Annotated in this window: 59 protein-coding genes (2 of these 59 cut by a window edge); 18 read left to right on the forward strand and 41 right to left on the reverse strand. The window is 72.2% G+C overall.

All coding sequences use genetic code 11. The annotated features are described in order from the left end of the window. Positions 1–723, reverse strand: the 5' portion of a protein-coding gene (locus QQX10_RS09300; RefSeq protein ID WP_301119717.1) for an L-lactate dehydrogenase. It extends 228 nt beyond the left edge of the window; 723 of the gene's 951 nt are visible here — the first part of the coding sequence; the start codon lies at positions 721–723; its stop codon lies beyond the left edge, outside the window. A gap of 115 nt (positions 724–838) precedes the next feature. Next, positions 839–3,403, reverse strand: coding sequence for a DNA helicase PcrA (gene pcrA / locus QQX10_RS09305; protein ID WP_301119716.1), 2,565 nt, complete (start codon positions 3,401–3,403; stop codon positions 839–841). An 87-nt stretch (positions 3,404–3,490) separates the two neighbouring features. On the opposite strand from pcrA, the gene QQX10_RS09310 reads away from it, so the two are divergent. Beyond that, on the forward strand, positions 3,491–4,033 hold the full coding sequence (locus QQX10_RS09310) for a hypothetical protein (RefSeq protein ID WP_301119715.1): 543 nt from the start codon (positions 3,491–3,493) through the stop codon (positions 4,031–4,033). A 19-nt stretch (positions 4,034–4,052) separates the two neighbouring features. On the opposite strand, the gene QQX10_RS09315 is transcribed toward QQX10_RS09310, so the two are convergent. From QQX10_RS09315 to QQX10_RS09325, 3 genes are read right to left on the reverse strand one after another with little or no spacing between them, the layout of a single operon-like run. Continuing rightward, positions 4,053–4,544 carry a hypothetical protein gene (locus tag QQX10_RS09315; protein WP_301119714.1) on the reverse strand — a complete coding sequence of 164 codons (492 nt, stop codon included), beginning with the start codon at positions 4,542–4,544 and terminating at the stop codon, positions 4,053–4,055. A 52-nt stretch (positions 4,545–4,596) separates the two neighbouring features. Beyond that, positions 4,597–5,247, reverse strand: coding sequence for a response regulator (locus QQX10_RS09320; RefSeq protein ID WP_301119712.1), 651 nt, complete (start codon positions 5,245–5,247; stop codon positions 4,597–4,599). After that, on the reverse strand, positions 5,244–6,272 hold the full coding sequence (locus QQX10_RS09325) for a sensor histidine kinase (protein WP_301119711.1): 1,029 nt from the start codon (positions 6,270–6,272) through the stop codon (positions 5,244–5,246). The genes QQX10_RS09320 and QQX10_RS09325 overlap by 4 nt, the downstream gene beginning before the upstream one ends. A gap of 148 nt (positions 6,273–6,420) precedes the next feature. Between QQX10_RS09325 and QQX10_RS09330 the strand changes: the two genes are divergently transcribed. Together QQX10_RS09330 and QQX10_RS09335 are read left to right on the forward strand one after the other, a co-directional pair. After that, a complete protein-coding gene (locus QQX10_RS09330; RefSeq protein ID WP_301119710.1) occupies positions 6,421–7,998 on the forward strand; it encodes a PspC domain-containing protein in 1,578 nt (525 codons plus the stop codon). After that, positions 7,995–8,294 (forward strand): hypothetical protein, encoded by a 300-nt coding sequence (locus QQX10_RS09335; RefSeq protein WP_301119708.1) that lies wholly within the window; start codon positions 7,995–7,997, stop codon positions 8,292–8,294. Before QQX10_RS09330 ends, QQX10_RS09335 begins: the two co-directional genes overlap by 4 nt. Before the next feature lie 53 nt (positions 8,295–8,347). Here QQX10_RS09335 and guaA read toward each other — a convergent pair whose 3' ends face one another. The 5 genes from guaA to QQX10_RS09360 all read right to left on the reverse strand — a co-directional run bounded on the left by guaA (position 8,348) and on the right by QQX10_RS09360 (position 13,433). Continuing rightward, the gene (gene guaA / locus QQX10_RS09340) at positions 8,348–9,922 is read right to left on the reverse strand and encodes a glutamine-hydrolyzing GMP synthase (protein WP_301119707.1); all 1,575 of its coding nucleotides are present in this window, start codon (positions 9,920–9,922) and stop codon (positions 8,348–8,350) included. After that, positions 9,919–10,263 carry a DUF3817 domain-containing protein gene (locus QQX10_RS09345; protein WP_301119705.1) on the reverse strand — a complete coding sequence of 115 codons (345 nt, stop codon included), beginning with the start codon at positions 10,261–10,263 and terminating at the stop codon, positions 9,919–9,921. The genes guaA and QQX10_RS09345 overlap by 4 nt, the downstream gene beginning before the upstream one ends. Then, positions 10,260–11,039, reverse strand: a complete 780-nt coding sequence (locus QQX10_RS09350) for an SURF1 family protein (protein WP_301119704.1) — start codon at positions 11,037–11,039, stop codon at positions 10,260–10,262. The genes QQX10_RS09345 and QQX10_RS09350 overlap by 4 nt, the downstream gene beginning before the upstream one ends. After that, a complete protein-coding gene (locus QQX10_RS09355; protein WP_301119702.1) occupies positions 11,036–12,220 on the reverse strand; it encodes a GGDEF domain-containing protein in 1,185 nt (394 codons plus the stop codon). Before QQX10_RS09355 ends, QQX10_RS09350 begins: the two co-directional genes overlap by 4 nt. A 103-nt stretch (positions 12,221–12,323) precedes the next feature. Further along, entirely contained in the window at positions 12,324–13,433 is a 1,110-nt protein-coding gene (locus tag QQX10_RS09360; RefSeq protein WP_301119700.1) for a GGDEF domain-containing protein, read from the reverse strand. A gap of 202 nt (positions 13,434–13,635) precedes the next feature. On the opposite strand from QQX10_RS09360, the gene pta reads away from it, so the two are divergent. From pta to QQX10_RS09390, 6 genes are all read left to right on the forward strand, one after another. Then, on the forward strand, positions 13,636–15,717 hold the full coding sequence (gene pta, locus QQX10_RS09365; protein ID WP_301119698.1) for a phosphate acetyltransferase: 2,082 nt from the start codon (positions 13,636–13,638) through the stop codon (positions 15,715–15,717). Further along, positions 15,714–16,850: an acetate/propionate family kinase gene (locus tag QQX10_RS09370; protein ID WP_301119696.1), complete on the forward strand. Its 1,137-nt coding sequence runs from the start codon at positions 15,714–15,716 to the stop codon at positions 16,848–16,850. The genes pta and QQX10_RS09370 overlap by 4 nt, the downstream gene beginning before the upstream one ends. Before the next feature lie 229 nt (positions 16,851–17,079). Beyond that, the gene (locus tag QQX10_RS09375; RefSeq protein ID WP_301119694.1) at positions 17,080–19,536 is read left to right on the forward strand and encodes a phosphoketolase family protein; all 2,457 of its coding nucleotides are present in this window, start codon (positions 17,080–17,082) and stop codon (positions 19,534–19,536) included. A 217-nt stretch (positions 19,537–19,753) separates the two neighbouring features. Beyond that, entirely contained in the window at positions 19,754–20,713 is a 960-nt protein-coding gene (locus QQX10_RS09380) for a zinc-binding dehydrogenase (protein WP_301119692.1), read from the forward strand. Beyond that, positions 20,710–20,937: a hypothetical protein gene (locus QQX10_RS09385; RefSeq protein WP_301119691.1), complete on the forward strand. Its 228-nt coding sequence runs from the start codon at positions 20,710–20,712 to the stop codon at positions 20,935–20,937. The genes QQX10_RS09380 and QQX10_RS09385 overlap by 4 nt, the downstream gene beginning before the upstream one ends. 152 nt (positions 20,938–21,089) lie before the next feature. Then, entirely contained in the window at positions 21,090–21,431 is a 342-nt protein-coding gene (locus QQX10_RS09390) for a YciI family protein (RefSeq protein ID WP_301119690.1), read from the forward strand. Positions 21,432–21,434: 3 nt separating this feature from the next. On the opposite strand, the gene QQX10_RS09395 is transcribed toward QQX10_RS09390, so the two are convergent. Then, positions 21,435–22,112, reverse strand: coding sequence for a glutamine amidotransferase-related protein (locus QQX10_RS09395; RefSeq protein ID WP_301119689.1), 678 nt, complete (start codon positions 22,110–22,112; stop codon positions 21,435–21,437). Next, positions 22,109–22,495, reverse strand: a complete 387-nt coding sequence (locus QQX10_RS09400) for a DUF3054 domain-containing protein (RefSeq protein ID WP_301119688.1) — start codon at positions 22,493–22,495, stop codon at positions 22,109–22,111. Before QQX10_RS09400 ends, QQX10_RS09395 begins: the two co-directional genes overlap by 4 nt. A 108-nt stretch (positions 22,496–22,603) precedes the next feature. Between QQX10_RS09400 and QQX10_RS09405 the strand changes: the two genes are divergently transcribed. From QQX10_RS09405 to QQX10_RS09415, 3 genes are read left to right on the forward strand one after another with little or no spacing between them, the layout of a single operon-like run. Further along, positions 22,604–24,403, forward strand: a complete 1,800-nt coding sequence (locus QQX10_RS09405; RefSeq protein WP_301119687.1) for an ABC-F family ATP-binding cassette domain-containing protein — start codon at positions 22,604–22,606, stop codon at positions 24,401–24,403. 42 nt (positions 24,404–24,445) lie between these two features. After that, positions 24,446–25,516: a lactate/malate family dehydrogenase gene (locus tag QQX10_RS09410; RefSeq protein WP_301119686.1), complete on the forward strand. Its 1,071-nt coding sequence runs from the start codon at positions 24,446–24,448 to the stop codon at positions 25,514–25,516. Continuing rightward, positions 25,513–25,968 (forward strand): ACT domain-containing protein, encoded by a 456-nt coding sequence (locus tag QQX10_RS09415; RefSeq protein ID WP_301119685.1) that lies wholly within the window; start codon positions 25,513–25,515, stop codon positions 25,966–25,968. Before QQX10_RS09410 ends, QQX10_RS09415 begins: the two co-directional genes overlap by 4 nt. Positions 25,969–26,025: 57 nt before the next feature. Here the strand turns inward: QQX10_RS09415 and QQX10_RS09420 are convergent, their stop codons facing one another. From QQX10_RS09420 to QQX10_RS09430, 3 genes are all read right to left on the reverse strand, one after another. Continuing rightward, complete coding sequence (locus QQX10_RS09420; protein ID WP_301119683.1) at positions 26,026–27,126, reverse strand: NAD(P)-dependent alcohol dehydrogenase; 1,101 nt, start codon at positions 27,124–27,126, stop codon at positions 26,026–26,028. Between the two features lie 163 nt (positions 27,127–27,289). Continuing rightward, on the reverse strand, positions 27,290–28,390 hold the full coding sequence (locus QQX10_RS09425) for an alcohol dehydrogenase catalytic domain-containing protein (RefSeq protein WP_301119681.1): 1,101 nt from the start codon (positions 28,388–28,390) through the stop codon (positions 27,290–27,292). 215 nt (positions 28,391–28,605) lie between these two features. Then, positions 28,606–29,736, reverse strand: coding sequence for a GuaB3 family IMP dehydrogenase-related protein (locus QQX10_RS09430; RefSeq protein ID WP_301119679.1), 1,131 nt, complete (start codon positions 29,734–29,736; stop codon positions 28,606–28,608). A 106-nt stretch (positions 29,737–29,842) separates the two neighbouring features. On the opposite strand from QQX10_RS09430, the gene QQX10_RS09435 reads away from it, so the two are divergent. Next, positions 29,843–30,595, forward strand: coding sequence for an exonuclease domain-containing protein (locus QQX10_RS09435; RefSeq protein ID WP_301119677.1), 753 nt, complete (start codon positions 29,843–29,845; stop codon positions 30,593–30,595). Positions 30,596–30,741: 146 nt separating this feature from the next. Then, positions 30,742–32,019: a Glu/Leu/Phe/Val family dehydrogenase gene (locus tag QQX10_RS09440; protein ID WP_301119676.1), complete on the forward strand. Its 1,278-nt coding sequence runs from the start codon at positions 30,742–30,744 to the stop codon at positions 32,017–32,019. Between the two features lie 47 nt (positions 32,020–32,066). Here QQX10_RS09440 and QQX10_RS09445 read toward each other — a convergent pair whose 3' ends face one another. After that, entirely contained in the window at positions 32,067–32,816 is a 750-nt protein-coding gene (locus tag QQX10_RS09445) for a TSUP family transporter (protein ID WP_301119675.1), read from the reverse strand. After that, positions 32,817–34,328 carry an IMP dehydrogenase gene (gene guaB, locus QQX10_RS09450; protein WP_301119674.1) on the reverse strand — a complete coding sequence of 504 codons (1,512 nt, stop codon included), beginning with the start codon at positions 34,326–34,328 and terminating at the stop codon, positions 32,817–32,819. Positions 34,329–34,540: 212 nt separating this feature from the next. On the opposite strand from guaB, the gene QQX10_RS09455 reads away from it, so the two are divergent. Next, the gene (locus QQX10_RS09455; RefSeq protein ID WP_301119672.1) at positions 34,541–34,831 is read left to right on the forward strand and encodes a WhiB family transcriptional regulator; all 291 of its coding nucleotides are present in this window, start codon (positions 34,541–34,543) and stop codon (positions 34,829–34,831) included. Positions 34,832–34,891: 60 nt separating this feature from the next. On the opposite strand, the gene groES is transcribed toward QQX10_RS09455, so the two are convergent. Further along, positions 34,892–35,185 carry a co-chaperone GroES gene (groES, locus tag QQX10_RS09460; RefSeq protein ID WP_301119977.1) on the reverse strand — a complete coding sequence of 98 codons (294 nt, stop codon included), beginning with the start codon at positions 35,183–35,185 and terminating at the stop codon, positions 34,892–34,894. A 168-nt stretch (positions 35,186–35,353) separates the two neighbouring features. Here groES and QQX10_RS09465 point away from each other — a divergent pair, with 168 nt between their 5' ends. Next, on the forward strand, positions 35,354–36,532 hold the full coding sequence (locus QQX10_RS09465) for a THUMP-like domain-containing protein (RefSeq protein ID WP_301119670.1): 1,179 nt from the start codon (positions 35,354–35,356) through the stop codon (positions 36,530–36,532). 5 nt (positions 36,533–36,537) lie between these two features. Here the strand turns inward: QQX10_RS09465 and QQX10_RS09470 are convergent, their stop codons facing one another. From QQX10_RS09470 to tsaD, 3 genes are read right to left on the reverse strand one after another with little or no spacing between them, the layout of a single operon-like run. Then, positions 36,538–37,185: a LysE/ArgO family amino acid transporter gene (locus tag QQX10_RS09470; protein ID WP_301119975.1), complete on the reverse strand. Its 648-nt coding sequence runs from the start codon at positions 37,183–37,185 to the stop codon at positions 36,538–36,540. Next, positions 37,182–38,795 (reverse strand): glycoside hydrolase family 3 N-terminal domain-containing protein, encoded by a 1,614-nt coding sequence (locus QQX10_RS09475; RefSeq protein WP_301119668.1) that lies wholly within the window; start codon positions 38,793–38,795, stop codon positions 37,182–37,184. The genes QQX10_RS09470 and QQX10_RS09475 overlap by 4 nt, the downstream gene beginning before the upstream one ends. Next, positions 38,795–39,832: a tRNA (adenosine(37)-N6)-threonylcarbamoyltransferase complex transferase subunit TsaD gene (tsaD, locus tag QQX10_RS09480; protein WP_301119667.1), complete on the reverse strand. Its 1,038-nt coding sequence runs from the start codon at positions 39,830–39,832 to the stop codon at positions 38,795–38,797. The genes QQX10_RS09475 and tsaD overlap by 1 nt, the downstream gene beginning before the upstream one ends. 59 nt (positions 39,833–39,891) lie before the next feature. Between tsaD and QQX10_RS09485 the strand changes: the two genes are divergently transcribed. Then, positions 39,892–40,518, forward strand: coding sequence for a malonic semialdehyde reductase (locus QQX10_RS09485; protein ID WP_301119666.1), 627 nt, complete (start codon positions 39,892–39,894; stop codon positions 40,516–40,518). Between the two features lie 243 nt (positions 40,519–40,761). Here the strand turns inward: QQX10_RS09485 and rimI are convergent, their stop codons facing one another. The 6 genes from rimI to glmS are packed head-to-tail and all read right to left on the reverse strand — an operon-like array spanning position 40,762 to position 45,663. Then, positions 40,762–41,226 carry a ribosomal protein S18-alanine N-acetyltransferase gene (gene rimI, locus QQX10_RS09490; protein WP_301119664.1) on the reverse strand — a complete coding sequence of 155 codons (465 nt, stop codon included), beginning with the start codon at positions 41,224–41,226 and terminating at the stop codon, positions 40,762–40,764. Beyond that, entirely contained in the window at positions 41,223–41,828 is a 606-nt protein-coding gene (gene tsaB, locus QQX10_RS09495) for a tRNA (adenosine(37)-N6)-threonylcarbamoyltransferase complex dimerization subunit type 1 TsaB (RefSeq protein WP_301119663.1), read from the reverse strand. The genes rimI and tsaB overlap by 4 nt, the downstream gene beginning before the upstream one ends. Before the next feature lie 4 nt (positions 41,829–41,832). Continuing rightward, positions 41,833–42,336: a tRNA (adenosine(37)-N6)-threonylcarbamoyltransferase complex ATPase subunit type 1 TsaE gene (gene tsaE / locus QQX10_RS09500; RefSeq protein WP_301119660.1), complete on the reverse strand. Its 504-nt coding sequence runs from the start codon at positions 42,334–42,336 to the stop codon at positions 41,833–41,835. Then, the gene (gene alr, locus QQX10_RS09505) at positions 42,333–43,439 is read right to left on the reverse strand and encodes an alanine racemase (protein ID WP_301119658.1); all 1,107 of its coding nucleotides are present in this window, start codon (positions 43,437–43,439) and stop codon (positions 42,333–42,335) included. Before alr ends, tsaE begins: the two co-directional genes overlap by 4 nt. Next, positions 43,439–43,792, reverse strand: a complete 354-nt coding sequence (locus QQX10_RS09510) for a holo-ACP synthase (RefSeq protein ID WP_301119656.1) — start codon at positions 43,790–43,792, stop codon at positions 43,439–43,441. Before QQX10_RS09510 ends, alr begins: the two co-directional genes overlap by 1 nt. 5 nt (positions 43,793–43,797) lie before the next feature. Then, positions 43,798–45,663, reverse strand: coding sequence for a glutamine--fructose-6-phosphate transaminase (isomerizing) (glmS, locus tag QQX10_RS09515; RefSeq protein WP_301119654.1), 1,866 nt, complete (start codon positions 45,661–45,663; stop codon positions 43,798–43,800). 47 nt (positions 45,664–45,710) lie between these two features. Here glmS and coaA point away from each other — a divergent pair, with 47 nt between their 5' ends. Then, positions 45,711–46,685: a type I pantothenate kinase gene (coaA, locus tag QQX10_RS09520; protein WP_301119652.1), complete on the forward strand. Its 975-nt coding sequence runs from the start codon at positions 45,711–45,713 to the stop codon at positions 46,683–46,685. A 6-nt stretch (positions 46,686–46,691) separates the two neighbouring features. Here the strand turns inward: coaA and QQX10_RS09525 are convergent, their stop codons facing one another. The 14 genes from QQX10_RS09525 to QQX10_RS09590 form a co-directional block, all read right to left on the reverse strand. After that, the gene (locus QQX10_RS09525) at positions 46,692–47,579 is read right to left on the reverse strand and encodes a class I SAM-dependent methyltransferase (RefSeq protein WP_301119650.1); all 888 of its coding nucleotides are present in this window, start codon (positions 47,577–47,579) and stop codon (positions 46,692–46,694) included. Further along, a complete protein-coding gene (locus QQX10_RS09530) occupies positions 47,576–48,322 on the reverse strand; it encodes a DedA family protein (RefSeq protein WP_301119648.1) in 747 nt (248 codons plus the stop codon). Before QQX10_RS09530 ends, QQX10_RS09525 begins: the two co-directional genes overlap by 4 nt. Before the next feature lie 74 nt (positions 48,323–48,396). Further along, positions 48,397–49,758 carry a phosphoglucosamine mutase gene (gene glmM / locus QQX10_RS09535; protein WP_301119646.1) on the reverse strand — a complete coding sequence of 454 codons (1,362 nt, stop codon included), beginning with the start codon at positions 49,756–49,758 and terminating at the stop codon, positions 48,397–48,399. Positions 49,759–49,768: 10 nt separating this feature from the next. Beyond that, positions 49,769–50,248 (reverse strand): 30S ribosomal protein S9, encoded by a 480-nt coding sequence (gene rpsI, locus QQX10_RS09540; RefSeq protein WP_439710160.1) that lies wholly within the window; start codon positions 50,246–50,248, stop codon positions 49,769–49,771. Positions 50,249–50,276: 28 nt separating this feature from the next. After that, positions 50,277–50,720: a 50S ribosomal protein L13 gene (rplM, locus tag QQX10_RS09545; RefSeq protein WP_301119640.1), complete on the reverse strand. Its 444-nt coding sequence runs from the start codon at positions 50,718–50,720 to the stop codon at positions 50,277–50,279. 183 nt (positions 50,721–50,903) lie between these two features. Further along, positions 50,904–51,758, reverse strand: a complete 855-nt coding sequence (gene truA / locus QQX10_RS09550) for a tRNA pseudouridine(38-40) synthase TruA (protein WP_301119639.1) — start codon at positions 51,756–51,758, stop codon at positions 50,904–50,906. A 41-nt stretch (positions 51,759–51,799) separates the two neighbouring features. Beyond that, positions 51,800–52,315 (reverse strand): 50S ribosomal protein L17, encoded by a 516-nt coding sequence (gene rplQ / locus QQX10_RS09555; RefSeq protein WP_301119638.1) that lies wholly within the window; start codon positions 52,313–52,315, stop codon positions 51,800–51,802. An 18-nt stretch (positions 52,316–52,333) separates the two neighbouring features. Beyond that, positions 52,334–53,320, reverse strand: a complete 987-nt coding sequence (locus QQX10_RS09560; protein ID WP_301119637.1) for a DNA-directed RNA polymerase subunit alpha — start codon at positions 53,318–53,320, stop codon at positions 52,334–52,336. Positions 53,321–53,481: 161 nt separating this feature from the next. After that, positions 53,482–53,871, reverse strand: a complete 390-nt coding sequence (gene rpsK, locus QQX10_RS09565) for a 30S ribosomal protein S11 (RefSeq protein WP_062303331.1) — start codon at positions 53,869–53,871, stop codon at positions 53,482–53,484. Positions 53,872–53,874: 3 nt separating this feature from the next. Continuing rightward, positions 53,875–54,243, reverse strand: coding sequence for a 30S ribosomal protein S13 (rpsM, locus tag QQX10_RS09570; RefSeq protein WP_301119633.1), 369 nt, complete (start codon positions 54,241–54,243; stop codon positions 53,875–53,877). A 126-nt stretch (positions 54,244–54,369) separates the two neighbouring features. After that, a complete protein-coding gene (gene rpmJ / locus QQX10_RS09575; protein ID WP_062069916.1) occupies positions 54,370–54,483 on the reverse strand; it encodes a 50S ribosomal protein L36 in 114 nt (37 codons plus the stop codon). A 48-nt stretch (positions 54,484–54,531) separates the two neighbouring features. Further along, positions 54,532–54,753 carry a translation initiation factor IF-1 gene (gene infA / locus QQX10_RS09580; protein WP_042213122.1) on the reverse strand — a complete coding sequence of 74 codons (222 nt, stop codon included), beginning with the start codon at positions 54,751–54,753 and terminating at the stop codon, positions 54,532–54,534. A 144-nt stretch (positions 54,754–54,897) separates the two neighbouring features. Beyond that, positions 54,898–55,203 (reverse strand): hypothetical protein, encoded by a 306-nt coding sequence (locus QQX10_RS09585; protein ID WP_301119629.1) that lies wholly within the window; start codon positions 55,201–55,203, stop codon positions 54,898–54,900. Positions 55,204–55,329: 126 nt separating this feature from the next. Continuing rightward, positions 55,330–55,383, reverse strand: partial view of a hypothetical protein gene (locus QQX10_RS09590; RefSeq protein WP_301119627.1) — the 3' portion only. Its footprint extends 549 nt past the window's final position; 54 of the gene's 603 nt are visible here — the last part of the coding sequence; its start codon lies off the right edge, out of view; it ends in the stop codon at positions 55,330–55,332.

Raw genomic sequence — 55,383 nt, forward strand, 5'->3', positions numbered from 1 at the left:
AGCGGCGCCGATCGCGTAGTTGGTCGCGCCCTTGCCCTCGATGATCGTGTACGCCGACCGCATGACGTCGTGGTGGATGCGCTCCCGCACCTCCTCCGTCATGACGACGTTCCCCGCGCGGTCACGCCACTCCATGAGCGGCTGACCGCCGATGGTCGCCGACGACCAGAGCGCGACCTCGGAGTCCCCGTGCTCGCCCGCGATGTACGCGTGCACGTTGCCCACCGCGATGTCGCATTCGGCGGCGATCTGGTGGCGCAGCCGGGAGGTGTCGAGCGCGGTGCCGGAGCCGAACATGCGCGCCGGGTCCATGCCGGACTTCTTGACGGCGGCGAGGGTGACCACGTCGACCGGGTTGGTGACGAGGATGTAGATCGCGTCCGGCGCGACCTCGAGCAGCGGGGGCAGGACCTTGTCCATCAGCGAGATGGTCGCGCCCGCCAGGTCCATGCGCGACTGGCCGGGCTGCTGCTTGGCGCCGGCGGTGATGACCACCACGTCGGAGTTCTCCACCACGCCCACGTCGTTCGAGCCGAGCACCGTCGCCTCGGGCATGAACTGGATGCCCTGGGCGAGGTCGAGCGCCTCCGCCTCGACCTTCGCCTTGTTGATGTCGTAGAGGGCGACGGTGCGGGCGAAACCGCGCATCAGCCCTGCGTAGGCGAGGGTCGCGCCCACGGCGCCCGCTCCCACGATCGAGACCTTCGACGTCCTGGCATCCATGAATGATCCTCCCCGGGATGAGTCCTGCGACGAGCCTAGTGGGGTGCCAGGGACGGCGGGAATGGCTGGACGATGCGGCGTCACGGCCGGTGGCGGTCGCACCGCCGGCGGCGCGTCAGAGCTTCTCGAGCGAGTTGAAGCGCAGCACCAGACGCTTGACGTCGCCGCCGAAGTCGACCTTCACCACGGCGTTGCGCCCGACCCCCTCGGTGCCCACCACCTTGCCCATGCCGAACTTGTCGTGCAGCACGCGCTCGCCGACCTCGAAGCCGACGTCGCCGCCGCCCGCGCCGGGCGGGCTCGGCGGCACGCGGCGCGTCCGCACGGCCCCGGCGCGCGCGTAGGAGTTGCCGTCCTCGCGGTCCTGGTTGCCGCCGTAGCCCATCCCGGACCAGGCGCCGGAGCGCGACGTGCCCGAGTCGGACCGCGCCCTCAGCGACGCCATCGAGGGCGTGGAGCGGGTCCACTCCATGAGCTCGGCCGGGATCTCGTCGACGAACCGCGACGCCCCGAAGTACTGCGGCGCGCCCCAGCTCGACCGCGCCTCCGCGCGCGTCAGGTACAGCCGCTCGCGCGCCCGCGTGAGGCCCACGTAGGCGAGCCGGCGCTCCTCCTCCATGTCCTTGGGGTCGCCTGACTCGATCGACCGCATGTGGGGGAACGTGCCGTCCTCCATGCCGGTGAGGAACACCACGGGGAACTCGAGGCCCTTGGCGGTGTGGAGGGTCATCATCGTCACCACGCCGCCGGCTCCGGCGGAGTCCGGCAGCTGGTCGGCGTCCGCCACCAGGGCGACCTTCTCGAGGAAGTCCGCGAGGGTCCCCTCGGGGTTCTCCTCGGAGAACTCCCGCCCGACCGCCACGAGCTCCATGATGTTCTCGATGCGGCTCGCGTCCTGCGGGTCCTCGCTCGACCTCAGCGAGGCGAGCAGCCCGGACCGGTCGGCGATCGCGTCGAGCACGCCCGCGGGCCCGTTGTCCCGCGCCAGCGCTCGCAGGTCGTCCATCAGGCGCACGAACTCGCCGATCGCGCGCTCCGAGCGCGCCTGGAGCCCCGCATCGTCCAGGCGCCGCAGCGCGGTCCCGAAGCTCGCCTGCTCGCCCGCCGCGACCAGCGTGCGGCGCACGCTCTCGACGGCCTCGACCGCGGTGTCGCCGATGCCCCGCTTGGGCTCGTTGATGATGCGCCGGGTGGCCACGTCGTCGTCCTCGTTCACCACGGCGGCGAGGTACGCGAGCATGTCCTTGATCTCCTTGCGCTCGTAGAAGCGCGTGCCGCCGATCACCTTGTAGGGGATCTCGGCGCGGATGAACCGCTCCTCGACGGCGCGGGACTGCGCGTTCGCGCGGTACATGATCGCGACGTCCGACGGAGCGACGCCCTCATCGTCGATGAGGCGTCGGATCTCCTTCGCGATGTACTGCGCCTCCTCCTGCTCGGTGTCGGCCGCGTAGCCCGCGATCTTCTCCCCCGCGCCGGAGTCGGTCCACAGGTTCTTGGGTCGGCGGTCCGAGTTGTTCTCGATGACCGCGTTGGCGGCGCTGAGGATGTTCTGCGTCGACCGGTAGTTCTGCTCGAGGCGCACGATGTGCGCGTTCGGGTAATCCTTCTCGAACTCGAGGATGTTGCGGATGGTCGCGCCGCGGAAGGCGTAGATCGACTGGTCGGCGTCGCCCACGACCGTCAGCTCGCTCGGCGGCAGGCTCGGGTCGCCCTCCTGCCCCACCAGCTCGCGCACCAGCACGTACTGCGCGTGGTTGGTGTCCTGGTACTCGTCGACCAGGATGTGGCGGAAGCGCTCGCGGTAGGCGCGCGCGACCTGCGGATGGTTCTGCACCAGGCGCACGGTCTTCACGATGATGTCGTCGAAGTCGACGGCGTTGGCGGCCTCGAGACGGCGCTGGTAGAGCGGATACGCGGTGGCGGCGGCGTGCTCGATCGAGAACTTGCTCGCCATCGCGGCGCCGGCGAGCGCGACCTCGGGGTCGATCAGCTCGTCCTTGAACTTGCCGATGCGTCCCAGGATCGCCTTCGGCGTGAACTTCTTGGGGTCGAGGTTCAGCTCCTTCATCACGAGCTTCATCAGGTTGACCGAGTCGGCCGTGTCGTAGATGGAGAAGCTCGAGCTGAGCCCCGCGAGCTGGTGGTCCGCGCGCAGGATCCGCACGCACGCGCTGTGGAAGGTCGCGACCCACATCCCGCGGGCCTCGGGACCGACCAGCGCGGCGACGCGCTCGCGCATCTCCCCCGCGGCCTTGTTGGTGAACGTGATGGCGAGGATCTGGTGCGGCCGCGCGCGGCCGGCCTCGAGCAGGTGCGCGATGCGGTGCGTCAGCACCCGCGTCTTGCCGGAGCCGGCGCCGGCGATGATGAGCAGCGCCTCCCCCTCGTGGAGGACGGCCTCCGCCTGCGGCGGATTGAGCCCCTCGACCAGGGACGATGCGCCGCGCGCCGGGCGGTTGGCGGCCGGACGGGACGATGCGGCGGGCACGGCCGCGGGCGGCACCCAGGCGTCCGCGGGCTCCGGCTCGTGCCCGTGGTCGTCCTCGGGCCAGGGCTCGGGGTCCGGCTCCTGCGGCGGCTCCCAGGCGTCCGCGGGCGAGACGCGCGCGGGCTCGGCGGACGGGTCGGGCGTGGGCTCGGTCGGAACCGTGCCGTCGAGATCGAAGAGCGCATCCATGACCTGAGAAGTGTAGGCGCTGGCTCCGACGTCCGGGGGCTGCTCACGCGATGCCGTGCATGGCCCCGGAGCACGTACGCTCGAGCCATGCGACGCATCGTCCCGATCCTCGGCGCCCTCGCCGCCGCGACCCTGCTGGCGGGGTGCTCCGCCGACGACCAGGGGGCGGTCGACGCCGCCCTCGCGTGGGACGGCGCCGCCGCCGGGGTCGCCGAGCTCGAGTGCGCCGACCTCCAGACGGACTGGTCCGAGGACGCGACCACCCGGCCCGAGCGGTGCTGGACGTTCGAGGAGTCGGACGGGCTCCCCGGCGCGTTCGCGGCGATCACGACGTCCTTCAGCGAGGCCGTCGGCAGCGAGCCCACGTTCGGCCCGAGCTGCGCCGCGTGGACCGAGACCCAGCGGTCCCTGGGCTGCCAGGCGCGCTGGACGGTCGGCGACACCACGGTGCTGCTGACCAGCGGCCTGACGCTCGAGTGGTTGGGGAGCATGGTCGAGGAGGACCCCGCCGCGGACATCCTCGACCCGACGCTGACCGCCACCCACGAGCTCACCCTGTGGATCGGCGGCGAAGAGCTCGAGGAGGGCCTCGACCAGGCGGAGCTCTTCTACACGGACCCCGCGGCCTGAACCGTCCGGTCCGGCGCCGTCAGGAGGCGTGCGCGACCGTCCCGAAGCGCTCGAGGTCCGCGAGCGCGGCGTCGGCGGCGGCTCGGACCTCGGCGTCGTCGTCGTACTTGCTGAGACCCAGCAGGATCCGCCACACCTCGCGGTCGGCCTGCGCCTGACCCCCGCGCGCGAGGATCGAGAAGCACGTCGCGCTCGTCACGCGCATGGGAGCGCGCGGGTCCGCCGCGAGCTCCTTGAGCAACGGGACCAGCCGGGCCAGCTCGGCGATGCGCGCCGCGCGCGCCTGCTCCCGTTGCCGCCGGTCCATGACCGGCAGCTCCTCGGTGGGCACCGCGGCCTCCGCGACGTGCTCGGCGGCGACAGCCTGCGCCCGGTACTGATGGAGCCCGACCCAGAAGTCGAGCGCCCGGAGCGGGCTCGTGTCCGGGTGCCCGGACCAAGCGTGCGGCAGGTCGGTCGCGTCGAGCTCGGGCCGCCGAGGGACCTGGGGGTTCGCATCGATGCGGGGCATGAAGAAAAGACTAGTCAAATCGGACATTTCCACAAGTCCCGCGTGGGGGATGTCAGACGATCCGACGCTGCGCGGCCCAGTGCGCGAGCTCGTGGCGGTTCGACAGCTGCAGCTTGTGCAGCACCTTGCCCACGTGCGTCTCGACGGTCTTGATCGAGATGAAGAGCTTCTCCCCCACCTCGCGGTAGGTGTACCCGCGGGCGATCAGCCGCATCACCTCCTGCTCGCGCTCGGTGAGCTTGTCGAGATCCTCGTCGGCCGCGGCGACCTCACCCCCGGCCGCGCCGAACGCGTCGAGCACGAACCCCGCGAGACGCGGCGAGAACACCGCGTCCCCGCCCGCGACGCGACGCACGGCGTCCGAGAGATCGGGACCGGAGATCGACTTGGTGACGTAGCCGCGGGCACCGGCGCGCACCGTGGCCACCACGTCCTCGGCGGCGTCGGACACCGACAGCGCGAGCACGCGAGGCGCGCCCGGACGGTGCAGGACCTCCGCCAGCACGTCGAGCGCACCTCCCCCGGTCCCGCCCGGGAGGTGCACGTCGAGGATGACCACCTGCGGCTGCCGCTCGCGGATCTCGGCGACGGCCGACTCGACGTCGCGCGCCTCGCCGATCACCTCGATGTCGGGGGCGAGGCTCTCGCGCACCCCCACCCGGATCACGTCGTGGTCGTCCACGATCACCACGGTCACGCTCATGAGCGGTCCTCTCTCGCCTCGGGATGGATCACGATCGCCACCTCGGTGCGGCCGCCCGGCACCGACGCGACCGTGGCGGTGCCGCCGAACCGGGCGACGCGCCCCACGATCGACTCGCGGATCCCGAGACGGCCCTCGGGGATCGCCTCGGGGTCGAAGCCCGGGCCGCCGTCGCGCACGAACGCCTCGAAGGCACGCTCGGTCACCTCCGCGTAGACGGAGTAGGGCGGGACGGCGTGGCGGGCCGCGTTGGTCGCCGCCTCCGCGACCGCGCGCACGGCGGCATGCAGCGCACCGGTCGTCTGCGTGTCGCCGACCGTCACCAGCTCGATCTCGACGCCCTGGCGGTCCTCGACCTCCGCGATGGCCTCCGCGAGCGCGACGGCCACGGACGCGGCGGCGCTCTGACGCTCCTGGTAGAGGTAGGTCCGCAGGTCACGTTCCTGGGCACGCGCGAGCCGCGCGACGGCGGCCGGGTCGTCCGCCTTCGCGCGGATGAGGGTGAGGGTCTGCAGCACCGAGTCGTGGAGGTGCGCGGCGATCTCCGCGCGCTCGAACTCCCGCACGCGGCGCTCGCGCTCGATCCTCACCTGGCGGATCAGCCGCAGCCACCATGGCGCGAGCAGCAGGCCGAGCCCGACCACGATCACCAGCGGGATCGCGAGCGCCCGCACCACGGGGTTCCAGTCGGGGTCGGCCTGCGCGAACCACCACAGCGCTCCGATCGCGAGCGCGAGGCCGGCCAGCATCCGCAGCCACACCTCGCGCGAGAACAGTGCGACCACGTCGGGGCGGCGCGCGTCGAGCTGCACCGCGTTCTCGAGCGGGCTCCACACGAGCACCACACCGATGATGAAGACCAGCAGCGGCAGCAGCCACCACGACAGCTGCGCCCAGTGGAACCGGTGCGCGAGCAGCGCGATCGCGATCGCGAGCAGCACGCCGCCGACGAGCGCGCGCCACCACTGCGGCGCCGTGCGGCGACGCTCCAGCGGGTGCGCGAGGCGGGCGGACGATGCGGTCACGGATCCAGGGTCGCACAGGCCCCCGACCAGGGGCGTCGGTCGGAGGGACGATGCCGGGCCGTGGTCGAAGATCAGGGTGCGGATCAGGGGGTCCCCTCATAGCGGCGAGGCGGGCCGTGGCGGGAGGATCGAGGCAGAAGGAGGAGACATGACCGACCAGCAGACCCCGCCCCAGGAGGCCGGGTTCTTCACCACCGTCCGCGGATGGGGGCTCGCCCGCGGCGACGAGCGCGTCCTCGGCGGCGTCGCGAGCGGCATCGCCGCTCGCCTCGGATGGCGCCTCGGCTGGACCCGCGTGGGCGTGCTCGCCGTGGTCCTGCTCGTCAGCGGGCTCGGAGCGCTGGCCTACGCCGCCGCCTGGGCGCTGCTGCCCGACCGCGAGGGCCGCATCATCGCGCAGGACTTCGGGCGCGGCGTGCCCAACGTGGGCGCGCTCATCATGATCGGGATCATCGCGCTCGCCGGGCTGCTCGGCCTCGCGAACGCGGGCGACGGCCCGTTCGGCTGGGCCGGCGGGTGGCCGGTGAACGGCGCCTGGGACGGCCCGGGCCACAGCGTCGTGTCGGCGATCGCGACCGTGGCGGCCGTCGCCGTCCCGCTCCTGATCGTCGGCGGGATCGTCGGCCTCATCGTCTGGCTGGTGCGGCGCGACCGCACCCCCCGACCCGACGACGGCACCCCGCCGGTCTACGCCGCGCCGCCCGCCTGGGCGGCGGAGCGTCAGCAGCGCCGCGCTGCCGCGCACGCCGAGGCGTACGCGGCAGCGGACGCCGCCCGCGCGGCGGGCCAGGAGGCCGCGGACACGGCGCGCGCCGCCGCCCAGGACGCCGCCGCGGCCGCCACCGCGGCGACCGCGTGGACCGCCTCCACGCCCCCGCCGGTCGCGCCCGCGGCACCGCCCCGCCCCCCGCGCCCGCCGCGCGTCCCCGGACCCGGAGCCGGCTTCCACCTGCTCACGCTCGCGTGGCTGGTGCTGTCCGCCGCCGGCACGGCCTGGGCAGGGTGGAACGACCGCCTCGCGGTGCACCCCGTGCTCGCCTGGTTCGCGCTGTTCGTCACGGGCCTGGGCGTGATCCTCGCGCTGGTCGCGCTCAGCGGCCGCCGCCTCGGTTCCCTCGCGTTCCTGTCCGCGGTGCTGCTCGTGCCCACGGCCGTCATGATCGTCCAGGCGGACAAGGTGGTCGAGGGGTGGAGCGACCGGTGGCTCCCGCGCGTCGAGGTGATCCGCGGCGACGGCGGCGAGGTGGTTCGCGTCGAGGTCGGCGACGGCACCCTCACCGTGGGCGAGGACGGCGACGTCACGCTCGGAGACCCGGAGGCCGTCGAGACGGCGGAGCCGGAGCTCACCGAGGCGTCCGTGCTCGACAAGTTCGACACCGACTACCAGCGGATCATGCTCCCCGGCGACTGCTACGCGAGCCGCGAGGCCCTCGACGCCTCCGGGATGTCGGTCGGGCTGGTCGACGAGTCCCTGATGGACGCCGACCAGACCGTCGACGTCACGGCCGGGTACACCACGGTACGGATCCCGCGCGGCACCGGACTCGCCATCGCGACCGACGACTCGAGCTACTCGACCGTCCACTGGGTCGAGCGGGGGGTCACCTGCGAGGTCTGGGACGGCTCCCCCGTGAGCCTCGCCGCCACCGACCAGCCCACCCTCACGCTGAAGGTCGCGAACCCGGAGGGCTACGCCAGCATCGTCATCGAGGAGGCCGCATCATGAGCACCGCCGACACCACCGCATCGTCCCCCCGTCCGGACCCGCGCAAGCCCTGGAGCGAGCGCATGACCGGCGTGATCTGGGCCGCGATCGTCACGGCCGGCGGCGGATTCCTCATCGCCGCGCTGTCGGGCTACGACGTCGACCTCGAGCTCATCGCGATCGTCGCGCTCGTCGCCCTCGGCGGCTGGCTGCTCTTCTCCGCGATCGCGGTGTCCATGCGCAACCGCCCGCGCCGCGGCGACACCTGGGAGATCACCGATCCCGCACCGTCCCCGGAGCCGCGCTCGGAGGACTGAGCCGATACACGACGAGGGCCGTCACGCAGCGTGCGTGACGGCCCTCGCGGCGTCTACTCCCACTCGATGGTGCCCGGCGGCTTGCTCGTCACGTCGAGCACCACGCGGTTGACCTCGGCCACCTCGTTGGTGATCCGGTTGGAGATGTGCGCGAGCACCTCGTAGGGCACGCGCGACCAGTCGGCGGTCATGGCGTCCTCGGAGGACACCGGGCGCAGCACCACGGGGTGGCCGTAGGTGCGGCCGTCGCCCTGGACGCCCACGGACCGGACATCCGCGAGCAGCACCACCGGGCACTGCCAGATGTCGTTGTCCAGGCCGGCCCTGGTCAGCTCCTCGCGGGCGATCGCGTCGGCACGGCGCAGGATCTCCAGGCGCTCCCAGGTCACCTCGCCGATGATGCGGATGCCCAAGCCGGGGCCAGGGAAGGGCTGCCGACCGACGATCTCCTCGGGGATGCCGAGCTCGCGGCCCACCGCGCGGACCTCGTCCTTGAACAGGGTGCGCAGCGGCTCGACCAGCGAGAACTGCAGGTCGTCGGGGAGGCCGCCCACGTTGTGGTGGCTCTTGATGTTGGCCGCGCCCTCGCCGCCGCCGGACTCGACCACGTCGGGGTACAGCGTGCCCTGGACCAGGAACTCCACCTGCTCGCCGTGGGCGCCGGCCTCCTCGACCACCTGACGCGCGGCGTCCTCGAACACGCGGATGAACTCGCGGCCGATGATCTTGCGCTTGGTCTCCGGGTCGGAGACGCCGGCGAGGGCGGTCAGGAACCGCTCCTTCTCGTCGCGGATGATCAGCCGCACGCCGGTCGAGGCGACGAAGTCCTTCTCGATCTGCTCGACCTCGCCCGCGCGCATCAGTCCGTGGTCGACGTGGATGCAGGTGAGCTGGTCCCCCACGGCCTTCTGGACGATCGCGGCGGCGACGGCGGAGTCCACCCCGCCCGACAGGGCGCAGATGACCAGCTTGTCACCGACCTGCTCGCGGATCCGCGCGACCTGCTCCTCGATCACGTTCTCGGAGGTCCAGTCGGGGCGCAGGCCCGCGACGTTGTAGAGGAAGCTCTCGATCGCGTGCTGGCCGAGCGGCGAGTGCTTGACCTCGGGATGCCACTGCACTCCGCACATCCGCAGGGAGAGGTTCTCGAACGCCGCGACGGGCGCCCCCTCCGTGGTGGCGAGGACCTCGAAGCCGGGCGGCGGCGCCTGCACGGAGTCGCCGTGGCTCATCCAGACCTCCTGGACGGCCGGGCTGCCGGCCAGCGTGGTCCCCGCGGCGCCGACCGACGCCTGCGTGCGGCCGTACTCGCGCAGTCCCGTCTTCGCGACGGTGCCGCCCATGGCCTGCGCCATCGCCTGGAAGCCGTAGCAGATGCCCATGACGGGGACGCCGGCCTCGAACAGCGCGGGGTCGATCTGCGGGGCGCCGGGCTCGTACACCGAGGACGGACCGCCGGAGAGGATGACGGCGGCGGGGTCCTTCGCGAGCATGTCGGCGGCGGACATGCTGTGAGGCACGATCTCGGAGTAGACGTGCGCCTCGCGCACGCGGCGGGCGATCAGCTGGGCGTACTGGGCGCCGCAGTCGACCACCAGGACGGGACGATGCTGGGTGGGCTGGGTCATGCGCGCTCCTCCGATGCGGGTCGCAGCTCATGGGTGATGCGTCGCTCCACGAAGAACGACAGCAGCGGCACGATGCCGCCGAAGAACATGGTCGCCAGGCGGCCGTAGCCCCAGCGGGCCTGCAGCCACAGCTGCATCACGGTCGCGAGGTACACGATGTAGACCACGCCGTGGACCTGGGCGAGCGTCAGGAAGAACGGGTCCCACGACTCGGGCACCCCGAGCGCGTCGATGTAGCGCAGCATCCCGAGGAACACCACGATCAGCAGCGTTCCGGTGATGATGGCCATGACCCGGTAGCGCGTGAGCGCACCGGGCGTGGGTCGGGGTGCTTCGGTCACGAACGGTCCTCCGTGGTCTCCGCGTCCTCGGGGGCGGACGGCGCGGCGCGACCATTGTCGCGTATCCAGCGGGCGACGATGAACAGGGCGAAGCCGCCGAAGAGCCACCACTCGACCGCGTACGCCGCGGAGCGGAAGTTGAACTCGGTGGTCGGGGGGAGCGGCTCGAGCGGGGTCCAGCCGTCGGCGCCCTCGTAGGAGACGAGCACAGCGCTGTACAGGGGCGCGGGCCACAGCTGCGCGAGCTCCGATGTCGCGAGACCGGAGGCCCAGAGCGTGCCGGGCGCCGGCGCCTCCGTCGGCAGGGAGGCGGCGCCGGTCGAGGCCTCCGCCGCCCGGAGGTACCCGGTGAGCTCGGCCTCGCCGGAGGCGAGCGACGTGGCGGGATCCTCCCCGTCGGGGCGCCAGCCGACCACCACCGCGAGGGTGGCGGGCTCGCCGGTGCCGGTGGCGTCGCCCGGCACCTCCAGCGCGCGGACGAGCAGCTCCGCCGCGACCCCGTCCACCTCGCGGCCGGTCACCACGGCGGCATCGGCGTCGAGCCACGTGCCGCTCACCGTCACCTGCCGTCCGAGCGCCTCGCCCGGGCTCTGCGCGGGCGCGATGACGTCGGCCAGCGGCACGGCCGGCTCCGGCTGCACCGTGCGTCCCGTGGTCTCCGCGCGCGACCACTGCCACCAGCCCAGCGCGCCGCAGCCCACCACCGCCACGACGCCGACCAGCGCGGCGACGAGCACGCGTCCCCACAGGATCCGCGCGGCGTCCGGAGCGGTCACTCCCCGCCCCGTCGCGACCGCGGCTCATCCAGCGCGACGTCCTGGTCCGTCGCGCGCGCGGTGCGGGTCATCACGCGGTCGCGGCCGGCCTGCTTGGCGTCGTAGAGCGCATCGTCGGCGCGCTTGACCACCCGGTGCGCGACGTCGTCGCCGGCGCTGTCGGACACGCCGATCGACATGGTGACGGGATGGACGTGGTCGCCGCAGGGGATCGGCTCGTCGCCGACAAGGTGCCTCATGCGCTCCATCATGGTGCGTGCGTCGTCGAGGCCCGTGTCGGCGAGGACGAAGATGAACTCCTCCCCGCCCCATCGCCCGAGCGCGTCCGTGACCCGGAGCTGGTCGCGCAGGCGCTCGCCGATGGTCGAGAGCACGCGGTCGCCGCAGATGTGTCCGTGCTGGTCGTTGAGCTGCTTGAAGCGGTCGAGGTCCGCGACCGCGACCGCGTACGTCGCGTCGCCCCCGGCCAGCTCGTCGAGGCGCGCCGCGATCGGTCGCCGGTTCGCGAGCCCCGTGAGCGGATCGGTGTTGGCCAGGTACTCGGCGCGGGCCGCGTGCTGGCCGGCCTGGTCCTGCGCCAGGATCGCGCGATGGTGCGCCACGCCCGACAGCACGAACATCAGCGTGGCCGTGATCACCGCGTTGACCGTGAAGATGGTGCCCAGATCGCCGTCGGTCGGCGGGGCGAACGGGCCGAGCGGAGGCGCGAGCAGCTGGCACGCGAGGAAGGTGACCGCGCCGATGACCACGAACGTCCACCGCCACGCGCGCTGGCGGTCGGTGAAGACGATGAAGACGATCTGCGCCGCGGTGATGAGGTAGAGCTGGTGGCCGGCCCGCCAGCCCGTGAGCGCGGTCATGTAGACCACGGCGCCGATCGAGAGCGACAGGAACACGATCGCCACGCCCAGCTGATGGCCGCGGCTGAGCGCCACCCACATGGCGACGAACAGCACCGTGACCACCACGTTGAGGATCGGGATGGGACCGCCGGGGATGCCGGTCGCGACGAGCATCACCAGGTAGCCGACGGTCGACGCGAGGGCGATCGCGAGGAAGACGCGCATCGCGCCGGCGGCCCGTCCCGCATCCCCCTGCAGCCGGCCGTCGCGCCGCTCGAAGGCACGCATCACCGCATCGGGCAGCCGCCTGCCCACGGTGGTGATCGCACCCAGCTTCATCAGGCCCTTCCTCAGCATGTCGGCGCGCCGCGCCAGCGCGACGGATGCCCCTCAGCGCCGTCGCCCCGGCCAGCCTACGTGGTCGTGCCGTACGGCGGCATCGTCATGCGACCACCTCGCGGGCGATCGACACGTTCCGGCCGGACTCCTTGGCCTCGTACATGCAGGCGTCCGCGATGCGCAGCGTGTCCTCGAAGGGCACCCCGCGGATGGCGAAGGCGGCCCCGACGGAGACGGTCACCCCGGGCGCACCGTCCATCGCCAGCTCGTCCTCGACGTCCCGACGCAGGCTCTCCGCGAGACGGCGGACCCGACCAGGCCAGGCGTCCGGGACCACCATCAGGAACTCCTCGCCACCCCAGCGTGCGAGAGACGCGTCGGGCCTGCCGCACGCCGCGAGCACCGCGGCGACCTTGGCGAGCACCCTGTCCCCCTCCGCGTGGCCCAGCCGGTCGTTCACGCTCTTGAAGCGGTCGACGTCGATGAGCAGCAGCGCGTAGGCGCCCTCCTCCGGAGCGGCGGCGAGCAGCGGTGCGACGCCCCGGCGGTTCAGGAGCCCGGTGAGGGAGTCCGTGTCGGCGGCCCGCTGCGCCTCGTCGAGCAGGCGGTCGGCGCGGCTGCGCTCCTGACGCAGGTACAGGTCGTTGTAGAGCGCGACGGTCGCGAAGATCGCGAGCGCGGAGAACACGTTGCCCACCGCGACCGCCTGGGTCCACGTGCGGGACACCTCGACCATCGGCTCGGCGAAGCGCGGGTCGAGGTACACGAAGGCGACCGCGGCTCCCACGATCGCCGTCGACGTGAGGCGCATGGCGCGACGATGCTGCTCGAACATCACGAACGACAGGGTGGGCACCGACAGCATCGCGAGCTGGAAGGCCGAGTCCCGTCCGTACAGGTGTGTGAGGTAGCCGTACTGCACGAGCGCCGCCGCGAGCCCGAGCGCGGGAGCGAGCACGTGGAGCCCTCGCGCGTTCATCCACAGGCACAGCATCCAGGTGAGGATCAGCAGGGAGTGGGTCACGGCCGGATAGGGCTGGCTGCTCGAGCTGTGCAGCGCGAAGGTGACGGTCCACGGCACCGCGACCACGGAGGCGAGCACGAAGAAGTGGTTGGCGCCGAGCACGGCTCGGGCGGCGTCCCGGGGCAGGCCGACGACGCCCACGGTCGTCGACACGACCCAGGCGCGCCCGACGGAGGCCCTCAGCCCCATGTCGCTCCCCGAGCTCAGGGGGTTCGCGCGGCGCCCTCAGCTGCGTCGCCCTCACCCCTCCTCCCAGGAGTCTAGGCAGGCGCATCATGCGAGGCACAAGGCCGAGTGGGGAGCATCACACCCGCGTCATCGCCCGGCGGCGGATACCCCCCACGGGACCTTGGGCCGACGAGCACCCCTCCAGTCGTGAAAACATGGGGCCGTGTCTCGGAGCATCTACATCGCATCGGCCGAGGGCGACACGGGCAAGTCCACCATCGCGCTCGGCATCACCAACCTTCTGGCCAAGCAGGTGGGCCGCGTCGGGATCTTCCGCCCCGTCGCGCGCACCACGGACGGCCGTGGGGACTACGTGCTCGAGCTGCTGCTCGGCCACGACAGCATCGACCTGACCTACGACGAGGCGATCGGCGTCACCTATGACGACGTGCACGCCGACCAGGAGAAGGCGCTCACCACGATCGTGCAGCGCTTCCACGAGGTGGAGCGGCGCTGCGACGCCGTCGTGATCGTCGGCACCGACTACACGGACGTCTCGGCGACCGCGGAGCTGGAGTTCAACGGCCGGATCGCCGCGAACCTGGGCGCGCCGGTCGCGCTGGTCGTGCGTGGCCACGACCGCACGCCGCTCGAGATCGCGCAGGTGGTCGACCAGGCGCGCACCGAGCTGGAGGGCAGCCACGCCGCGGTCGCGGCGCTGTTCGTCAACCGCGCGAAGCCCTCGGACGTCGAGCAGGTCGAGGCGCTCATGCCTCAGGAGCTGATCGCCGGCGTCCTCCCCGAGGACCCGATCCTGGTCGCGCCGTCGCTCAAGCAGCTGATGGACGCGGTCGGCGGCCAGCTGGTGTCGGGCGACGCCACCCTGCTGACCCGCGAGACGCGCGACATCATCGTCGGCGCGATGACCACGTCGAACCTTCTCGACCGGCTCGAGGACGGCGCCGTCATCATCACCCCGGGCGACCGCGCGGACACCCTGCTGGCGCTCCTCGCGGCTCACGGCGCCGAGGGCTTCCCCGCCCTCACCGGCATCATCCTCTCGGGCGGCTTCGAGCCCCGCTCGGCCGTGCGCCGCCTGGTCGAGGGGCTCGGCTCCTCGCTGCCGGTGGTCCGCACGGACATGGACACCTTCGAGACGGCCAACCGTTGCTCGCTGACCAACGGCCGGCTCTCGCGCGAGTCCCAGCTCAAGGTCGACACCGCGCTCGCGATGTTCGAGCAGCGCGTCGACGCCGAGCACCTCACGAGCATCCTCGACGTCGCCGGCACCGACGTGATCACGCCGCTCATGTTCGAGTACGGCCTGCTGGACCGTGCCCGGGCCCGCAAGCAGCACATCGTCCTGCCCGAGGGCAACGACGACCGCATCCTTCGCGCGGCCTCGTCGCTCCTCACCCGCAACGTGGTGGATCTCACGATCCTGGGCGAGGAGGCCGCCATCCGGTCGCGCGCGGGCGAGCTCGGGCTCGAGCTCGACGCGGCCCGCGTGATCGACCCCACGGACCCCGAGTACGTGGAGCGCTTCGCGGCCGAGTACTACGAGATGCGCAAGCACAAGGGCGCGACGCTGGACGCGGCGCGAGACCGGGTGCAGGACTCGAGCTACTTCGGCACGATGATGGTGCAGCTCGGCCTCGCCGACGGCATGGTCTCGGGCGCGGTGCACACCACGGCCCACACCATCCTGCCGTCCTTCCAGATCATCAAGACGGTGCCGGGCGTCTCGGTCGTGTCCTCGGTCTTCTTCATGTGCCTCGCGGACCGCGTCCTGGTCTACGGCGACTGCGCGGTCAACCCCGACCCGACGGCGGAGCAGCTCGCGGACATCGCGATCTCGTCCGCGGACACCGCCGCCCAGTTCGGCGTGGAGCCGAGGATCGCGATGCTCTCCTACTCGACCGGCGAGTCGGGCACCGGCTCGGACGTCGACAAGGTGCGCGAGGCGACGCGGATCGTCAAGGAGCGCCGCCCCGACCTGCTGGTCGACGGACCCATGCAGTACGACGCCGCGGTCGAGCCGTCGGTCGCGCGGTCGAAGGCCCCCGGCTCCCCCGTCGCGGGCCAGGCGACCGTGCTCGTGTTCCCCGACCTCAACACCGGCAACAACACCTACAAGGCCGTCCAGCGCTCCGCCAACGCGGTCGCGGTCGGCCCGGTCCTGCAGGGCCTGCGCAAGCCGGTCAACGACCTCTCGCGCGGCGCGCTGGTGCAGGACATCGTCAACACGGTCGCCATCACGGCGATCCAGGCTCAGAACCTCGACAACCCGGAAGGCAACGCGTGAGCGTCAACACCCAGGGCATCGCCCTCGTCCTCAACTGCGGCTCCAGCTCGATCAAGTACCAGGTGGTCGACACCACCCGGGAGGAGCCCCTCGCGTCCGGCCTGGTCGAGCGCGTCACCGACCACAACGAGGGCGTCCGCTCGGTCATCGAGTCGCTGTCCGAGCCCGGCTCGGGCGTCGACCTGTCGCAGCTGACCGCGGTGGGCCACCGCGTGGTGCAGGGCGGATCGGAGTTCTCGGCGCCGACCATCATCGACGACGAGGTCCAGGACGCCATCGCGAAGCTCGCCGTGCTCGCGCCGCTCCACAACCCCGGGCACGTCGCCGGCATGGCGGCCGCCCGCGCCGCGTTCCCCGACATCCCGCACGTCGCGGTCTTCGACACCGCCTTCCACCAGACGCTGTCCGAGGCCGCCTACTCGTACGCGATCGACCAGCGCCTCGCCCACGAGCACGGGATCCGTCGCTACGGCTTCCACGGCACCTCGCACGGCTACGTGTCCCGCGAGTGCGCCGAGCTCATGGGCCGCGACCCCAAGGAGCTGCGCATCATCACGCTGCACCTGGGCAACGGCGCCTCGGCGGACGCCGTCAAGGGCGGCGTCGCGATCGACACGTCGATGGGGCTGACCCCGCTCGACGGGCTCGTGATGGGCTCGCGCACCGGCGCGATCGACCCCGCGGTGGTGTTCCACCTCCACCGCGCGGCGGGCATGGACATCGACGAGATCGACGAGCTGTTCAACAAGCGCTCCGGCATGCTCGGCCTCACCGGCTACTCCGACATGCGCGACGTCCACAAGGCGATCGAGGGCGGCAGCCACGAGGCGCAGGTCGCGCTCGACATCTACTGCCGCCGCATCAAGGGCTACGTCGGGCAGTACATGGCGCAGCTCGGCGGCCTCGATGCCATCGTGTTCACCGCGGGCGTGGGCGAGAACGACGACATCGTCCGCCTCGAGTCGCTGCGCGGGCTCGCGGAGCTCGGCATCGAGATCTCCGAGGAGCGCAACGCGGGTCGCAAGAAGCAGGCCACGCTGATCTCGACCGACGAGTCGAAGGTCCAGATCTGGGTCATCCCGACCAACGAGGAGCGCGCCATCGCCGTGCAGTCGATCGCCGCGGTGTCCTGACCACAGCATCGTCCGTCCCGAGGGGCCGTCACCGGAAGGTGGCGGCCCCTCGGCGTTCCTGCGTCCTCTCCCCTGCCGTCCGCCCCCCCCGGACAGTGCGCGGCGGGACGATGCGGGGGTCCGGGAGGCGTCGATGTCACCCGAGATCCACCTCGGAACCGGGACCTTCGCCGCGACGTGTGAACGTTAACCATGCGAGGCTGAGGTATCCGCCGACAGGGAGGTCACCATGACACCGCAGCCGTGGTCCGCACGCACCACCGAGTCCGCCACCGACGCCGAGGTCGAGGCCATCGACCTGTGGTGGCGCACCGCCAACTACATGTCCGTGGGGCAGATCTACCTGCTCGACAACCCGCTCCTGCGCGAGCCGCTGGACCGCGATCACGTGAAGAAGCGCCTGGTGGGCCACTGGGGCACCACCCCCGGCCTGAACTTCATCTACACACACCTCAACCGCATGATCAAGGCGCGCCAGCAGCCGACGATGTACATCATCGGACCCGGCCACGGCGGTCCCGGCCTGGTCGCGGCGTCCTACCTCGAGGGCACCTACAACGAGACCTACCCCGAGATCTCCGAGGACGAGCGCGGCCTCCAGCGCCTGTTCAAGCAGTTCTCGTTCCCCGGCGGCATCCCGTCGCACGTCGCGCCCGAGACCCCGGGCTCGATCCACGAGGGTGGCGAGCTCGGCTACGCGCTCAGCCACGCCTACGGCGCCGCGTTCGACAACCCGCACCTGCTGGTCGCGGCCGTGGTCGGCGACGGCGAGGCCGAGACCGGCCCGCTCGCGACGTCGTGGCACTCGAACAAGTTCATCAACCCCGCCACCGACGGCGTGGTCCTCCCGATCCTGCACCTGAACGGCTACAAGATCGCGAACCCGACCGTGCTCAGCCGCATCTCCGAGGAGGAGCTGGTCGACCTGATGAAGGGCTACGGCCACAAGCCGCACGTCTTCACCGCGGGCTTCGACGACGAGTCGCCCGCCTCCTTCCACGCCCGCTTCGCCGCCGTGCTCGACGACGTCATGGACGAGATCGCGGCGATCAAGGCCGAGGCCGCCGTGAACCCCGGCATGGACCGTCCGATGTGGCCCATGATCGTGCTGCGCACCCCCAAGGGCTGGACGTGCCCGCCGGAGATCGACGGCAAGCGCACCGAGGGATCGTGGCGCGCGCACCAGGTGCCGCTGTCCAACGCCCGCGACACTGACGACCACCTCCACACCCTGGAGTCCTGGCTGCAGTCGTACGGACCGGACGACCTGTTCGACGAGGACGGCGTGGTCCGTCCCGAGGTGCTCGCGACCGTCCCCGAGGGCGACCTGCGCATGTCCGCCCGGCCCGAGGCCAACGGCGGCCTGCTGATGAAGGACCTGGTCATGCCCGACTACCGCGACTTCGCGGTGGACGTGCCCGCGCCCGGCGCCGAGATCGGCGAGGCCACCCGGACGCTCGGCGAGTTCCTCCGCGAGGTCATGCGGAGCAACCCCGACAACTTCCGCGTGTTCGCCCCCGACGAGCTCGCCTCGAACCGCATCCAGGCGGTGCTCGAGGTCACCGACAAGGTGTGGAACGCCGAGATCGACCCCGACGACGGCCCGATGTCCCACGAGGGCCGCGTGGTCGAGATGCTGTCCGAGCACCAGTGCCAGGGCTGGCTCGAGGCCTACAACCTCACGGGCCGCCACGGCCTGTTCACCTCGTACGAGGCGTTCATCCACATCGTCGACTCGATGTTCAACCAGCACGCGAAGTGGCTCAAGGTCGCTCACGAGCTGCCGTGGCGCCGGCCCATCCCGTCGCTCAACTACCTGCTCTCGAGCCACGTGTGGCGCCAGGACCACAACGGCTTCTCGCACCAGGACCCGGGCTTCATCGACCACGTGGTGAACAAGAAGGCCGAGGTGGTGCGCGTGTACCTGCCCGCCGACGCGAACACCCTGCTGGCGACCTACGACCACTGCCTGCGCAGCCGCGACCACGTCAACGTGGTGGTGGCCGGCAAGCAGCCGCAGGCCCAGTGGCTCACCATCGAGGAGGCGGAGAACCACTTCGCGCGTGGCGCGGGCATCTGGGACTTCGCCTCCAACGTGCCGCTCGGCGAGGAGCCCGACGTGGTGATGGCGGGCATCGGCGACGTGCCCACCATGGAGGTGCTCGCGGCGATCGACATCATCCGCAAGGAGCTCCCGGAGCTCAAGGTCCGCATGGTCAACGTGGTGGACCTGATGAGGCTGCAGCCGGAGAAGGAGCATCCGCACGGCATGTCGGACCGCGAGTTCGACCAGCTCTTCACGGCGGACAAGCCGGTGATCATGAACTACCACGGCTACCCGTGGCTCATCCACCGCCTCACGTACCGCCGCAACGGCCACGCGAACCTCCACGTCCGCGGCTTCAAGGAGGAGGGCACCACCACCTCGCCGTTCGACATGGCGATGGTCAACGACATCGACCGCTACCACCTGGTCATGGACGTCATCGACCGCGTCCCGTCGCTGGGCACCCGCGCCGCAGTCCTGCGTCAGAAGCTGCAGGACAAGCGGTTCGAGGCGCAGCGCTACGCGTACGAGACCGGCGCTGACCTCCCCGAGGTCGCCGAGTGGGTCTGGTCCGGGGCGGGCACCGAGGTGCAGGCCAAGCTCTCGGGCGCGCTCGCGACCGACGGCGACAACGAGTAGGGACTCCTCTCCCGGCTCCTCAGGGGGGCGATGCACGGGCCGGCCCCGCGCATCGTCCCCCGTCGCGCGCTCGCGGAAGCCCCCGGTGCGCGCTCCCGGCCACGCCAACGCCCCATGACGCGGATCGTGTCGGTCCCGGGCCCTGATCCGGTCCTATCAAGGGATCCGTGACGTCCGACCCCGGTACTGTCCCGTCGCCGAGGCATAGGTTGGTCCCATGCTCGCCGCCTACGCCGCCCGGTTCAGCCCCGACGATCCCGCCAGCGCCCTCGAGGTGGGCGAGCGTCCCGAGCCCGAGGCGCGCGAGCACTGGTCGACCGTGACGGTGCGCGCCGCGAGCGTCAACCACCACGACGTGTGGTCCCTCAAGGGCATCGGCCTCACGGAGGCCCAGCTCCCGATGATCCTCGGCTGCGACGCGGCCGGCGTGACCGACGACGGCACCGAGGTGGTCGTCCACGGGGTGATCGGCGCCGACGGGCACGGGGTCGGTCCCCGCGAGCCGCGCAGCATCCTGTCCGAGCGCTACCCGGGCACGCTGGCGGAGAGGGTCGCGGTGCCGACGGCGAACCTGATCCCCAAGCCGCCGGAGCTCACCTGGGCGGACGCCGCCTGCCTCCCCACCGCGTGGCTGACGGCGTACCGCATGCTGTTCCACGGCGCCGGCCTCACGCCCGGGCAGTCGGTGCTGGTCCAGGGCGCCGGCGGCGGCGTCGCGTCCGCGGCGATCGCGCTCGGCTCGGCCGCGGGCCTCGACGTGTTCGCCACGTCACGCACCGAGGCCAAGCGCACCGCGGCCCTCCGGATGGGGGCCGTCGCCGCGGTCGAGCCCGGCGCGCGGCTGCCGATGCGCGTGGACGCCGTGATCGAGACGGTGGGCAAGGAGACCTGGAGGCACACGATCGCCTCGGTCAAGAACGGCGGGACCATCGCGATCGCCGGCCACACCACGGGCGACCCCGATCCCGCCCTCCTCACGCGCGTCTTCTTCCACGAGCTCCGCATCCAGGGCGTCACCATGGGCACCCGCGAGGATCTCGCGGCGCTGATGGCGTTCCTGGTCCGCACCGGGCTGCGGCCGACCGTCGACTCCGTGCACCCGCTCTCCCGGGCGGACGATGCGGTGCGGAGGGTCGTCGCGGGCGACCACGTGGGCAAGGTGGTGGTCACGCCGTGACCGTCGCGCCCGGGCCGCGCCGACGACGCGGCCCGCTCGACGTGGCGTTCGTCGTCGCCTTCGGCATCATCGGCGCGCTGCAGCTGTGGTCGCTGCTCACCTCGGCCCCGGCCGTCGACCAGGCGGCGGGCATCGCGCGGATCCTGGTGCTTCCTCTCGCGCTGCTCCTGATCGGCGTCGGCGTCGCACGCGCCCGACGCGCGGGAGGCGGCGGGTCGACGTAGCGTGGTGGCACCGGCACGACGTCCCGTGCCACCCGGGGGGGGAGCCACCATGACGGAGCACGAGGTTCGCGAGACCCACGACCACGGTCCCGACCGCGGTCGCTCGGCCGTCGCGCGCAGCGACCACGCCGACGAGCATTGAGCGAGAGCCCGTGTCGAGGTACCTGATCTCGTTCCCGAGCGGGGCGATGGACCTGACCGGCACCGACCTGCGGACGGTCGCGGAGGACGCGCACGCGGTGGTCGCCGCGGCCAAGGCCGCTGGCGTCTGGGTGTTCGGCGGCGGCATCGACGAATCCGTCCCGCCCGTGAGGGTCGCGGGCGACGGCACGGTCACCCCGGGCACCTATCCGCAGACCGCGCGGATCGAGGGTGGCTACAGCGTCCTCGACTGTGCGGACCGGGACGCGGCTCTCGCCTGGGCGGCGCGGTTCGCGGCGGCGTGCCGGTGCGCGCAGGAGGTACGCGTCTTCGGCGACGATCCGGAGAGCTGACGCTCAGAGGGCTCGCACGTACTCGCGGATCACCTGCACGCCACCCATCGCGGCCGCATCCCCATGATCCCGCGCGGCCTGCCGCAGCTCCCTCGGGTCGATCCCCCAGGCGCGCAGGTCCCCCGTGTGCCCGATGAGCCAGCGCTCGATCGCCTCGGGGTCGGCCTCCGGATGGAACTGGACCGCGAGCCAGGGACCGAGCGCGAACGCCTGGTTCCGGTTGGCCGCGGTCGAGGCGAGCAGCACGGCGCCGTCCGGCAGCGTGAAGGTGTCCGCGTGCCAGTGGAGCACCGGGGCGCAGTCGAGCGCGCGGAGCGGGCCCCGCCGTCCGGCCTCGGTGACCTCGACGGGCGCGAAGCCGACCTCGCGCGCGCCCGGCAGCACCGACGCGCCCGCCACCAGCGCCATGAGCTGAGCCCCGAGGCACACCCCGACGGTGGGCCGGTCGCGGCGCGCCGCGAGCACCGCGCGCACCTGGTCGAGCACCGGATACCCGGCTGAGTCCGGAGCATCGATGGGCGCGCCGAGCACGATCGCGAGCTCGGCGCCTGACGCCTCGGTCACGTCGTCGACGCCGGCGTCGAGGTAGCGGACCTCGTAGCCGTGGGCTCGGAGCTCGGGCTCCCATACGCCCAGGTCCTCGAAGGCGACGAAGCGGATGACGTCGCAGCGCAGCGTCACGGCGTGAGACCGCGACGCTTCGCGATGGCGCCCGACACCACGCGCCAGCCGATCAGCCCCGCCGCGAGGAACGTGCCGGCGACGATCACGAAGGACACCTGCACGCCCTGGCCGGTGGCCGCACGCAGCGCCATGCCGCCGACCAGGGTCGCCGCCCACACGATCGCTCCGGTCCTCCTCCAGTCGCATGGCGCGTTCCAGCCGCGCGACAGCAGCCAGCCGGCGGCCGCTCCCGCCGCGAACGGCCAGTACGTGGTGAGCAGTCCGAGGCCGTCGTCGCCGAGGATCCCCTCGTCATGGCTCGCACGCCCGATGGCGGCGAACACCGCGATCGCGCCGGCGTCCAGTGCCGCGGCGCCGCACGCCGCCTGCCTGATGTTCATGCGGCGAGCCTAGTCACCACCGCCGCCACCACGGATGAGGACTCAGCGTCCCGACGGGCGCAGATCCGCCGAGATCGGAGGACTCACCGTCCCGACTAAAATCGTCGGGTGGCTCATCTCCTGGGCGCGGAGGCGCTCCACCTCGACTTCGGCACCGGCACGGTCCTCGGCTCCATCTCCGTGGGCCTCGACGACGGCGACCGCATCGGCATCGTCGGCGCCAACGGCGCGGGCAAGTCCAGCCTCATGAAGATCCTCGCGGGCCGCCTCGCCCCTCACGACGGCCGCGTCACGGTCGCGCGCGGCACCCGCATCGGCGTCCTCGACCAGTCGGACCACGTGGACACCGCGCTGACCGTGGCCCAGGCGATCGTCGGCGACATGGACGAGCACGAGTGGGCCGCCGACCCGCGGGTGCGCGACATCATGTCCGGCCTGGTCCCCGACCTGCCCGCCGACGCCGTGGTCGGCGACCTCTCCGGAGGCCAGCAGAGGAGGGTGGCCCTCGCGCACGTGCTGGTCGGCGATCACGACGCCGTCTTCCTCGACGAGCCCACCAACCACCTCGACGTCGAGGGCGTCACGTGGCTCGCGGAGCACCTCAAGCGCCGGTGGGCGGCGAACAAGGGCGCCCTGCTGGTGGTCACCCACGACCGCTGGTTCCTCGACGAGGTCACCACCCGCACCTGGGAGGTCCACGACGGCGAGGTCGACATGTACGAGGGCGGCTACGCGGCCTACGTGCTCCAGCGGGTCGAGCGCGACCGCATCGCCGCGGTCACCGAGCAGCGCCGCCAGAACCTCATGCGCAAGGAGCTCGCGTGGCTGCGTCGCGGCGCCCCCGCGCGCACCTCCAAGCCCAAGTTCCGGATCGACGCCGCCAACGCCCTCATCGAGGACGTCCCGCCGATCCGCGACTCGGTCAGGCTCCACCGCATGGCCGCCGCGCGCCTGGGCAAGGACGTGGTCGAGCTCATCCGGGTCGGGGTCGCGTACGGCGACCACGAGGTGCTCCACGACCTCGACTGGAACATCGGCCCCGGCGACCGCATCGGCCTCCTCGGGGAGAACGGCGCCGGCAAGTCCACCCTGCTGCGCCTGGTCACGGGCGAGCAGGAGCCCACGACCGGCCGGGTCAAGACCGGCGTCACCGTCCGCGTCGCCCAGCTCAGCCAGCAGCTCGCCGAGCTCGAGGAGCACGCCGACGAGCGCGTCTCCGCCGTGGTCAAGCAGTTCTCCTCGATCACCCTGTCCGACGGCCAGGAGATGACCCCGGGCCAGCTGCTCGAGCGCATGGGCTTCACGTCGGCCCAGCTCAAGACCCCCGTCGGACGGCTGTCCGGCGGCCAGCGACGCCGCCTCCAGCTGCTGGTGGTGCTCCTGTCCGAGCCCAACGTGCTGGTCCTCGACGAACCGACCAACGACCTCGACACGGACATGCTCGCCGCGCTCGAGGACCTGCTCGACGCGTGGCCGGGCACGCTGATCGTCGTCAGCCACGATCGCTACCTCATGGAGCGGATCACCGACACGCAGTTCGCTGTGGTCGACGGCGGCCTCCGTCACCTGCCCGGCGGCGTCGACGAGTACGTCGAGCTGTCCCGGCGGCGCCGCGCGGCCCGGTCCGGCATCGGCACGTTCGGACCGGACGATGCGGCGGCGAGGGACGATGCGCCGGTCGCCGTGAGCGGCGCGGAGCGTCGCGAGGTCGAGAAGGAGCTGAAGGCGGTCGAGCGCCGCATGGCGAAGCTCGGCGAGCTCACGGAGGGCACGCACCACGAGATGGTCATGCACGACCAGTCGGACTTCGCGGCGCTGGCGACGTTCATGAGGACGCTCAAGGAGTACGAGGAGGAGACGGCCGAGCTGGAGGACCGCTGGCTCGACCTGTCCGAGCGCCTCGGCTGACGCGCAACACCGGCGACACACGCCGCGCGTACTGTCGCGGGCATGGACGTGTCGATCGTCGGCGCCACGGGTGACGTGGGCCGGGCCATCTGCGGCCAGCTCATCGAACGCGGAGAGCTCGGGCCGACGTCGCGGCTGCAGCTGGTGGGCAGGCCCGGGGGCGCGAGCGGCCAGGCGGTCCACGGGCTGCGCGTCGACCTGATCGACGCGCACGACGAGCACGCCCCGCACATCGACGTCGCCGACCGGCCCGAGGACGTGGTCGCCGACGTGGTGGTGATGGCCGCGGGCCGCACGCTTCCCACCGGCACCGGAGTCACGATCGACCGGGACGCCCTCGCGCGCGACAACCGCCGCACCTTCGAGGAGTACGCCGACGCGCTGGCGGAGCACGGCAGCGGTCACGAGATCGTGATCGTGGTCGCGAACCCGGTCGAGCTCGCGGTCGAGGTCTTCTCCCATGCGCTCGGCCGCCACCGCGTCATCGGCATGGGCGCCTGGCTCGACACGCTCCGGTTCCGGCGCGAGATCGCCGCCACGCTGGGCATCCGGCGCCATCGCGTCGGGGGCTTCGTGGCCGGTCAGCACGGTGACCGCATGGTGCCCCTGTGGTCCACCGTGCGGCTGCGAGGCCTCGACGCGGACGAGCGAGCCGAGATCGTGACGCGCCTGCGCGGGGACCGCACGCTGACCTCCTTCGCGTCCGAGATCGCCGCCGCGAAGCAGCGGATCACGGGCATGGCGGACATCGCGGAGGCCTTCGCCGCCGTCGACACGCTGCCGCCGGACGTTCAGGCCGTGGTGCGGCCGTACCTGACGCACCAGAGCGGCGCGAAGACGGCGCACGGCACCGCCAATGCGACCGTCGACCTCATCCGGACCATCCTGGACGGACGCGACATCGTGGTCGCGGGTCAGGTGCTCCTCGACGGCGAGATCGAGCTCGGCGGCATGCCATGGCGGGGCGTGCTCGGCGTGCCCGTCGCGGTCGGACCTGACGGGTGGACACGGGTCATGCTCGACGACCTCGCCGCCGACGAGCGCCGCATGCTGTGGGAGGTCGGGCAGGCGATCAACGAGTCGCTCGTCGCCTGGCGCGGGGGCGCCCCGTGACCGCCGTCAGCACGCGCTGGTTCGCGTTCGTCGAGGTCGACGACCGGGCGGGCGCGTCGAGCGCCCTCACCGGCGTCTTCTCCGAGCGGGGCGTGAGCTTCGCCTCGATCTCGACGCTCGACGTCCACGACGGCCGCGGCACGGTCTGCGTCGAGTTCACCGCGTCCGAGCGGCTCGCCCACGTCCTGGTGAGGACTCTCGAGCGGCTCGCCGTGGTGCGCGCGGTCGTGCTGATCCGGGCGGACGATGCGGGGGTCGGGGCGGTGGCCGTGCTCACGGGCGTCGTCGGAGATGTCGAGGCGGGGCCCGGGGTGACGGTGCACTCGCACGCCGCGGGAGGCGCCCCGATCACGATGCTCGCCGGGCCCCTGACCGACGTGCGCGCCACGATGGCGGATCTTCGCGGGCGGGGCGCCGTCGTCGAGGCCCTCACGGTGCTGCCCCCACGCTGACGGGGACGACGCGCTCGTCCAGGAGGCGCATCGTCCCCGCCACGGAGACGGGCGGGATCAGACGCCCATGGCGACTTGCTCCCTCACTGCGTCGGTCGCCGCGGCCGGCGCGTCGGGATGGGGTACGACGACCGCACGGCCGAGCAGCGTCCCCTTCTCGAGATGCTCGTAGGCCTCGAGCGCATGGTCGAGGGAGAACCGGGTGACGTCGACCTCGATGTGACCGTCGCGGTAGAGCGCCGCGAGCTCGTGCAGCTCCTCGATGGTGCCCCAGTAGGTGTTCGTCAGCTCCGCCTCGTAGGGGTTGGAGTAGAAGTCCCACTGCACGGGTCCGCCCGCGATGCCGACCACGGTGATCCGGCCCTGCTTCGCGACCACCTTCTGCGCGAGCTGGATGGTCGGGGTGAGGCCCACGAAGTCGAAGACGGCGTCGACGCCGCGCCCGCCTGTGAGCTCCCGGATGCGTTCGGCCTGGGCATCGCCGCCCGACACCGTCACGGCGCCGCGGCGGCCCGCGAGCTCCATCGCCTCGGGCTTCATGTCCGTGGCGATGACCGTGGCCGCGGTGGTGGCCTTGAGCACCTGGACCGCGATCTGACCCAGACCGCCCAGGCCGATGACCAGGGCCGTCTTGCCGCCGCCCTGGAGCTTGTCGAGCGCGAGCTTGATCGCGTGATACGGCGTCAGACCGGCGTCCGCGAGGGGCGCCGCGGCGACCGGGTCGGCGTCGCCCAGCGGGATCAGGTTGCGGGCGGGGACCGTCATGTACTCGGCCATGCCGCCGTCCTTGCCCAGCCCGGATGCGAGGAACGGGGTCTGCGCGGCGTTCTCACAGTACGTGTCCTGGCCGCGAGAGCAGGCGGCGCAGTGGCCGCAGCCGATGGGCCCGTAGACCAGGTAGGCGTCGCCCTTGGTGAGGCCGAGCACACCCTCGCCGACCTCCTCGATCCAGCCCGCGGTCTCGTGTCCGAGGGTGTAGGCCGGAGCGAGCTGCGGGCCCACCGTCGACTCGTCGAACTGGTCGTAGACCGCGACGTCGGAGTGGCACGCACCCGCTCCCGCGACCTTGAGCAGCACCTCGCCCGGGGCGGGCGAGGGACGCTCGACCTCCTGCAGCGACGGCTTGGTCTTCCACGCGGTGAAACGCAGCGCCTTCATCAGGGAGCTCCTTCGTGGCGCCCAAGGGACGGGAGGACACTGTGCGGGCGCCTTTGCTGTACACGTGTCATACAGATCATGACACAGAAGCCCCTCGGGGTATTCCCGACGGCTGACGCGCGGCGCCGCCCCGCGCTGAGGGGCGGGGCGGCGCCGCGCACCCTCAGACGGTCGCGGGCTCGGCCTGCGAGGCCCCCTCCACCGCGACGCCGGCGGCGTCCGGATGAGGGACCACAACCGCCCTCCCCAGCATCGTCCCCGCCTCGAGGCGGCCGTAGGCGTCCATCGCCTGGTCGAGCGAGCACGGCGTCACGTAGACCTCGAGCCGCCCGGCGCGGTACAGCGCGGAGAGCTCGTGGAGCTCCTCGAGGGTGCCCATGTACGTGCCCATGATCTCGGCCTCGAAGGGCGTCGTGTAGAAGCCCCAGTCCGTCCGGCCGCCCGCGAGCCCCACCACGGTGATGCGCCCGCGGACCGCGACCACCGCCTGGGCGAGCTGCATGGTCTCGGCGGTCCCCACGAGGTCGAACACCGCGTCGACGCCGCGACCGCCGGTCAGCTCGCGGATGCGGGCCGCCTGGTCCTCGCCGCCGTCGACGATCACGGCGCCGCGGCGCGCCGCCAGGTCGCACGCCTCGGGCTTGAGGTCCGTGGCCAGGACGGTGGCGGCGGACATCTGGCGCAGGAGCTGCACCGCCAGCTGGCCCACCCCGCCGAGGCCGATCACGAGCGCGGTGCGCCCGCCCGCCGCGAGCTTCGGGAGCGCGAGCTTGACGGCGTGATAGGCGGTGAGGCCGGCATCGACCAGCGGTGCCGCCGCGATCGGGTCCGCGCCCTCGAGCGGGACCAGGTTCCGCACCGGCACGGTCATGTACTCGGCCATCCCGCCGTCCAGCCCGAGGCCGCTGCCGAGGTGGGTCATCGAGGCCACGTTCACGCACAGCGTGTCCTCGCCGCGGGAGCACGACGAGCAGTGCCCGCAGCCGCGCGCCGCGTAGACCATGTAGGCGTCGCCCCTCTCCATGCCGACGACGCCCGGCCCGGCCTCCTCGACCCACCCCGTGACCTCGTGACCGAGGACATAGGCGGGCCGGAGCTGCGGCATCGCGATCGCCTCCTCGAAGATCGCGTAGAGCGCGACATCCGAGTGGCAGGCGCCCGAGCCGGCGACCTTGAGCAGCACCTCACCCGGGCCGGGGACAGGTCGCTCCACGTCGACCAGGGTGGGCCGCGTCTTCCACGCGTCGAATCGCACAGCCTTCATGGGGGGGACTCCTGACCGGCACCCTGTCGCGGGGTCCACGCGGAGCGGGCGCCGTTGCTCGCCGCGTGCACTCCCGAGCATGGCACAACTTCGCGCAGAATGTGAGTCCTGATTCACATATGCCCGTCTGGCGTGCTCATGTCGAGGCGTCGGGGCGCGCCTCGATGCGCGAGCTCATCAACATCGCGGGGTCCGAGCCCCCGCGCGAGGGACGGTCAGCCGTGCTGGGCCTGGTACGGGCTGACCACCAGGTCGACGCGCTGGAACTCCTTGAGGTCGGAGTAGCCGGTGGTCGCCATCGACCGCCGCAGCGCGCCCATGAGGTTGGAGGTGCCGTCGGCGTGCGACCCCGGCCCGAACAGGATCTCCTGCAGCGGCGCCACGGTGCCGACGTGGACGCGCTCGCCGCGGGGAAGCTCGTGGTGGTGCGCCTCCTGGCCCCAGTGGAAGCCGGAGCCGGGCGCCTCCTCGGCGCGCGCGAGCGCGGCGCCGAGCATGATGGCGTCCGCGCCGCAGGCGATCGCCTTGACGATGTCGCCCGACCGGCCCAGACCACCGTCCGCGATCACGTGGACGTACCGGCCGCCCGACTCGTCGAGGTAGTCGCGGCGCGCCGCGGCGACGTCGGACACCGCGGTCGCCATCGGCGCGTGGATGCCGAGGGTGGTGCGCGTGGTCTGCGCCGCGCCGCCGCCGAAGCCGACCAGGACGCCGGCCGCGCCCGTCCGCATGAGGTGGAGCGCCGCCTGGTACGTGGACGCCCCGCCGACGATCACGGGGACGTCGAGGTCGTAGATGAACTTCTTGAGGTTGAGCGGCTCGGCCTCGCCCGACACGTGCTCCGCGCTCACGGTGGTGCCGCGGATGACGAACAGGTCGACGCCCGCCTGAAGCACCGTCTCGTAGTGCTCCTGGGTCCGCTGCGGGCTCAGCGCGCCCGCGACGACCACGCCGGCGGCGCGGATCTCCTGCAGGCGCTGCGTGATGAGGTGGTCCTTGATGGGCTCGCAGTAGAGCTCCTGCATGCGCGCGGTGGCGTGCTCGGGACCCATCGCGGCGATCTCGGCGAGCTGGTCCGTGGGGTCCTCGTACCGCGTCCACAGGCCCTCGAGGTCGAGGACGCCCAGACCACCCGCGTGGCCGAGCGCGATCGCGGTAGCGGGGCTCATCACCGAGTCCATGGGTGCGCCGATGACGGGGATCTGGAACTGGAACGCGTCGATCTGCCACCCGAGGCTGACCACCTTCGGGTCACGCGTGCGCCGCGAGGGCACCACCGCGATGTCGTCGAAGGAGTAGGCCCGGCGGCCGCGCTTGCCGCGGCCGATCTCGATCTCGTTGCTCACGGGTCACTAGCCTATCGTCCGCGCACGCCCCGGCACGTGGGACGATGCGGGACCGCCTGGGGACGGAACGTCACCCGGCGTCGGTGGTCCGTGCCAGGCTGGGACCATGAGCTGGATCGATCAGACCATGGTGGGCTTCGACACCGAGACCACGGGCGTCGCGACGGCGCGCGACCGCATCGTCACCGCCGCCCTCATCACCCGCACGGGGCACGACGTCTCCGCCCGCACCTGGCTCATCGACCCGGGCGTCGAGATCCCGGCGGCCGCCACCGCGGTGCATGGCATCAGCACCGAGCGCGCCCGCGCGGAGGGACAGGTGCCGGCGGAGGCGCTCGAGCAGATCGCCGCGGAGCTCGCCCAGGCGCTCAACGCGGGTCAGCCGGTGGTCGCCTACAACGCGCAGTTCGACCTCACCATCCTCGAGCACGAGCTCGCGCGGCACGGCCTGCCGTCGCTGGTCTCGCGCCTCGACCGCGGCGAGATCCGCCCCGTCGTGGACCCCTACGTGCTCGACCGCCACCTCGACCGCTACCGCAAGGGCTCACGCAAGCTCATCGACCTCTGCACGCTGTACGCGGTCAGGGTCGAGGCGGATTCGCTGCATGCGGCGGACGCCGACGTGCTCGCCACGCTCGAGCTGGTCCGGGCCCTCGCGGCCGCGTACCCGGCCCTCGCCTCGGTCGAGCTCGACGCCCTGCACGACCAGCAGATCTCCGCGTACAAGGACTGGGCCACGGGGTTCGCGGCGTGGCTGAAGTCGCGCGGCCGGACGGAGGACCTGCCGGACCCGCGGTGGCCGCTCGTGCCGCGCCTCGACGCCGTCGACGAGGCGCCCGAGGGCACGCTGTTCGCCTGATCCCCCGGCGCGCCGCCGGGCGTCGCCGGACGAACAGACCGGCGCGGCACGGCCGCGCGACGTCGTGTCGCGACTTGGGGAGGGCGGTCTCCTGAGCGTCACCGGGGCGGGGTTACAGTCGAGTCACCCCTGAACTGGAGGATGCAATGGAGCATTCCGGTGCCACGGCCACGGCCGTGCTGCCTGCCAACCCCCTCGCCGATGCTCACGCGCAGCTCGCCGAGGCGGTCGGACACCTCGGCCTGAGCGAGGGGACGCGACGCATGCTCGCGACCTCGCGGCGGGAGATGATGGTCTCGATCCCGCTGCGGCGCGATGACGGCTCGACCGCCGTCTACACCGGCTACCGCGTCCAGCACTCCCTCACCCGCGGCCCCGCGAAGGGCGGCCTCCGGTACGCGCCCTCGGTCGACCTCGACGAGGTCCGCGCGCTGGCGATGTGGATGACCTGGAAGTGCGCGCTCGTCGACGTGCCGTACGGCGGCGCCAAGGGCGGCGTCGCGATCGACCCGCGGGACCACTCGCACGCCGAGCTCGAGCGCGTCACGCGCAGGTACACCACGGAGATCCTGCCGATCATCGGGCCCGAGGTCGACATCCCCGCTCCGGACATCGGCACCGACGAGTCGACCATGGCGTGGATCATGGACACGTACTCCGTCGCCAAGGGCCACACGGTGCCCGGCGTGGTCACGGGCAAGCCGATCAGCCTCGGCGGCTCGCTGGGCCGCGCGCTGGCCACGTCCCGCGGAGTCGCGCACATCGCGCTGATGGCGATGGCGTCGCGCGGCATGCGGCCGGAGCACGCCACCGCCGCCGTGCAGGGCTTCGGCAAGGTGGGTCGCGGGGCCGCACGGCTGCTCGCGGAGGCGGGCGTGAAGATCCGGGCCGTGAGCGACATCGACGGCGCGATCTACATGCACGAAGGCCTCGACATCGCGCGCCTGGGCGAGCACGTCGACCGCTCGGGATCGGTGATGGGCTTCGACGGAGCGGAGGCGATCGACCCGGGATACCTGCTGACCCTCGACGTCGACGTGCTGGTGCCGGCGGCGGTCGAGGGCGTCCTCACCGAGGCCAACGCCGACCGGGTACAGGCCTCGATCGTCGTCGAGGGGGCCAACGGCCCCACCACCAAGGCGGCCGACAGGATCCTGCGCGAGCGGGACGTGCTGGTGGTGCCGGACATCCTTGCCAACGCGGGCGGCGTGGTCGTCTCGTACTTCGAGTGGGTGCAGGCGAACCAGGCCTACCAGTGGAGCGAGCGGGACGTGAACGACCGGCTCGAGGAGCGGATGACCCGCGCGTGGCACGACGTGGTCGACTACGCGGGAGCCCACCGGCTCACGTACCGTCAGGCCGCCACCGCGCTCGCGGTGCAGCGCGTGACCGAGGCCCACCGGCTGCGCGGCCTCTACCCCTGATCGACGCGGCTCCGCGCGACCCTTCGGGCCGTCGCGCGGAGCCCGGATCAGCCGAGCAGCACGCGCACGAGCATGCCAGCGCTCATCACCACGATCAGCACGCGCAGCACCACCGGCGACACCTTGAAGAGCACGTGCGACGCGACGTAGGCGCCGACGAGCTGACCCACGATCATCACGCCGCCCACGAGCCACACCATCTTCCCCGCGACGGCGAACACCAGCAGCGACGCGACGTTGGTGGCGAAGTTGAGGGTCTTGGCGACGGCGGTCGACCGCGGCAGCTCGTACGCCCGGAGCGTGACGCCCGCGAGGGCGAACAGCGAGCCCGTCCCCGGCCCGAAGGCGCCGTCGTAGGCGCCGATCGCCGGCACCACGGTGGCCTCGTAGGGCGCCGCGGACATCCGCTCGCGCTCGGGAGGGCGATGCGCCTTCGGCACGAAGGCGAAGTAGGCGGCGATCGCCCCCAGCACGACCGGGATCACGACCCGCAACGCGTCTGAGTCAGCGAACTGAATCGCTACGGAGCCGGCCGCCGATCCCAGGAAGGCCCACAGCATCGGCCAGCGCGCATCGTCCCACCGCACGCGCCGGTGCCGCAGCATCTGCAGCGTCGCCATGCCCGTGCCGAACGAGCCCTGCAGCTTGTTCGTGCCGAGCGCCTGCAGCGGCGGCACGCCGGCGAGCAGGAGCGCGGGCAGCGTCAGCAGCCCGCCTCCTCCCGCGAGGGTGTCGAGGAACCCGGCGAGGAGCGCGACCAGCCCGAGGACCAGCAGCACCTGCCAGGTGATGTCCACCTAGTTGCGGCCGGCGTAGTTCGGCGCCTCGACGGTGATCTGCACGTCGTGCGGGTGCGACTCCTTGAGCCCCGCCGGCGTGATCCGCACGAACTTGCCCTTCGCCTGCAGCTCGGGGATGGTGCGGGCGCCGACGTAGAACATCGACTGGCCCAGGCCGCCGACCAGCTGGCGGACCACCGAGCTCAGGGGGCCCTTGTAGGGCACGCGGCCCTCGATGCCCTCGGGGATCAGGTCGTCGTCGCTCGGGGCGTCCGCCTGGAAGTAGCGGTCCTTCGAGTAGGACGTGCGCCCGCGGGACGCCATGGCGCCCATCGAGCCCATGCCGCGGTAGCTCTTGAACTGCTTGCCGTTGACCAGGACCAGGTCGCCGGGCGTCTCCGCGCAGCCCGCGAACAGCGAGCCGAGCATCACGGACGAGGCGCCGGCGACCAGCGCCTTGGCGATGTCTCCCGAGTACTGGAGCCCGCCGTCCGCGATCACGGGCACGCCCGCGTCCTTCGCGGCCTGCGCGGCCTCGTAGACGGCGGTGACCTGCGGCACTCCGACGCCGGCCACGACGCGGGTGGTGCAGATCGAGCCCGGACCGACGCCCACCTTGACCGCGTCCACGCCGGCCTCGACCAGGGCCCGGGCGCCGTCGCGGGTCGCGACGTTGCCGCCGATCACCTGGACGTGCCGCGTGGCGGGGTCGGACTTGAGGCGCTGGATCATCTCGATCATCTTGCGCGCGTGGCCGTGCGCGGTGTCGACCACGAGCGCGTCGACCTCGGCCTCGACCAGGGCGGTCGCGCGCGCCCAGGCGTCGCCGTAGAAGCCCACGGCGGCGGCCACCCGCAGGCGGCCCTCCGCGTCCTTCGACGCCAGGGGGTACTTCTCGGTCTTGACGAAGTCCTTGACGGTGATGAGCCCCGTGAGGCGCCCGTCGGCGTCGACCAGCGGGAGCTTCTCCACCCGGTGCTTGGCGAGCAGCTCCGACGCCTCCTGGTTCGACACGCCCTCACGGGCGGTCACCAGCGGCATCGCGGTCATCTGGTCCGCGACCCGCAGGCGCGCGAAGTCGGCCGTGTTCACGAACCGCAGGTCGCGGTTGGTGATGATGCCCAGCAGGCGGCGGTCCGCGTCGACGACGGGAAGCCCCGAGACGCGGTACTTCGCGCACAGGGCGTCGAGCTCCGCGAGCGTCGCGTCCGGGCCCACGGTGACCGGGTCGGTGATCATCCCGGACTCGGAGCGCTTGACGATCTCGACCTGGTGGGCCTGGTCCTCGATCGACAGGTTGCGGTGCAGCACGCCCATGCCGCCCAGGCGGGCCAGGGCGATGGCGAGGCGTGCCTCGGTGACGGTGTCCATCGCGGCGGAGAGCAGCGGGACGGCGACGGTGATCTCGCGGGTCAGGCGGGTCGAGGTGTCCACCTCGGACGGGATGACGTCGGACTCCCCCGGCAGGAGGAGGACGTCGTCGTAGGTCAGTCCGGTGAACCCGAACGGGTCGTTCTCGGGCGGCGTCATTGGGCCATTCTAGGCCGCGGAGGACGCCGTGCGGCACCGTCCGAAATCGGGGGTTCACAAGCCCCGGGAACAGGTGTTATGAATGGCAGTGAGGGCGGGTGGTGCCCGACGGTGAGATGTCGGTGACCGCTTGGATACCAAGGAAGACACCTACCGGATCGGGCGGCAATGGGGCCGAGCGATCCGCCCGAGACATCCATAGGGGGCACCTCATGGAAGCCGTGGCGAAGCTGCCGGCACCGACGCAGGACCAATGGGAATGGCAATACGAGGGCGCCTGCCGGGGCGCCGATCCCGATCTGTTCTTCCACCCCGAGGGCGAACGCGGCGCGGCGAGGCGCCGGCGGGCCGAGAACGCCAAGGAGTTCTGCGCCCGCTGCCCCGTGCTGGACCTCTGCCGCGAGCGCTCGCTCATGGCGCGCGAGCCGTTCGGCGTGTGGGGCGGCCTCAGCGAGGACGAGCGCCACGCGATGCTGAGCAACAGGCTGCGCGCGGCCAGCTGACCCGACGACGCAGAAGGCTCCCGGGCGGATGCCCGGGAGCCTTCTGACGTGCGCGGCTGGTCAGCCGACGATGGCGAGCAGGTCGCGCGCGGAGAGGATCAGGAACTCCTCGCCGGCGTACTTGACCTCGGTGCCGCCGTACTTGCTGTAGATCACGCGGTCGCCGACGTTGACGTCGAGCGGAACGCGGTTGCCGTTGTCGTCGATGCGACCCGGACCCACGGCCACGACCTCGCCCTCCTGGGGCTTCTCCTTGGCCGTGTCAGGGATCACGAGTCCGGACGCGGTGGTCGTCTCGGCGGCAGCCGCCTTGACGACGACCTTGTCCTCCAGAGGCTTGATGGAGACCGACACTGCGGACCTCACCTTCCCTTGTCGAAGTGTGTGTGGTGCGGACCCTGTCTGCCGTCGCGGGGGTCAGACGTGGCTCCGCGCTCGTGGTGAGCAACGCCAATTTAGCACTCTGGGAGCGCGAGTGCTAACGCGGGCGCGGCTGTTCGCCCCGCGTGAAAAGATCGGCGCATGGACGCCGCGACCGCCCGCCTCACGGTGAGCCCGGCCTGCCTGTCGCTCGCGGAGGAGCTGCGCGAGGTCGGGCCCGCCGACGAGCTCCGCGTCGGGGAGCGCCTCCGGCGCGAGGGCCACGACGGCTCCCTGGTCGCGGCGGCGATGACCCTCGCCGGGCTCCGCCGCGAGGCGCGCGCACGTCTCGGGGAGCAGGCCGACGCGCTGGTGCTGCACCGCGCGGGGCTCGAGCAGGCGACGCGCGCCGTGGTGGCCGGGCTCCACGCGGAGCGCTTCGCGGAGGCGGGCTGCGCCCGCGTCGCCGACCTCACCTGCGGCCTGGGGCTCGACGCGCGCGCCATCGCCGCGCGAGGCATCGCCGTGACGGCGTTCGAGGCCGACGAGGCCACCGCCCTGCTCGCGCGCCGCAACCTTGCGCCATGGCCGGAGTCGCGGGTGCTCCACGGCGACTCCCTCGAGGGCCTCGCGGCCCTGGCGGACGATGCGGTGGACGGGGTGTTCGCCGACCCGGCCAGGCGCAGCGCACGGGGACGCCACCACGACCCCGCCGACTACTCGCCGCGCCTCGACGCGGTGCTCGAGCTGCGGGGCTCCGTGCGCGCGCTCGGCGTCAAGGTCGGACCCGGGATCCCGCACGCGGCGATCCCGGCCGACATGGAGGCGCAGTGGGTCAGCGTGGACGGGGACGTCGTCGAGGCCGGCCTGTGGGCGGGCGACGCGTCGCGCGGCGCGGGTCACTCCGCGCTCGTGATCTCCGACGGGGACGCGCACGAGCTCGCGGGTCCGACCGACCGCGGCGAGGCGGGACCGCTGGACGCCCACCTGCTCGAGCCCGACGGCGCCGTGATCCGCGCGGGCCTGGTCGGAGAGCTCGCCGCACGGATCGGCGCGCACCTGGTCGACCCGACCATCGCCTATCTGACCGCGGCGCACGTCGAGGCGACGCCCTTCGCCCGCGCCTACCGGGTGATCGAGACGCTGCCGCTGGACGTGAAGCGGCTCGCGGCGGCGCTCCGGGCCCGCGACGTGGGCGCGGTCGACATCAAGAAGCGCGGGGTCGACCTCACCCCCGAGCAGCTCCGGCCGCGCCTCAAGCTGAAGGGGACCCGTCGCGAGACCCTGGTCCTCACCCGCGTCGCCGGGAGGCACACCGCGCTGATCGTCGAGCCCGTCTGACCCGTTCAGGCGCCCCACGCGAGCGAGACCGCGAGCACCAGCATCACCGTCGCGATGAGGCCGTCGAGGATCCTCCACGCGCCCGGCCGGTCGAGCACGCCGCTCAGCAGCCGGGCGCCGTAGCCCAGGCCGGTGAACCACACCACGCTGCCGGTCACGGCGCCGGCGGCGAAGATCCAGCGCGCCTCGCCGTAGGAGCCCGCCACGGACCCCAGGAGCAGCACGGTGTCCAGGTAGACATGGGGGTTGAGCCACGTCAGCGCGAGCGCGGTCACCGCGACCGCGCGGAGCCCCGCACCCGTCGCGACCGTGCGGCCGCCCGTGACGGCGTGGCCGGCGGCGGTGCCACCCGCATCGTCCGGATGCAGGGTCTCGCCGCCCTTCCACGCGCGCCTCGCCGCGAGCAGGGCGTAGCCGAGCAGGAAGACGGCGCCCGCCCATCGCGCGCCCGTCTCGAGCCACGGCCGCGAGGCGATGGCGGCGCCCATCCCGGACACGCCGAGCGCGATGAGCAGGGCGTCCGAGACCGCGCAGATGAGCACCACCGCGCCGACATGCTCCCGCCTCAGCCCCTGGCGCAGCACGAACACGTTCTGCGCACCGATCGCGACGATCAGCGAGAGACCGAGCCCGAGGCCCGCCAGGAACGTCATGCGCACGCCGGGAACGGCATACCGGGCATGGCGACGGGCCACGTGCCTCCCGGAGCGGCCGCGCCGGTGAGCACGTCCGCGAGCGCCCGCATCGACGCGTCGGTCGAGCCGTACGTCGCGACGTAGGCGTCGGCGTCCGACCGCTCCAACCCGAACGGGGCGCCCGTCGAGACGACCACGTCCGCCGTGACGGCGTCGCGGCCCGATCCCATCAGGACGATCCGCGGACCGTCGTCCCCGACGTCGATGCCGCGCTTGCGCAGCGCGTCCTCGAGCGCGGCGCGGGGCCGGGGCGCGGCGGCGACCACCGTGGCGGCCTCCGTCACCAGCGGGGCGTCGCAGTCCGCGGTCGCGAGGGTCGTGCCCGCGACGCCGAGCGCGTAGGCGGGGTCCTCGAGGGGGACGGCCTCGGGCTCGGCGCCCGCGCTCCACTCGAGCATGAGGGTCATGCGGGCGACGGCCTGATCGAGGCGCTCCCGCGACAGGCCGCCCTCCTGGACCGCGGCGACGATCCCGGCGACCGCATCGTCCGCCGAGGCGGGCATGAGCAGCACGTCGGCGCCGGCCGCGAGCGCCAGCGCCGCGGCCTCGCCCGGGCCGTGGTGGTTCGCGATCGCCCCCATGTTGAGCGCGTCCGTCACCGCGACGCCCGTGAATCCGAGCTCCTCGCGCAGGTAGGCGTAGGCCTCGGGCTGGAGGGTCGCCGGCTCGTCGCCCCATTCCGGCACGGCGATGTGGGCGACCATGACGGCGGGGGCGCCGGCGTCGATCGCGCGCGCGAACGGGACGAGGTCCCGGTCCGCGAGCTCGGCCACGGACGCCTCCTGGACCGGCAGCTCCCGATGCGAGTCCGCGGTCACCGAGCCGTGGCCGGGGAAGTGCTTGAGGACCGGCACGACCGCGGCGTCGGCGAATCCGGCGACGGCCGCCTCGACGGTGGCAGCGACGTCCTCCGCCCGGTCACCGGCGCTCCGGGTGCGGATGATCGGATCGGACGGGCCCACCGTCATGTCCGCGACCGGGGCGAAGTCGATGCCGATGCCGAGGTCGCGGATCTGCGCGGCCTGCGAGGCGTAGACGCGCTCGACCACGGCCTTGTCGGTGGCCGCCCCCGCGGCCATGAACGACGGCATCGGCGTGATCACCTCGCGCAGGCGCGACACCAGCCCGCCCTCCTCGTCGACGCTGATCCAGACCGGCCACTCGCGGTCGTCGGCGGCGCTCACCGCGGCCGTCAGCGCCTTCACGCCGTCGGCATCGGTGATCGCATCGCCCATGAGGATGACGCCGCCCAGCCCGTGACGGGCCACCAGGTCCGCGGCGGCGGCGGGATCGGGCGAGCCCACCGCGGCGACCACCACCTGGCCCGCGGCGTCCTCCAGCGGCAGCGCGGCGGCCCGCGCCAGCGCATCGTCCATCATCGCCTCGGTCGGGCCCCACGCCAGGGTCGGCTCGGGGGGCGGCGAGGCGACCGCGGCGGCCACCGCAGCCACCGGCGCCGCGGGGCTGGAGGCGGAGGGCGAGGGCGCCGCCGGGTCCGCGGCGGAGGTGCAGGCGGCGAGCGCCCCGACCGCCGCCACCAGCACCGCCGGCAGCGCCCGGGAGGCCATCAGACCGTGATGGTCGACAGTGGCATGGAGGAGTCGACCCCGATCCCGAGCGAGCTCGGGGCGACGCCGCGGTCGACCACCGCCGACCCGAGCGCCGCGATCATCGCGCCGTTGTCGGTGCAGTAGCGCAGCGGCGGGATGCGGACGTCGATGCCCGCCGCCTCGCCGCGCGCCTGCGCGAGCTCGCGGAGCTGGCTGTTCGCGGAGAAGCCGCCGCCGATCACGAGCGTCTCGACGCCGTGCTCGCGGCAGGCGTTGAGCGTCTTCGTGACCAGGACGTCCGACACCGCGGCGGCGAAGGACGCGCAGACGTCCTCGACGGGGATCTCCTGGCCCGACGCTCGGCGCGCCTCGACCCAGCGCGCGACCGCGGTCTTGAGCCCGGAGAAGGAGAAGTCGTAGGCGTGCTTCGCCATGTCCTTGGGCTTGGACAGCCCGCGCGGGAACGGGATCGCCTCCGGGTCGCCCTCGCGGGCGAGCCGGTCCACGTGGGGACCGCCGGGGTACGGCAGACCGAGCAGGCGGCCCACCTTGTCGAAGGCCTCGCCGGCGGCGTCGTCGAGCGTGTGCCCGAGCTCCGTGACCTGCGTCGCGATGTCGTCGACCAGCAGCAACGACGTGTGGCCGCCGGACACCACCAGCGCCATGGTGCGGTCCGGGAACTCGCCGTGGACGAGCTGGTCGACCGCCGCGTGACCGATGACGTGGTTCACCCCGTACAGCGGCTTGCCCAGGCCGAGCGCGAGCGCCTTCGCGGCGGAGACGCCGACCGTGAGCGACCCCACCAGGCCCGGTCCCGAGGCCACGGCGATCGCGTCGACGTCCCCGAGCGTGTGGCCGGCCCGCGACAGCGCCTCCTCCATGGTCGGGATCACGGCCTCGAGATGCGCACGCGAGGCGACCTCGGGCACGATCCCGCCGAAGCGCGCGTGCTCGTCCATCGACGACGCCACCACGTCCGCGAGCAGCTCGTTGCCGCGCACGAGCGCGATGCCCGTCTCATCACAGGTGGACTCGAGTCCCAGTACCAATGCCACGCGACAACTGTAGTCGGCGGCGGTGCGGGGCGGGCCGCCGCATGGGTCATCATGAAGGTATGGAGAACACGAACCTTCCCGAGTCCGCGGCCGCGCCGTTCCTGCTGTCCGACGCGGCCCGCCGTGCGCTGTTCCTCGAGGCGCGCTCCAATGTGGCGTTCGCGGACGCCGCCGTGGACCCGACGGTCGTGCGTCGGGTCTGGGACCTCGCGAAGTGGGGGCCCACCAGCAACAACACGCAGCCGCTGCGCCTGGTGATCGCCTCCTCAGGCGAGGCTCGCGAGGCCGTGCTGGCCGCCGCGGCACCCGGCAACCGGCCCAAGCTCGAGCAGGCCCCGCTCATCGCCGTCGCCGCCCACGACGACCGCTTCCACGATCACCACGACGTGTGGGCCGGCGGCAACCCGGCCGTGTTCGACCGCTTCGAGGCCGACCCGGCCGGACGGAGCTGGATCGCCCGATCGGGCTCGATGCTCCAGCTCGGCTACGTGATCGTCGGCCTGCGCGGCGAGGGCCTCGCGGTCCGCCCCTACGGGGGCTTCGACCGCGCCGCGCTCGACCGGACGCTGATGCCCGAGCACTGGCGTGCCGAGGTGCTGCTCGGCATCGGCTACCCCGCGGAGGATCACGGCGCGGGCGACCGTAAGGGCCGCATCCCGGCGGACACGGCGGTGCGGGTCCTCTGACCCCCCGCACCCGGGCCGCCACCTCGACCGCTCCACCCCCATCCCCCCTACCCCCGGCCGGGACACTCAGTCCTCATTCTGAGCCTGCTCCGCGCTCTCCGGGACACTGAGTCCTCCTGCGTTACCAACCCTCGCCACGCGTGAGGGTCGCCGATGAGGACTCAGTGTCCCGGCATCGCCGCCGACGCCCCGAGAAGAGGAACCACTGTCCCGACAGGGGTTGGAGGGGTGTAAGGGCGGCGCTCAGGCCTGAGCCGGTCGGTAGCCGGTCAGCTGCGCCCTCATCACCAGCGCGTCGACACCCTCCGGCTGGTAGTACTTCCTGCGGACCCGCACGTCCTCGAAGCCGTAGGACCGGTACAGGGCGAGCGCGACCTGGTTGGTCACCGCCACCTCGAGCCACGCGTCGGGCGCGCCGAGCCGGCGCGCCTCGGCCATGAAGTCCTCCACCAGCGCGCGCCCGAGGCCGCGCCCGCGCATCGCCGACACCACCGCGAGGTTCATCAGGTGGAACGCGTCGCCGTCGAAGCCATAGACGGCGTACCCGGCCAGTGCGCCGTCGACCTCGAGGCCGCGGTAGCGCGTGAGGCCGTAGCGGAAGTCCTCCGTGATGAGGTCGCGCGACCACGCGGAGGCGCCGAACAGCTCCCGCTCGACCTCGGCCATCCACGGGAGGTCGGCCTCGGTCAGATCGCGGATCGCGGTCACGCCCCGGGCACGCCGTGCACGTCGGGCCGGCGCAGGTACAGCGGTTCGGTGGGCATCGGCTCGCCCGCGGCACGCAGCCACGCGGCGACCTCGACGAGCCGGGCGGGATCGGGGTCGGCTCCGACGGCACCGGGGAAGGCCTCCGGGTACAGGAGCGCGCCTCGGCCCAGGACCGACCCCAGGACGGGCACGTCCCCAGGCGCGGACACGGCGGGCCCCGACACGCGCACGCCGTCCCGGTAGGTCGCCCAGTAGACCTCCTTGCGACGCGCGTCGGCGACGACCGTCACCTCGCCGGGCGCGGCCGCGCCTACCGCGTCGAGCGAGCACACGCCCTCGACGGGGACGCCCCACACCGTCGCGAGGGTGCGCGCGGTCATCAGGCCCACGCGCAGCCCGGTGAACGGTGCGGGCCCCGTGCCCACCACGATCCGGGAGACCGCGCCGGAGGCGCCAGCCTCCTCGAGGGCCTCGGCGACCAGGGCCGACAGGTGCTCGGCGTGGCCGCGCGGGTCGAAGACGGACCGGGCCGCGAGCACGTCGCCGGCGTCGGAGACCACCGCGACGGCGATGGCGGAGGAGGTGTCGAGCGCGAGGATCACGGCTCTAGCCTACGAGCGAGACGCCGGCCCAGCGCTCGCCGACCAGCCGGATGGTGACGGTGCGCAGCCCCTCGTCGGGGCGCTCCATGTCGACCTCGCCCCCCACCTCGCGGGCGATGGTGACGTGGACGCGGTCCGCGGCGAGCTGCTCCGCCTTGTCCTCGCCCCATTCGACCACCGTGATCGAGTCCTCGACCGTGGTGTCGAGGTCGAGGTCGTCGAGCTCCGCGAGGGAGTTCAGACGGTACGCGTCGACGTGGATGAGCGCCGGTCCACCCACGAGGGACGGATGGGTGCGAGCGATGATGAACGTCGGGCTGGCCACGGGCCCGCGCACGCCGATCGCGGCACCGAGGCCCTGCGTGAAGGTGGTCTTGCCGGCGCCCAGGTCTCCGGTGAGGATCACCACGTCGCCCGCCCGCAGGTGCGGCGCGAGCACCTCGCCGGCGATCCTGCGCATGGCGTCGCCGTCCGCGGCGATCAGCGTGGTGAGGGACGATGCGGTCATACGGAGGTCTTCTCCCTCAGGCAGCCGAAGCGGCAGACGATCTCGTAGTCGATGGTGCCGATCGCGTCGGCCCACTCGGTGGCGCTCGGGCCGTCCGGGCCGATCAGCACCACCTCGTCGCCGGCCTGGGCCTCGGAGCGCGCGCCCAGGTCGAGCACCACCTGGTCCATGCAGACGCGGCCGGCGATGCGGAAGCGCCGCCCCGCCACCGCGACCTCCGCGCGGTTGCCAGCCGAGCGGAACACGCCGTCGGCGTAGCCCGCCGTCACGAGCCCGAGCCGGGTCCGCGCCGGGGTGACGTAGTCGTGGCCGTAGCTCACGCCGCGGCCGGCCTCGACGTCCTTCACAAGCGCGAGGGTCGCCGAGACGCGCATCGCGGGCTCGAGCCCGAAGCCCTCCCCCGACGGGTCCTCCACGGGCGGCAGCCCGTACACGGCGATGCCGGGGCGCACCAGGTCGAAGTGGAGGTCGGGCCGGGTGAGCGTCGCGGCGGAGTTCGCCAGGTGGCGCACCTCGAGCGCGATCCCGCGGGCCTCGATCTCCTCGAGCGCGCCGCGGAACACCCCGGCCTGCGCGTCGATGGTGGGATGGCCCGGCTGGTCCGCCCAGGCCAGGTGCGACCACGCGCCGACCACGGTGACCAGGCCGTCGGCCTGCGCCTCCAACACGGCGTCCAGCAGCGCCGCCAGCTCCGCCGGGCGCACGCCCTCCCGGCTGAGCCCCGTGTCGAGGCACAGGTGCAGGCGGGCCGTGCCGCCCGCCTCGCGCGCACCGGCGACGATGCTCGCGAGCACCGGGAGCGACGACACGGACAGGTCGACGTCCGCCTCGATCAGCGCACGCGCCGGCACCTCGGGACCGTAGAGCCACGTGAGGACCCGACCGGTGTCCCCCGCGGCCCGGAGCGCGAGCGCCTCGTCCGGCTGCGCGACGCCGAGCCAGGTGGCTCCCCCCGCGCGCGCGGCGCGACCCGAGGGGACCAGGCCGTGCCCGTACGCGTCCGCCTTCACCACCGCCATCACCTGCGCGGTCGTTGCGGCGCGCAGCCGCTCGACGTTGCGCGTGATCGCGCCGTGGTCCACGGTCACCTGCAGCCTGCTCATCAACCCTCCCCGATCACCACGGCGGAGGCGATCCCCGCATCGTGCGACAGCGATACATGGAAGCTGGTGATCCCCAGCTCCGCGGCTCGGGCCGCGACCGACCCCCGCACCGTCAGGACGGGGGCGCCGCCCTCGATGCGGGCGATCTCGCAGTCCTGCCAGCTCATGCCGCCCGGCGCGCCGAGCGCCTTCGCCACGGCCTCCTTGGCCGCCCACCGGGCCGCCAGGCTCGCGTGACCGAGCTCCCGCTCGGCGGGCGTGAAGACGCGCTCGAGGAATCCCGGGGAGCGCTCGAGGGCGTCCTCGAATCGCGAGATCTCGACGACGTCGATGCCCAGGCCCAGGATCGCCACGGGCGCTACTCGACCGTGACGGACTTGGCGAGGTTCCGCGGCTGGTCCACGTCGTAGCCCTTGGCCGTCGCGAGCTCGAGGGCGAACAGCTGCAGCGGCACCACCGACAGCAGCGGCGTCATGAGCACCGGCGCGGCGGGGACGTAGAACACCTGCTCCGCGTGGTTGGCCGCCTCGGTGTCCCCCTCCTCCGCGATCACGAACGTGCGGGCGCCGCGCGCGCGGACCTCCTGGACGTTCGAGATCACCTTGGAGTGCAGGGACTCGCGGCCGCGGGGGCTCGGCAGCACGATGAAGACCGGCTGGCCCTCCTCGATCAACGCGATCGGGCCGTGCTTGAGCTCGCCCGCGGGGAAGCCCTCGGCGTGGATGTACGCGAGCTCCTTGAGCTTGAGCGCACCCTCCATCGCGACGGGATAGCCCACGTGCCGGCCCAGGAACAGCACGGTGCGCTCGTCCGCCATGGTCCGGGCGAGGGCGCGCACCGGCTCCGAGGCGTCGAGCACCCGCTGGATCTTGGCGGGGATCTCCTCGAGCTGGTCGAGGAGCGACTCGATCTCGTCGGGGAACTTGTTGCCGCGCAGCTCCGCGAGGTAGATGCCCAGCAGGAACATGGCGGTGATCTGCGCGAGGAACGCCTTGGTCGACGCCACGGCGATCTCGGGCCCGGCGCGCGTGTAGAGCACCGCGTCGGCCTCGCGCGCGATGGTCGAGCCCTGAGAGTTCACGATCGCGATGACGGGGGCGCCCTGCTGCTGCGCGTGGCGGACCGCCATGATCGTGTCCATGGTCTCGCCCGACTGCGAGATCGCGACCACCAGCGTCTTCACGCCCACCACCGGGTCCCGGTAGCGGAACTCGTGGGCGAGCTCCACCTCGACCGGGATGCGGCACCAGTGCTCGATCGCGTTGCGTCCCACGAGGCCGGCGTACGCGGCGGTGCCGCAGGCGACCACGATGATCTTGTCGATCGAGTTGAGCACGTTCTCGTGGATCATGCCGCCGTCGAGCTGGAGCCGGCCGTGCTCGTCGATGCGCCCGCGAAGCGTGTCCGCGACCGCCGTCGGCTGGTCGTGGATCTCCTTCTCCATGAAGGTCGGGAAGCCGCCCTTCTGCGCCGCGGTGGCGTCCCAGTCGACGTGGTACGGCTCGCGCTCGACGGTGTGTCCGGCGATGTCCGTGATGGTCACGCCCTCCGGCGTGATCTCCACGACCTCGTCCTGGTGCAGCTCGAGCGCGGTGCGCGTGTGCTCGATGAACGCCACGACGTCGGAGCCGAGGAAGTTCTCGCCCTCGCCCAGGCCGATCACCAGCGGGCTGTTGCGGCGCGCGCCCACGACCGTGCGCGGCTCGCTGGCGTCGACGGCCAGCAGCGTGAACGCGCCCTCGAGGCGGCGGGTGATGATGCGCATCGCGTCCGCGAGGCTCTCGCCCCGGTCCACCTCGCGCGCGAGCAGGTGGCCGGCGACCTCCGTGTCGGTCTCCGAGAGGAACTCGACGCCCTCGGACTGCAGCTCGGCGCGCAGCGCGGAGAAGTTCTCGATGATGCCGTTGTGGATGATCGCGAGACGCCCGTGCGCCGCGAGGTGCGGGTGCGCGTTGGCGTCCGTGGGCGCGCCGTGGGTCGCCCAGCGCGTGTGGCCGATCGCGGCCGTCGCGGGCTCGAGGGGACGCCCGGCGAGCTCCTTCTCGAGGTTGACCAGCTTGCCGGCCTTCTTGCGCATCCCGACGCGATCGCGGTCGGAGGTCACGACCGCGAGCCCCGCGGAGTCGTACCCCCGGTACTCTAGCCGCGCGAGCCCGCCCATGACCACGCCCTGAGGCCTCGCGTCAGGCGCACCGGCTCCCACATATCCGACGATTCCGCACATGGTCCGAGTCTAGATGCCGCCCCGGCGTCGCCGACGCAGTCGGGACGATGCGCCACAATGGGCGGGTGACAGCACCGCGGATCCCCGACGTCAGCACGCCGTACGTGACGCTGGGCCGCGAGGAGTGGGCCGCCCTCGCGGACTCGACGCCGTTGCCGCTGACCGAGGACGACATCGCCAAGGTCCGGGGTCTGCGCGATCCCGTCGACCTCACCGAGGTGGACCAGATCTACCGTCCGCTGTCGCGGCTGCTCGACCTCTACTCGGGCGCCACCGGCGCCCTGCATCGTGCGACCAGCCAGTTCCTGGGCGAGCGCTCGGGGCGCACCCCGTTCGTCATCGGCGTCGCGGGGTCGGTCGCGGTCGGCAAGTCCACGACCGCCCGACTGCTGCGCGAGCTGATGGCGCGTTGGCCCCGATCGCCGCACGTCGAGCTGGTCACCACCGACGGCTTCCTCTACCCGAACGAGGTGCTCGAGGAGCGCGGCCTGCTCGCGCGCAAGGGCTTCCCCGAGTCCTACGACCGCCGCGCCCTGCGCGACTTCATCCTCCAGGTGAAGTCGGGTGCCCCCGAGGTCGCCGCCCCGGTGTACTCCCACCAGATCTACAACATCGTCCCCGGCGAGCGGGTCGTGGTGCGCCAGCCGGACGTGCTGATCGTCGAGGGCCTCAACGTGCTCCAGACCACCGCCACCCGCGAGCCGGGACAGCCTCAGCTGCACGTCAGCGACTTCTTCGACGTGTCGATCTACGTCGACGCGGACTCCGAGGACATCCGCCGCTGGTACGTGGACCGCTTCCTGGCCTTCCGCGAGTCGGCGTTCGCCGAGCCGGACTCCTACTTCCACTCGTACTCGACCCTGAACGACGAGCAGGCGCGCGCGGTCGCGGGTCAGATCTGGGACGCGGTGAACGCGCCGAACCTGGCGCGCAACATCATCCCGACGCGCTCGCGCGCGACCATCATCCTGCGCAAGGGGCCGGACCACACGGTCCAGGAGGTCAGGCTGCGGAAGCTCTGATCGGGCTCAGCCTCCGGGGCGTCGCGCCACCAGCGTGAAGGTGGACGGCAGCAGGTCGCGCTCGGAACCCGGCCACGCGAAGTCGCCGTCGGGGAGCTCGACCATCCGCTCGGCGAAGCGCCACGGCAGGTCGCGACCCTCCTCCATCGCCTCGATGGTCAGGCCGGCTCCGATCAGCGCGGTGACCACCTCGGAGATCGGGTGGACCCACTCGTAGGTGCGCGTCGAGGACACGGTGCCGTCCCCGACGTAGGTCGCGGCCTCGTCCCACTGCAGCGCGAGGCCGTCGTGGAAGTAGCGGTAGCGGGCGACCAGCTCGTCCCGCGCCTCGTCGAGGGTGAACAGCACGGGGTGCCCGTCGCGGATGTAGAACACGCCGCCGGGGCGCAGCAGCGCCGCGACCTGCCGCGCCCACGCGTCCAGGTCCCGCAGCCAGCCGATGGTGCCGATGCTGGTGTAGACCACGTCGAAGTCACGGTCCGCGCCGAGTGCGCCGGAGACCAGCGCCCGCGCGTCCAGGACGTCCCCCTCGACCCAGGACGCCTCGATCCCGAGGGACGTCGCGAGGCCCGCCGCCGCCGCGAGCGCCGGGGCGGAGAAGTCGACGCCCACCACCGCGGCGCCGGCCCTCGCCAGGGAGATCGTGTCGGTGCCGATGTGGCACTGGAGATGGCACACGTCGAGCCCGCCGATGCTGCCGCCTGGCAGGAACCGGCTCAGGGTCGCGAGGTCCTTGCGCACCACCGTCGACAGGTGCGCCGGGTCCTCACGGTAGCGGTCGAGGCCGTAGGCCTCGACGTGGAGGGCAACGCGCTCGTCCCAGTTCGCGCGGTTGGCGGCCCGCGCATCGTCCCATCCGATCGCGACACCGTCGACCGGCGCGGGCTCGGTCACGACTCGTCCTCCCCGTCGCGCGGGCCGGCGCCGCGGCGCTCCCGGCGCGGCGGGCGGACCTGGAGCTGGCCGGTCTCGACGCGCTGCTCGATCTCCCCGGCGAGGTCGGGCATCTCGGGCTCGGCGAAGCCCAGGCGCGCGAGGATCTTGTCGATGAGGAAGCCCAGCACCACCCCGCCGACGACGCCGATCACGATCGACACCACGATGTTGTCGGAGATCGACCCGGCGAAGATGCCCAGGATGGAGCCGTAGGTCGCCCAGATGGCGGCGGCGATCGCGTCGACCGTCATGAACCACTTGCGGGGATACCCGAGCGCACCGGCCGTGAGGTTGACCGCGACGCGACCCATGGGGATGAACCGGGCCGCGATGATGAACGTGGTGCCGCGCTTCTCGAGCGTGGTCTCGGCCCAGTCGAGGGTCTTCCGAGCGCGTGCGCGGGCGAAGAACGGATGCTTGCGGACGTCGAAGCGCGACCCGACCCAGTACGCGATCTGGTCGCCGCACCAGGCGCCGGCCGCCGCGAACAGCCACGTCAGGTAGATCAGCGGGGTGCCGTTCTGCGACCACGCCGTCGCCGTGGCGATGACCACCGACTCGCTGGGCACCAGCGGGAAGATGCCGTCGATCAGCGACAGCAGGAAGACGCTCGGGTAGATCCACAGCGACTCGGTGAGCGTGAGGATCCACTCCTCCATCGCGTCGATCCAGTCGAACAGGACGTGCCAGAGCTCGTTCACCCGCTCAGTCTGTCAGGGCTGACGCGCCGACGCGATGGGGTGATCCCCCGAGGGGGCTCCGTCGGGGGGAGGGTTCAGAGGCCCAGACGGGCGGCGACCACCGTGGCCAGGGACGAGGCATGACGCTGCGCGTCCTCCGCCGTCGCGGCCTCCACCATCACCCGCACCAGCGGCTCCGTCCCCGACGGCCGCAGCAGCACGCGCCCGGCGTCGCCCAGCGCCTTGCGCGACGCGGCGACGGCGGCCTGCAGCTCGACGTCGGTATGGACCCGCGAGCGGTCGGCGTTGGGCACGTTGATGAGGACCTGAGGCAGCGTCTCGATCCCGGCGCACTGGTCGCGCAGGGGCCCGGCGGCCGCCACGCGCGCGCCCAGCAGCAGCGCGGTCAGGATGCCGTCGCCCGTGGTGGCGTGCTCGGCCACGATCACGTGCCCGGACTGCTCGCCGCCCAGCGAGTAGCCGCCCTCGCGCATCGCCTCCAGCACGTAGCGGTCGCCCACGGCGGTCTCGACGATGTCGACGCCCGCCCGGCGCATCGCCTGATGCAGGCCCAGGTTGCTCATCACAGTGGCGACCAGCGTCGACCGGTACAGCGCGCCGGCCTCCTTCATCGCGATCGCGAGCAGACCCATGATCTGGTCGCCGTTCACCACCGCACCCGTGTGATCCACGGCGAGGCACCGGTCGGCGTCGCCGTCGAACGCGACGCCCAGGTCGGCGCCGGCCTCGACCACGGCGGCCTGCAGCTGCTCCAGGTGGGTCGACCCCACGCCGTCGTTGATGTTGAGGCCGTCGGGCGAGGCGTTGATGGTGGTCACCCGCGCGCCCGCGTTGGCGAGCGCGAGCGGTCCCACCGCGCTCGCGGCGCCGTGCGCCGCGTCGACCACGAGATGCACGCCGGCGAGCGGAGCGTCGGTCCCGGCGAACGCGCGGACGGCGGCGTCCACGTGCTCGACGTACTGCGCGGCCAGCTGCGGCGAGGCGACGATGCGCCCCACGGCATCACCCGTGGGCCGCTCCCAGGGCTCACCCAGGCGGCGCTCGATGGCCTCCTCGACGGAGTCGTCGAGCTTGTGGCCGCCGCGCGCGAAGAACTTGATGCCGTTGTCCGGCATCGGGTTGTGCGAGGCGGAGATCACCACGCCCAGGTCCGCGCCGGTCGCCGCGGTCAGGTACGCGACCGCGGGAGTCGGCAGCACGCCGGCGTCGAGGACGTCGACACCGGCGGAGGCGAGCCCGGCCGCCACGGCGGCCCCGAGGAACTCGCCCGACAGACGGGTGTCCCGCCCCAGGACAGCAACAGGACGGTGCCCGGAGAACTCGCCCCGCTCCCCCAGGATGTGAGCCGCCGCGACCGAGAGGTCGACGGCGAGCTCCGCTGTGAGGTCGCGGTTCGCGAGGCCCCGGACACCGTCCGTGCCGAAAAGTCGCGCCATGCGCGAGAGGTTAGCGCTTCGAGTACTGAGGCGCGCGGCGGGCCTTCTTGAGACCGGCCTTCTTGCGCTCCACCACGCGGGCGTCACGGGTCAGGAAGCCCGCCTTCTTGAGCTCGCCGCGGTTGTTCTCCTCGTCGATCTCGTTGAGGGCGCGGGCCACGCCGAGGCGCAGCGCACCGGCCTGGCCCGAGGGGCCGCCGCCGTGGATGCGGGCGTGCACGTCGAACTTGCCCTCGATGTCGAGGAGCGCGAACGGCGAGTTCACCAGCTGCTGGTGCACCTTGTTCGGGAAGTAGTCCTCGAGGGTGCGGCCGTTGATGGTCCAGTTGCCGGTGCCGGGCACCAGGCGGACGCGGGCCACCGCCTCCTTGCGACGGCCGAGGCCGGCGCCGGGGGCGAGGTTGGTGACACCCTTGCCGCGCTCGGGCGCGGACTCGGAGGTGTACTCGGTGGGGGTCTCGTTGTCGACCTCGGTCGTCACATCTGCCACTTTCATCGATCCTTAAACTCTGCGGCGCTTACTGCGCGACCTGGGAGATCTCGAAGACCTCGGGCTGCTGCGCGGCGTGCGGGTGCTCGGCACCCGCGTACACCTTGAGGTGCTTGAGCTGCGCGGCGCCCAGCTTGGTCTTGGGGAGCATGCCCTTGACGGCGTTCTCGATCACCTTGCGGGGGTTCTTCTCGAGGAGCTCGCCGATCGGGACGGCCGAGAGACCGCCCGGGAAGCCCGAGTGGCGGTACACCATCTTGTCGGTGAGCTTGGCGCCCGAGAGGGCCACCTTCTCGGCGTTGATGACGATGACGAAGTCACCGCCGTCGACGTGGGGCGCGAACGTCGCCTTGTGCTTGCCGCGAAGCAGCGAAGCGGCCTGGGAGGCCAGACGACCGAGGACCACGTCAGTAGCGTCGATGACGTACCAGTTCTTGGTGACGTCACCCGGCTTGGGAGAATACGTACGCACTGTGAAGCCTTACTTCTACTCGTTCTGGTGGACGATGCCGGACGGGCATCGCGAAGCAATTCGGTCGGCGGGTCCTGCGGAGGCGAGTGGGAGGCACCGTCCACGAGGGAACGCACAACGACGCACCATCATACGCGGGTCTCGCCATGATTTCAATCCGACCCCCGCGCTCGGGCGCGTCGATCACGGCAGGGTGCGCCGCCCTCGGGTAGCCTTGGCGCGCGCCGCGAGCTCCGCGTCCTCCGGGTAGCCCACCTCCTCGAGCGTGAGCCCGTGCGGCGGCGCGACCGCGACGGCCTGCGAGCGCTCGGACCCCGAGGCGATCGCGGCGAACCAGTCGAGGTGCCGGCGACCCTCCCCCACGGCCAGCAGCGCGCCCACGAGGGAGCGCACCATGGAGTGGCAGAACGCGTCCGCGCGCACGGTCGCGACCACCAGCCCGGTGTCCGGCCCGTCCGTCTCGCGCACCCACGACAGCTCCTTGAGCTCCCGGATGGTGGTCGCCCCCTCGCGGGCCTTGCAGAAGGGCGCGAAGTCGCGCAGACCCCTCAAGATGGACGATGCGGCGTTGAGGGCGTCGACGTCGAGAGGGCGTCCCACCGCGAGGACGTGGCGGCGCAGCAGCACGTCGGGCACCGCGTCGGTGACGCGGTAGGCGTAGCGCCGCTCGGTGGCCGAGAACCGGGCGTCGAATCCCGCCGGCGCCACCGCGACCGACCGGACCACCGCATCGTCCGGCAGCACGCCGTTGAGGCGGGTCAGCAGGCCCTCGGCCGGGGTGCGCTCGGCACGGCCCGGCATCCGGGCCCAGGCCCCCGCGTCGATGTCGACATGCGCGACCTGGCCGCGGGCGTGCACGCCCGCATCCGTGCGCCCCGCGACGGTCACGCGAGGGTGCGCCTCCTGGCGGACCACCCGCGCGAGGGCGTCCTCGAGGACGCCCTGGACGGTCCGCAGGCCCGGCTGCGTCGCCCAGCCGGAGAAGTCGGTCCCGTCATAGGAAAGATCGAGGCGGGCCCGCACAGTCTCAGGGAGCATGTGCGGACCCGCCTCGGGTGGTCTTCAGGCGAAGACGGAGGTTACTTGGCCTCGTCGGCCTCGGCCGCGGGGGCCTCGGTCTCGACAGCCTCGACGGTCTCCTCGGCCGCGGGGGCCTCCTCGACCTTCTCGGCCTTCTTGGGCGCGGCCTTCTTGGTGGCCTTCTCGGCCTCCTTGGCGACGGCCTTCTTCGCGGGGGCGCCGAACTCGACCAGCTCGATCACCGCGAGGGGCGCGTTGTCGCCCTTGCGGAAGCCGACCTTGGTGATGCGGGTGTAGCCGCCGTCACGCTCGGCGAAGCCGGGGCCGATCTCCGTGAAGAGCTTGTGGACGACGCCCTTGTCCGAGAGGATCCCGAGCACCTTGCGGCGCGAGGCGAGGTCGCCGCGCTTGGCGAAGGTGACCAGACGCTCGGCGTAGGGGCGCAGGCGCTTGGCCTTGGTCACGGTGGTGGTGATGCGGCCGTGCTCGAACAGGCTCTGCGAGAGGTTCGCGAGCATCTGACGCTCGTGCGCGGGGCCGCCGCCCAGGCGGGCACCCTTGGTGGGGGTAGGCATGATTGAGAATTCTCCTTGTTACTCGTCGCTGCCCGAGAAGTACACGGACGACGCGCTGTCGTACTCGACGGCACCGTCCTTCAGGGAGAAGCCCAGCTCGGCGAGCTTCTCCTTGACCTCGGTGATCGACTTCTGGCCGAAGTTGCGGATGTCCATGAGGTCCGCCTCCGAGCGAGCGGTGAGCTCACCCACGGTGTGGATGCCCTCGCGCTTGAGGCAGTTGTAGGACCGCTGGGTGAGGTTCAGCTCCTCGATCGGCTGGTTGTAGTCCTCCTCGAGGGACTCGTCGGTGTCCGACGGGCCGATCTCGATGCCCTCGGCGGCCTCGTTGAGGCCGCGAGCGAGGGAGAACAGCTCCACCAGCGTCGAGCCGGCCGAGGCCAGCGCGTCGCGCGGGGAGATGGAGGACTTGGTCTCGACGTCGATGACCAGCTCGTCGAAGTCCGTGCGCTGCGCGACACGGGTGGCCTCGACCTTGTAGGTCACCTTGAGCACCGGCGAGTAGATCGAGTCGACCGGGATCTGGCCGATCTCCGCGTCGTAGCTCTTGTTGAGGGCGGCGGGCACGTAGCCGCGGCCGCGCTCGACGGTGAGCTCCACCTCGAACTTCGCCTTCGCGTTGAGCGTGGCGATGTGGAGGTCGGGGTTGTGGATCTCGACGCCGGCCGGCGGCGCGATGTCGGCACCGGTGACGGCGCCGGCGCCCGACTTGCGCAGGTACATGACCACGGGCTCGTCGTGCTCCGAGGAGACCACCAGGTTCTTGAGGTTCAGGAGGATCTCGGTGACATCCTCCTTCACGCCGTCGATGGTGGTGAACTCGTGGAGGACGCCCTCGAAGCGCACCGACGTGATGGCCGCGCCCGGGATGGACGAGAGCAGGGTGCGGCGCAGCGAGTTGCCCAGCGTGTAGCCGAAGCCCGGCTCCAGCGGCTTGAGCGAGAACTGCGAACGGTTCTCCGAGATGACCTTCTCGGTCAGCGTGGGACGCTGTGCGATCAGCACGGTTGTTTCCTTTCCGAGCATCCGCTATTTGATGCTCGCGAATCCTGTCCGGTATCGGTCCGGTCAGGGCCAGAAGCTGAGATGGAAGGGCGGTCGGCGGGCCGATGCGAGGCATCGGCCCGCGACCGGGCGCGCGCAAGCAGGACCTGCGCGCTGACGTGCTAGTTGCGGCGGCGCTTGGGCGGACGGCAGCCGTTGTGCGCCTGCGGGGTGACGTCCTTGATGGAGGTCACCTCGAGGCCGGCGGCGGTCAGCGAGCGGATCGCGGTGTCGCGACCCGAGCCCGGGCCCTTGACGAACACGTCGACCTTGCTCATGCCGGCCTCGGTGGCACGGCGAGCGGCGGCCTCGGCGGCCATCTGGGCGGCGTAGGGGGTCGACTTGCGCGAACCCTTGAAGCCCACCTGGCCGGAGGACGACCACGACACGACGGCGCCCGAGGGGTCCGTGATCGAGATGATCGTGTTGTTGAAGGTGGACTTGATGTGCGCCTGACCGTGCGCGACGGTCTTCTTGATCTTCTTGCGCGGCTTGCGAGTAGGAGCGGCCATGTCTTACTTCTTCTTTCCGGCGACGGTCTTCTTGGGGCCCTTGCGCGTGCGGGCGTTGGTCTTGGTGCGCTGACCACGGACCGGCATGCCGCGGCGGTGACGCAGACCCTGGTAGTTGCCGATCTCGACCTTGCGGCGGATGTCGGCGGTCACCTCGCGGCGCAGGTCGCCCTCGACGGTGAAGTTGGCCTCGATGTAGTCACGGATCGCGACGAGCTGGTCGTCGGTCGCGTCCTTGACGCGCAGGTCCGCGCTGATGCCGGTGGCGGCGAGGATCTCCTGGGAACGGGTACGGCCGATGCCGTAGATGTAGGTGAGTGCGATCTCCATGCGCTTGTCGCGCGGGATGTCGACACCAACGATGCGTGCCATGGTGAAGTTCTACTCCATCAGTAGTCGGAGGTCTGACGCTCGACCGCCCCGCTGTGTTCTGTGCGGGCCCCGGCCTCCGAGCCGGGGGTTTGATGCATATGGCCGAACGAGGATGTGCTGTTGTGTCTAGCCCTGACGCTGCTTGTGGCGCAGGTTCTCGCAGATGACCATCACGCGGCCATTGCGTCGGATGACCTTGCACTTGTCGCAGATCGGCTTGACGCTGGGCTTAACCTTCATGGTTCTTTCCTGCGTCGCTCTCGCGCACGGATGCGCTCGGGCGACGACTCACTTGTAGCGGTAGACGATCCGGCCGCGGGACAGGTCATAGGGGCTGAGCTCCACCACCACGCGGTCCTCGGGGAGGATCCGGATGTAGTGCTGGCGCATCTTCCCGGAGATGTGAGCGAGCACCAGGTGCCCGTTCGTCAGCTCCACTCGGAACGATGCGTTGGGCAGGGCTTCGACCACCACGCCCTCGACCTCGATGACTCCGTCTTTCTTGGCCATTACTCCGCTAACGTTGATTGACAGGGATGTGGGCGCGCAAAAACGCCCAACAGAAAACTATACGCGAAGTGAGCGCGCGACTCAAGGCGGGCGTCAGCGCCCGCCGAGCGGAGGACTTCAGAGTAGCGTCCGGGGCCGCCGTTGTCAGCGGAAGGAGTTCCGCAGGCGCTGAACGGCGAGCTCGGAGATGGCGGCGTCGCGGTGGTCGGCGAGCCTGCGGACCACCGAGGACGGCGTGCGGGGGTTGGCCAGGAGCGCGCGCAGCACGTCCGGGTGGCGGTCGTGACCGAGCGAGGTGAGCGCGGCGACGGGGCAGTCCGCGCGCGACGCGACGATCGCGCGCACCGAGGACTCGCGGTGCGCGGCCAGCGGCAGCAGGTCCGAGGGCATGGCCTCAGGATCGCGGGCACGCAGGAGGTCGGTCGCAAGATCGGTGGCTGGCGTCTCCACGGTGCGTCTCCATCCATGCCGAGGGTTCCTCCCCTCATGGTGACGCGTGCGCGGTCCCGGCGCCAGGCGATGTGAGAAATCCGACGAAAACGGAGGGTTGGCACCAATCCCCCACCGGGGCACCGGTCACGCCCAGCGGGTGGTCGGGGCCGCGTCGCGACGCACGGCGGGGCGGGGTGC

It is taken from the genome of Demequina lignilytica (assembly GCF_030418305.1).
Taxonomy (GTDB): domain Bacteria; phylum Actinomycetota; class Actinomycetes; order Actinomycetales; family Demequinaceae; genus Demequina; species Demequina lignilytica.

Bases quoted from the DNA above. Each gene is read 5' to 3' on its own strand.
- QQX10_RS09425 (WP_301119681.1), bottom strand. From the start codon at position 28,390: ATGAAGGCTGTGCGATTCGACGCGTGGAAGACGCGGCCCACCCTGGTC.
- QQX10_RS09380 (WP_301119692.1), top strand. From the start codon at position 19,754: ATGCTCGCCGCCTACGCCGCCCGGTTCAGCCCCGACGATCCCGCCAGC.
- QQX10_RS09355 (WP_301119702.1), bottom strand. From the start codon at position 12,220: ATGAAGCTGGGTGCGATCACCACCGTGGGCAGGCGGCTGCCCGATGCG.
- rplQ (WP_301119638.1), bottom strand. From the start codon at position 52,315: ATGCCTACCCCCACCAAGGGTGCCCGCCTGGGCGGCGGCCCCGCGCAC.
- rpmJ (WP_062069916.1), bottom strand. From the start codon at position 54,483: ATGAAGGTTAAGCCCAGCGTCAAGCCGATCTGCGACAAGTGCAAGGTC.
- pcrA (WP_301119716.1), bottom strand. From the start codon at position 3,403: ATGGATGCGCTCTTCGATCTCGACGGCACGGTTCCGACCGAGCCCACG.
- tsaE (WP_301119660.1), bottom strand. From the start codon at position 42,336: ATGACCGCATCGTCCCTCACCACGCTGATCGCCGCGGACGGCGACGCC.
- truA (WP_301119639.1), bottom strand. From the start codon at position 51,758: ATGCTCCCTGAGACTGTGCGGGCCCGCCTCGATCTTTCCTATGACGGG.
- QQX10_RS09320 (WP_301119712.1), bottom strand. From the start codon at position 5,247: ATGAGCGTGACCGTGGTGATCGTGGACGACCACGACGTGATCCGGGTG.
- QQX10_RS09310 (WP_301119715.1), top strand. From the start codon at position 3,491: ATGCGACGCATCGTCCCGATCCTCGGCGCCCTCGCCGCCGCGACCCTG.
- QQX10_RS09475 (WP_301119668.1), bottom strand. From the start codon at position 38,795: ATGGCCTCCCGGGCGCTGCCGGCGGTGCTGGTGGCGGCGGTCGGGGCG.
- infA (WP_042213122.1), bottom strand. From the start codon at position 54,753: ATGGCCAAGAAAGACGGAGTCATCGAGGTCGAGGGCGTGGTGGTCGAA.
- glmS (WP_301119654.1), bottom strand. From the start codon at position 45,663: ATGTGCGGAATCGTCGGATATGTGGGAGCCGGTGCGCCTGACGCGAGG.
- QQX10_RS09485 (WP_301119666.1), top strand. From the start codon at position 39,892: ATGGAGAACACGAACCTTCCCGAGTCCGCGGCCGCGCCGTTCCTGCTG.
- guaA (WP_301119707.1), bottom strand. From the start codon at position 9,922: ATGACCCAGCCCACCCAGCATCGTCCCGTCCTGGTGGTCGACTGCGGC.
- rpsM (WP_301119633.1), bottom strand. From the start codon at position 54,243: ATGGCACGCATCGTTGGTGTCGACATCCCGCGCGACAAGCGCATGGAG.
- rpsK (WP_062303331.1), bottom strand. From the start codon at position 53,871: ATGGCCGCTCCTACTCGCAAGCCGCGCAAGAAGATCAAGAAGACCGTC.
- QQX10_RS09335 (WP_301119708.1), top strand. From the start codon at position 7,995: ATGAGCACCGCCGACACCACCGCATCGTCCCCCCGTCCGGACCCGCGC.
- QQX10_RS09470 (WP_301119975.1), bottom strand. From the start codon at position 37,185: ATGACGTTCCTGGCGGGCCTCGGGCTCGGTCTCTCGCTGATCGTCGCG.
- alr (WP_301119658.1), bottom strand. From the start codon at position 43,439: ATGAGCAGGCTGCAGGTGACCGTGGACCACGGCGCGATCACGCGCAAC.
- QQX10_RS09375 (WP_301119694.1), top strand. From the start codon at position 17,080: ATGACACCGCAGCCGTGGTCCGCACGCACCACCGAGTCCGCCACCGAC.
- QQX10_RS09315 (WP_301119714.1), bottom strand. From the start codon at position 4,544: ATGCCCCGCATCGATGCGAACCCCCAGGTCCCTCGGCGGCCCGAGCTC.
- QQX10_RS09455 (WP_301119672.1), top strand. From the start codon at position 34,541: ATGGAAGCCGTGGCGAAGCTGCCGGCACCGACGCAGGACCAATGGGAA.
- guaB (WP_301119674.1), bottom strand. From the start codon at position 34,328: ATGACGCCGCCCGAGAACGACCCGTTCGGGTTCACCGGACTGACCTAC.
- QQX10_RS09330 (WP_301119710.1), top strand. From the start codon at position 6,421: ATGACCGACCAGCAGACCCCGCCCCAGGAGGCCGGGTTCTTCACCACC.
- QQX10_RS09400 (WP_301119688.1), bottom strand. From the start codon at position 22,495: ATGAACATCAGGCAGGCGGCGTGCGGCGCCGCGGCACTGGACGCCGGC.
- coaA (WP_301119652.1), top strand. From the start codon at position 45,711: ATGCGCCACAATGGGCGGGTGACAGCACCGCGGATCCCCGACGTCAGC.
- glmM (WP_301119646.1), bottom strand. From the start codon at position 49,758: ATGGCGCGACTTTTCGGCACGGACGGTGTCCGGGGCCTCGCGAACCGC.
- QQX10_RS09410 (WP_301119686.1), top strand. From the start codon at position 24,446: ATGGACGTGTCGATCGTCGGCGCCACGGGTGACGTGGGCCGGGCCATC.
- QQX10_RS09465 (WP_301119670.1), top strand. From the start codon at position 35,354: ATGGACGCCGCGACCGCCCGCCTCACGGTGAGCCCGGCCTGCCTGTCG.
- QQX10_RS09440 (WP_301119676.1), top strand. From the start codon at position 30,742: ATGGAGCATTCCGGTGCCACGGCCACGGCCGTGCTGCCTGCCAACCCC.
- QQX10_RS09435 (WP_301119677.1), top strand. From the start codon at position 29,843: ATGAGCTGGATCGATCAGACCATGGTGGGCTTCGACACCGAGACCACG.
- QQX10_RS09360 (WP_301119700.1), bottom strand. From the start codon at position 13,433: ATGGGGCTGAGGGCCTCCGTCGGGCGCGCCTGGGTCGTGTCGACGACC.
- QQX10_RS09420 (WP_301119683.1), bottom strand. From the start codon at position 27,126: ATGAAGGCGCTGCGTTTCACCGCGTGGAAGACCAAGCCGTCGCTGCAG.